The organism is Bradyrhizobium sp. LTSP857 (assembly GCF_000938285.1).
Lineage (GTDB): Bacteria > Pseudomonadota > Alphaproteobacteria > Rhizobiales > Xanthobacteraceae > Bradyrhizobium.
This window is the reverse complement of sequence record NZ_JYMS01000050.1, coordinates 115344-173014: the sequence shown is the minus strand read 5'-3', so window position 1 is coordinate 173014 and position 57671 is coordinate 115344. Positions and strand designations below refer to the sequence as shown.

At 64.1% G+C, this 57671-nt stretch carries 53 protein-coding genes and 1 pseudogene (2 of these 54 cut by a window edge); 19 read left to right on the top strand and 35 right to left on the bottom strand.

Annotated features, from left to right (window positions below; genetic code table 11):
• The 6 genes from UP06_RS38870 to ltnD form a co-directional block, all read right to left on the bottom strand.
• Window positions 1–1034: the 5' portion of an efflux RND transporter periplasmic adaptor subunit gene (locus tag UP06_RS38870; protein ID WP_045009007.1), read on the bottom strand. Its footprint begins 172 nt before the window's first position; the window shows 1034 of its 1206 coding nt (coding positions 1–1034); the start codon lies at window positions 1032–1034; its stop codon lies beyond the left edge, outside the window.
• Complete coding sequence (locus UP06_RS38865) at window positions 1021–4200, bottom strand: efflux RND transporter permease subunit (protein WP_045009006.1); 3180 nt, start codon at window positions 4198–4200, stop codon at window positions 1021–1023. Before UP06_RS38865 ends, UP06_RS38870 begins: the two co-directional genes overlap by 14 nt.
• A 245-nt stretch (window positions 4201–4445) precedes the next feature.
• The gene (locus tag UP06_RS38860) at window positions 4446–6137 is read right to left on the bottom strand and encodes a methyl-accepting chemotaxis protein (protein ID WP_045009005.1); all 1692 of its coding nucleotides are present in this window, start codon (window positions 6135–6137) and stop codon (window positions 4446–4448) included.
• 164 nt (window positions 6138–6301) lie between these two features.
• Entirely contained in the window at window positions 6302–7579 is a 1278-nt protein-coding gene (otnK, locus tag UP06_RS38855; protein WP_045009004.1) for a 3-oxo-tetronate kinase, read from the bottom strand.
• Window positions 7576–8358, bottom strand: coding sequence for a 2-oxo-tetronate isomerase (gene otnI, locus UP06_RS38850; RefSeq protein ID WP_045009003.1), 783 nt, complete (start codon window positions 8356–8358; stop codon window positions 7576–7578). The genes otnK and otnI overlap by 4 nt, the downstream gene beginning before the upstream one ends.
• 12 nt (window positions 8359–8370) lie before the next feature.
• A complete protein-coding gene (gene ltnD / locus UP06_RS38845; RefSeq protein WP_502691645.1) occupies window positions 8371–9375 on the bottom strand; it encodes an L-threonate dehydrogenase in 1005 nt (334 codons plus the stop codon).
• Between the two features lie 18 nt (window positions 9376–9393).
• Between ltnD and otnC the strand changes: the two genes are divergently transcribed.
• A complete protein-coding gene (gene otnC, locus UP06_RS38840) occupies window positions 9394–10068 on the top strand; it encodes a 3-oxo-tetronate 4-phosphate decarboxylase (protein ID WP_045009001.1) in 675 nt (224 codons plus the stop codon).
• A 181-nt stretch (window positions 10069–10249) separates the two neighbouring features.
• On the opposite strand, the gene UP06_RS38835 is transcribed toward otnC, so the two are convergent.
• The 6 genes from UP06_RS38835 to UP06_RS38810 all read right to left on the bottom strand — a co-directional run bounded on the left by UP06_RS38835 (window position 10250) and on the right by UP06_RS38810 (window position 15707).
• Entirely contained in the window at window positions 10250–10954 is a 705-nt protein-coding gene (locus UP06_RS38835) for an ABC transporter ATP-binding protein (protein ID WP_045009000.1), read from the bottom strand.
• Complete coding sequence (locus UP06_RS38830) at window positions 10938–11669, bottom strand: ABC transporter ATP-binding protein (RefSeq protein WP_045008999.1); 732 nt, start codon at window positions 11667–11669, stop codon at window positions 10938–10940. Before UP06_RS38830 ends, UP06_RS38835 begins: the two co-directional genes overlap by 17 nt.
• On the bottom strand, window positions 11666–12643 hold the full coding sequence (locus tag UP06_RS38825) for a branched-chain amino acid ABC transporter permease (protein WP_045008998.1): 978 nt from the start codon (window positions 12641–12643) through the stop codon (window positions 11666–11668). The genes UP06_RS38830 and UP06_RS38825 overlap by 4 nt, the downstream gene beginning before the upstream one ends.
• Window position 12644: 1 nt before the next feature.
• Window positions 12645–13523 carry a branched-chain amino acid ABC transporter permease gene (locus tag UP06_RS38820; RefSeq protein WP_045008997.1) on the bottom strand — a complete coding sequence of 293 codons (879 nt, stop codon included), beginning with the start codon at window positions 13521–13523 and terminating at the stop codon, window positions 12645–12647.
• A gap of 32 nt (window positions 13524–13555) precedes the next feature.
• The gene (locus tag UP06_RS38815; RefSeq protein ID WP_045008996.1) at window positions 13556–14800 is read right to left on the bottom strand and encodes an ABC transporter substrate-binding protein; all 1245 of its coding nucleotides are present in this window, start codon (window positions 14798–14800) and stop codon (window positions 13556–13558) included.
• A 91-nt stretch (window positions 14801–14891) separates the two neighbouring features.
• Window positions 14892–15707, bottom strand: a complete 816-nt coding sequence (locus UP06_RS38810) for a putative hydro-lyase (RefSeq protein WP_045008995.1) — start codon at window positions 15705–15707, stop codon at window positions 14892–14894.
• 120 nt (window positions 15708–15827) lie between these two features.
• Between UP06_RS38810 and UP06_RS38805 the strand changes: the two genes are divergently transcribed.
• From UP06_RS38805 to UP06_RS38790, 4 genes are read left to right on the top strand one after another with little or no spacing between them, the layout of a single operon-like run.
• Window positions 15828–16745, top strand: coding sequence for a LysR family transcriptional regulator (locus UP06_RS38805; protein ID WP_045008994.1), 918 nt, complete (start codon window positions 15828–15830; stop codon window positions 16743–16745).
• A gap of 32 nt (window positions 16746–16777) precedes the next feature.
• Window positions 16778–18028: a Zn-dependent hydrolase gene (locus UP06_RS38800; RefSeq protein ID WP_045008993.1), complete on the top strand. Its 1251-nt coding sequence runs from the start codon at window positions 16778–16780 to the stop codon at window positions 18026–18028.
• 12 nt (window positions 18029–18040) lie between these two features.
• Window positions 18041–18952 carry an NAD(P)-dependent oxidoreductase gene (locus UP06_RS38795; protein ID WP_045008992.1) on the top strand — a complete coding sequence of 304 codons (912 nt, stop codon included), beginning with the start codon at window positions 18041–18043 and terminating at the stop codon, window positions 18950–18952.
• An 11-nt stretch (window positions 18953–18963) separates the two neighbouring features.
• Window positions 18964–20037, top strand: a complete 1074-nt coding sequence (locus UP06_RS38790) for a malate/lactate/ureidoglycolate dehydrogenase (protein WP_045008991.1) — start codon at window positions 18964–18966, stop codon at window positions 20035–20037.
• Between the two features lie 194 nt (window positions 20038–20231).
• Here the strand turns inward: UP06_RS38790 and UP06_RS38785 are convergent, their stop codons facing one another.
• A complete protein-coding gene (locus tag UP06_RS38785; RefSeq protein WP_045008990.1) occupies window positions 20232–21305 on the bottom strand; it encodes a tartrate dehydrogenase in 1074 nt (357 codons plus the stop codon).
• 156 nt (window positions 21306–21461) lie between these two features.
• Here UP06_RS38785 and UP06_RS38780 point away from each other — a divergent pair, with 156 nt between their 5' ends.
• Together UP06_RS38780 and UP06_RS38775 are read left to right on the top strand one after the other, a co-directional pair.
• Window positions 21462–22238, top strand: coding sequence for an SDR family oxidoreductase (locus UP06_RS38780; RefSeq protein WP_045008989.1), 777 nt, complete (start codon window positions 21462–21464; stop codon window positions 22236–22238).
• Window positions 22239–22356: 118 nt separating this feature from the next.
• On the top strand, window positions 22357–23775 hold the full coding sequence (locus tag UP06_RS38775) for an amidase (protein ID WP_045008988.1): 1419 nt from the start codon (window positions 22357–22359) through the stop codon (window positions 23773–23775).
• Between the two features lie 66 nt (window positions 23776–23841).
• Here the strand turns inward: UP06_RS38775 and UP06_RS38770 are convergent, their stop codons facing one another.
• Both UP06_RS38770 and UP06_RS38765 read right to left on the bottom strand, forming a co-directional pair.
• Window positions 23842–24948, bottom strand: a complete 1107-nt coding sequence (locus tag UP06_RS38770) for an amino acid ABC transporter permease (RefSeq protein ID WP_045008987.1) — start codon at window positions 24946–24948, stop codon at window positions 23842–23844.
• Between the two features lie 2 nt (window positions 24949–24950).
• Window positions 24951–26138: an amino acid ABC transporter permease gene (locus tag UP06_RS38765; RefSeq protein WP_045008986.1), complete on the bottom strand. Its 1188-nt coding sequence runs from the start codon at window positions 26136–26138 to the stop codon at window positions 24951–24953.
• A gap of 87 nt (window positions 26139–26225) precedes the next feature.
• Here UP06_RS38765 and UP06_RS38760 point away from each other — a divergent pair, with 87 nt between their 5' ends.
• The 4 genes from UP06_RS38760 (at window position 26226) to UP06_RS38745 (ending at window position 30208) form a co-directional block, all read left to right on the top strand.
• Window positions 26226–27098 (top strand): MurR/RpiR family transcriptional regulator, encoded by an 873-nt coding sequence (locus UP06_RS38760; protein ID WP_045008985.1) that lies wholly within the window; start codon window positions 26226–26228, stop codon window positions 27096–27098.
• Window positions 27099–27101: 3 nt separating this feature from the next.
• A complete protein-coding gene (locus UP06_RS38755; protein WP_045008984.1) occupies window positions 27102–28451 on the top strand; it encodes an aspartate aminotransferase family protein in 1350 nt (449 codons plus the stop codon).
• A 12-nt stretch (window positions 28452–28463) separates the two neighbouring features.
• A complete protein-coding gene (locus UP06_RS38750) occupies window positions 28464–29477 on the top strand; it encodes an amino acid ABC transporter substrate-binding protein (protein WP_045008983.1) in 1014 nt (337 codons plus the stop codon).
• An 80-nt stretch (window positions 29478–29557) separates the two neighbouring features.
• Window positions 29558–30208 (top strand): aspartate/glutamate racemase family protein, encoded by a 651-nt coding sequence (locus UP06_RS38745; protein WP_045008982.1) that lies wholly within the window; start codon window positions 29558–29560, stop codon window positions 30206–30208.
• Here UP06_RS38745 and UP06_RS38740 read toward each other — a convergent pair.
• A complete protein-coding gene (locus tag UP06_RS38740; protein ID WP_045008981.1) occupies window positions 30205–30852 on the bottom strand; it encodes a TetR/AcrR family transcriptional regulator in 648 nt (215 codons plus the stop codon). The two genes, UP06_RS38745 and UP06_RS38740, sit on opposite strands and share 4 nt — an antisense overlap.
• 156 nt (window positions 30853–31008) lie before the next feature.
• Here UP06_RS38740 and UP06_RS38735 point away from each other — a divergent pair, with 156 nt between their 5' ends.
• The 5 genes from UP06_RS38735 to UP06_RS38715 are packed head-to-tail and all read left to right on the top strand — an operon-like array spanning window position 31009 to window position 35770.
• Window positions 31009–31218 carry a ferredoxin gene (locus tag UP06_RS38735; RefSeq protein ID WP_045008980.1) on the top strand — a complete coding sequence of 70 codons (210 nt, stop codon included), beginning with the start codon at window positions 31009–31011 and terminating at the stop codon, window positions 31216–31218.
• A gap of 57 nt (window positions 31219–31275) precedes the next feature.
• On the top strand, window positions 31276–32496 hold the full coding sequence (locus UP06_RS38730) for a cytochrome P450 (protein ID WP_045008979.1): 1221 nt from the start codon (window positions 31276–31278) through the stop codon (window positions 32494–32496).
• A 33-nt stretch (window positions 32497–32529) separates the two neighbouring features.
• On the top strand, window positions 32530–33852 hold the full coding sequence (locus UP06_RS38725) for an MFS transporter (protein WP_045008978.1): 1323 nt from the start codon (window positions 32530–32532) through the stop codon (window positions 33850–33852).
• Between the two features lie 3 nt (window positions 33853–33855).
• Window positions 33856–34521 carry a sulfite oxidase-like oxidoreductase gene (locus UP06_RS38720; RefSeq protein WP_045008977.1) on the top strand — a complete coding sequence of 222 codons (666 nt, stop codon included), beginning with the start codon at window positions 33856–33858 and terminating at the stop codon, window positions 34519–34521.
• A gap of 25 nt (window positions 34522–34546) precedes the next feature.
• Window positions 34547–35770 carry a bifunctional alpha/beta hydrolase/OsmC family protein gene (locus UP06_RS38715; protein WP_045008976.1) on the top strand — a complete coding sequence of 408 codons (1224 nt, stop codon included), beginning with the start codon at window positions 34547–34549 and terminating at the stop codon, window positions 35768–35770.
• 10 nt (window positions 35771–35780) lie between these two features.
• Here UP06_RS38715 and pdxR read toward each other — a convergent pair.
• Window positions 35781–37207 (bottom strand): annotated as a pseudogene (pdxR, locus tag UP06_RS38710) (MocR-like pyridoxine biosynthesis transcription factor PdxR).
• Between the two features lie 104 nt (window positions 37208–37311).
• Between pdxR and UP06_RS38705 the strand changes: the two are divergent.
• Window positions 37312–38226 carry a DMT family transporter gene (locus tag UP06_RS38705; RefSeq protein WP_045008975.1) on the top strand — a complete coding sequence of 305 codons (915 nt, stop codon included), beginning with the start codon at window positions 37312–37314 and terminating at the stop codon, window positions 38224–38226.
• Here UP06_RS38705 and UP06_RS38700 read toward each other — a convergent pair.
• The 16 genes from UP06_RS38700 to UP06_RS38625 form a co-directional block, all read right to left on the bottom strand.
• On the bottom strand, window positions 38205–39263 hold the full coding sequence (locus tag UP06_RS38700) for a YeeE/YedE family protein (protein ID WP_045008974.1): 1059 nt from the start codon (window positions 39261–39263) through the stop codon (window positions 38205–38207). The two genes, UP06_RS38705 and UP06_RS38700, sit on opposite strands and share 22 nt — an antisense overlap.
• A gap of 1 nt (window position 39264) precedes the next feature.
• Entirely contained in the window at window positions 39265–40269 is a 1005-nt protein-coding gene (locus tag UP06_RS38695; RefSeq protein WP_045008973.1) for a quinone oxidoreductase family protein, read from the bottom strand.
• Between the two features lie 51 nt (window positions 40270–40320).
• Entirely contained in the window at window positions 40321–41652 is a 1332-nt protein-coding gene (gene paaK, locus UP06_RS38690; RefSeq protein WP_045008972.1) for a phenylacetate--CoA ligase PaaK, read from the bottom strand.
• A 32-nt stretch (window positions 41653–41684) separates the two neighbouring features.
• On the bottom strand, window positions 41685–42134 hold the full coding sequence (gene paaI / locus UP06_RS38685) for a hydroxyphenylacetyl-CoA thioesterase PaaI (RefSeq protein WP_045008971.1): 450 nt from the start codon (window positions 42132–42134) through the stop codon (window positions 41685–41687).
• A gap of 55 nt (window positions 42135–42189) precedes the next feature.
• Complete coding sequence (gene paaE, locus UP06_RS38680; RefSeq protein ID WP_045008970.1) at window positions 42190–43272, bottom strand: 1,2-phenylacetyl-CoA epoxidase subunit PaaE; 1083 nt, start codon at window positions 43270–43272, stop codon at window positions 42190–42192.
• 2 nt (window positions 43273–43274) lie between these two features.
• On the bottom strand, window positions 43275–43778 hold the full coding sequence (paaD, locus tag UP06_RS38675) for a 1,2-phenylacetyl-CoA epoxidase subunit PaaD (protein WP_045008969.1): 504 nt from the start codon (window positions 43776–43778) through the stop codon (window positions 43275–43277).
• Complete coding sequence (gene paaC, locus UP06_RS38670) at window positions 43772–44548, bottom strand: 1,2-phenylacetyl-CoA epoxidase subunit PaaC (protein WP_045008968.1); 777 nt, start codon at window positions 44546–44548, stop codon at window positions 43772–43774. The genes paaD and paaC overlap by 7 nt, the downstream gene beginning before the upstream one ends.
• Window positions 44548–44835 carry a 1,2-phenylacetyl-CoA epoxidase subunit PaaB gene (paaB, locus tag UP06_RS38665; RefSeq protein ID WP_045008967.1) on the bottom strand — a complete coding sequence of 96 codons (288 nt, stop codon included), beginning with the start codon at window positions 44833–44835 and terminating at the stop codon, window positions 44548–44550. The genes paaC and paaB overlap by 1 nt, the downstream gene beginning before the upstream one ends.
• A gap of 10 nt (window positions 44836–44845) precedes the next feature.
• A complete protein-coding gene (gene paaA / locus UP06_RS38660) occupies window positions 44846–45838 on the bottom strand; it encodes a 1,2-phenylacetyl-CoA epoxidase subunit PaaA (protein WP_045008966.1) in 993 nt (330 codons plus the stop codon).
• Between the two features lie 76 nt (window positions 45839–45914).
• Window positions 45915–46781 (bottom strand): phenylacetic acid degradation operon negative regulatory protein PaaX, encoded by an 867-nt coding sequence (paaX, locus tag UP06_RS38655; protein ID WP_045009077.1) that lies wholly within the window; start codon window positions 46779–46781, stop codon window positions 45915–45917.
• Window positions 46782–46888: 107 nt separating this feature from the next.
• Window positions 46889–47659: an esterase/lipase family protein gene (locus tag UP06_RS38650; protein WP_045008965.1), complete on the bottom strand. Its 771-nt coding sequence runs from the start codon at window positions 47657–47659 to the stop codon at window positions 46889–46891.
• Window positions 47660–47847: 188 nt separating this feature from the next.
• On the bottom strand, window positions 47848–49134 hold the full coding sequence (locus UP06_RS38645) for a DUF445 domain-containing protein (protein ID WP_045008964.1): 1287 nt from the start codon (window positions 49132–49134) through the stop codon (window positions 47848–47850).
• Window positions 49135–49298: 164 nt separating this feature from the next.
• Window positions 49299–49754, bottom strand: a complete 456-nt coding sequence (locus tag UP06_RS38640; protein WP_045008963.1) for a phasin — start codon at window positions 49752–49754, stop codon at window positions 49299–49301.
• 192 nt (window positions 49755–49946) lie between these two features.
• Window positions 49947–50540, bottom strand: a complete 594-nt coding sequence (locus tag UP06_RS38635; RefSeq protein ID WP_045008962.1) for a GNAT family N-acetyltransferase — start codon at window positions 50538–50540, stop codon at window positions 49947–49949.
• Window positions 50537–51619: an alpha/beta fold hydrolase gene (locus tag UP06_RS38630; RefSeq protein WP_045008961.1), complete on the bottom strand. Its 1083-nt coding sequence runs from the start codon at window positions 51617–51619 to the stop codon at window positions 50537–50539. The genes UP06_RS38635 and UP06_RS38630 overlap by 4 nt, the downstream gene beginning before the upstream one ends.
• Window positions 51616–51996 carry a hypothetical protein gene (locus UP06_RS38625; protein WP_045008960.1) on the bottom strand — a complete coding sequence of 127 codons (381 nt, stop codon included), beginning with the start codon at window positions 51994–51996 and terminating at the stop codon, window positions 51616–51618. The genes UP06_RS38630 and UP06_RS38625 overlap by 4 nt, the downstream gene beginning before the upstream one ends.
• A gap of 151 nt (window positions 51997–52147) precedes the next feature.
• Here UP06_RS38625 and UP06_RS38620 point away from each other — a divergent pair, with 151 nt between their 5' ends.
• Complete coding sequence (locus UP06_RS38620) at window positions 52148–53068, top strand: alpha/beta fold hydrolase (RefSeq protein ID WP_045008959.1); 921 nt, start codon at window positions 52148–52150, stop codon at window positions 53066–53068.
• A gap of 124 nt (window positions 53069–53192) precedes the next feature.
• Complete coding sequence (locus tag UP06_RS38615; protein WP_045008958.1) at window positions 53193–53657, top strand: nuclear transport factor 2 family protein; 465 nt, start codon at window positions 53193–53195, stop codon at window positions 53655–53657.
• 151 nt (window positions 53658–53808) lie between these two features.
• On the opposite strand, the gene UP06_RS38610 is transcribed toward UP06_RS38615, so the two are convergent.
• A complete protein-coding gene (locus tag UP06_RS38610) occupies window positions 53809–54483 on the bottom strand; it encodes a spermidine synthase (protein ID WP_045008957.1) in 675 nt (224 codons plus the stop codon).
• Between the two features lie 30 nt (window positions 54484–54513).
• On the bottom strand, window positions 54514–57671 hold the 3' portion of the coding sequence (locus tag UP06_RS38605) for a bifunctional cytochrome P450/NADPH--P450 reductase (RefSeq protein WP_045008956.1). The gene runs 79 nt beyond the window's last position; only the last 3158 of its 3237 coding nucleotides appear in the window; the start codon falls outside the window, past its right edge; its stop codon occupies window positions 54514–54516.

Genomic DNA, 57671 nt, shown 5'->3' with positions numbered 1-57671 from the left:
CCGATGGTCACGGTCTTGAACTGCACCTTGTCATCCGGGCCGACCGTCGCGACGCGCAGGCCGCTGCTGTTAAAGATCAGGGCGCTGGCGGGGATGCTCAGCGGCGCGGTGTCGCGCTGTAGATTGAGTTTTACGCTGGCGTAGCCACCGGGCATCAACTCGCCGTTGGAATTGTCCAGCCCAAGCTGCATACGCGTGGTGCCCGAGGCAACGTCGACGGCCTGCGACGAGGCTTCCACCGTCGCCTGGAACGTCCGGTTCGGGTATTCCGGCATCACCATGGTGGCCTTGGCGCCGATCTTGATCGCCGGCACGTAGTTCTGGGGCACGTTGACGTAGACGCGCAGCTTGGTGATGTCGGAGACCACGAACATCGCCGGGCCCGAGCCGCCACCGGCGTTGATCAGCGCGCCGACGTCGGTGTCACGCGCCGTGACCACGCCGTCGAACGGCACGGTGATCTTCTTGTAGCCGGCCAGCGCCTCGAGACGCTCGACATTAGCCTGCCCCGAATGCACGGCGGCGTTCTTGTTGGAGAGGTCGGCGGTGCGCTCGTCGATCTCCTGGGCGGAGACGAAGTTGGAGGCCACCAGCGTCTTGCGCCGGTTCAGCGTTGCCTCCGACAGTCTTGCGCTGGCCTGCTGGCTGGCGAGGTCGGCGCGAGCCTGCAAGAGCTGCTGGTCGAGGTCGGGCGCCTCGATCTCGGCGATCACCTGACCTGCTTTGACGCGGGCGCCCATGTCGACGCTCCAGCTCTTCAGATAGCCCGAGACGCGGGCGAAGATCGGGGCGCGGTAATAGGCCTCGAGGCGACCTGGCAGGTCGATGGTGGCGTTGACGGATTTTGCGTTGGGCAGGGCCACCGCGACGCTGGGAACGGCCTGATCGTCCGTCCATTCCTTCAGCTTGGAGCCCTGCTCCTCGCGGGCCCGGATGCCGGTGCCGACCACAAGGCCTGCCGCAATCAGCGCCACCACGCCGAAAATGCCCAGTTTCCGGCGCGACACCGGTGAGCTTGGTTCAGTGGGCGACATGCGGAGTCTCCAATGGGGCGGCGGCTTTGGCGCCTTGTTTCTTGTGTACCATACTGAACACCACGGGAACAAACATCAGCGTGGCGAACGTTGCAAAGATCAGGCCGCCGATGACGGCGCGGCCGAGCGGCGCGTTCTGCTCGCCGCCCTCACCCAGCCCCAGGGCCATCGGCGCCATGCCGATGATCATGGCGAGCGCCGTCATCAGCACCGGACGGAACCGGACGAAGCCGGCCTCCAGCGCCGCCGCGATGGGGTCGCCGAGCTCCTCGTAGCGCTCACGGGCAAACGAGATCACGAGCACGCTGTTGGCGGTGGCGACGCCCATGCACATGATGGCGCCGGTGAGCGCCGGCACCGACAACGTGGTCTGGGTCGTGAACAGCATCCAGACGATGCCGGCAAGTGCGGCCGGCAGCGCCGTGATGATCACGAACGGATCGGACCAGGACTGGAAGTTTACGACGATCAGCAGATAGATCAGGACGACAGCGCCAAGCAGGCCGAACAACAGGCCGGTGAAGGCGCTGTTCATGGTCTGCACCTGGCCGAGCAGCACCACGGAAGAACCCTTCGGCACCTCCTTGGCGGTGTCGGCGATCACCTGGCGAATATCGGTGGCGACCGCGCCGAGATCGCGACCCGACGTCGTCGCAAAAATCTGCACCAGCGTCTGAATGTCGTATTGCGACACCACCGCGCTCGACGTCGATCGCTTGATATCGGCGATGCCGCCGAGGATCGGCGACTGCGAGTTGCCGGCCGCGGTGATCGGCAGCGTCTGGAGCGCGCTCAACGAATCGATCTGGTATTGCGGCGTCTGCATCACGATCGAATAGGACACGCCGTTATCCGGATTGAGATAATAGGTCGGCGCGACCTGCGAGGAGCCGGCGAGATTGACCACGAGGCTGTTGGTAACGTCGCGCTCGGTGAGTCCGACAAATTGCGCGCGGGTGCGGTCGACATCGATGTTGAAGGTCGGATTGCTCGGTGATTGCTGGATGCGCGCGTCGGCGACGCCCGGAATGCGGCGGACCTTGGCAAGCACCTTGTTCGCGTAAGCAAAATTGCCTTCTGCATTGGCGCCACGGATTTGCAGGTCGATCGGCGCCGGCGCGCCGAAATTCAGGATCTGGCTGACGATGTCGGCTGGCAGGAACGAGAAGCTGACGCCAGGGAACAGCCGCGGCAACTGCTCGCGCAGCACCCGCACATGCTCTTCGGTCGGCTTGTGGCCTTCCCTCAGCTTGACCTGGATGTCGCCGTCCTGCGGGCCGATCACGCCGGTATTGTTGTAGGTCATGTTGATGCCGGAAATCGGCATGCCGATGTTATCGGTCAGCGTCTCGATCTCGCCCGGGATCAGCTTGCGGATCGCCTTCTGCACGTCGGCGAGCTGGTTGGCGGTCTCCTCGACGCGGGTACCGACCTGAGTGCGGACATGCATCAGGATGTTGCCGGCGTCGACCGCGGGGAAGAAGTTGCGGCCCAGGAACGGCACCAGTGCGAACGATGCGCCGACCACGCAGAGGAAGCCGATAACGAACACCGGGCGATGTGCGAGCGCGAGCCCGAGGAAGTTATGGTAGCCTCCGCGAATGCGCTCGAACCGCGCCTCGAAGCCGCGCTGGAACCACACAAGCGGATTGCGCGACTTCGGCGGCGCGCCCTCGTGATGCACATGTGGCTGCAACAGATAATTGGCCATGGTCGGCACCAGTGTGCGCGACAGGATGAACGACCACATCATCGCGAACATCACGGCTTCGGCCATTGGCACGAACAGGAAGCGCGCGACGCCGGTGAGGAAGAACATCGGCACGAACACGATGCAGATACAGAGCAGCGAGACGAAGGCCGGCGTCACGATCTGATTGGCGCCGTCGAGAATCGACTGCTCGACCGGTTTACCCTGCTCGAGATGGTAGTTGATGTTCTCGATGGTCACGGTGGCGTCGTCGACGAGAATGCCGACGGCGAGCGCAAGGCCGCCGAGCGTCATGATGTTCAGCGTCTCGCCGATCGCCGACAGCATGATGATCGCGCCGAGCACCGACAGCGGGATCGAGACCGCGATGATCACGGTCGAGCGCCAACTGCCGAGGAACAGCAGGATCATGACGCTGGTGAGCAGCGCCGCAATCACGCCCTCGAAAGCGACGCCCTGAATCGCGCCGCGGACGAACACCGACTGGTCGCCGATGAAGCCGATCTTCAGCGCGTCCGGCAACTGGTCCTTGACGTCGATGACCTTCTGCTTGATGCCAGCGATGATATCGAGGGTCGAGGTCGCACCCGCCTTCAGCACCATCATCAGCACCGAGCGGTTGCCGTCGACATGGACGATGTTGGTCTGCGGCGGGTTGCCGTCGCGCACGGTCGCGACATCGCGCACATAGACCATCGCGCCGTTGACGGTCTTGATCGGCAAATTGCCGAGCTCGTCGATCTTGAGCGGCGAATTGTTGAGCTGGATGTTGTACTCGAAGGTGCCGATCTTCTGGGTACCGACCGGCGTGATCAGGTTCTGGGCTGCGAGCGCATTGGCGACGTCCTGGCCGGACAGGCCGCGGGCCTGGAGCGCAGTCGGATCGAGGTCGATCTGGACCTGGCGCTGCTTGCCGCCGAACGGGTATGGGATTGCAGCACCCGGCACGGTGACCAGCGGCGTACGGAGCTGGTTGATGCCGATGTCGGCGAGGTTCTGCTCGGAGAGTCCGTCGCCCGACAGCGCCACCTGGATGATCGGCACGGTCGAGGCGGAGTAATTCAGGATCAACGGCGGCGTTGAACCGGGTGGAAGCTGCTTCAGCAGCGTCTGCGAGATCGCGGTGACCTGGGCGTTGGCGGTGCGGATGTCGACAGTCGGCTGGAAGAAGATCTTGACGATGCCGAAGCCATTATAGGAGTTGGCGACGATGTGCTCGATGTCGTTGACCGTCGTCGTCAGCGAGCGCTGGAACGGCGTGGTGATGCGGCCCGACATCTGGTCCGGCGGCAGGCCGGTGTACTGCCAGACCACGCCGATCACGGGGATGCGGATCTCCGGAAAGATATCGGTCGGCGTCCGCAGCGCGGCCAGCGGTCCAATGATCAGGAGCAGGAGCGCGAGCACGACAAACGTGTAGGGCCGGCTCAGGGCAATACGGACCAGAGCAATCATTCGCCAAGCAATTCCAAATCAGGGGACAGGGAACACGCCCCCGCGGGTTCCTCGGCTGATTTACCCGAACCCCGCCCAAATGGCCAACGACGGCGTGTCACGCGTGGTCACTTCCCTGCTATCGCACAGCGAAATCGCATTCCAGATATGCAGCCTGCGTCGGGAAGATGACAGAAACAGCTTTCATCCACGTAAAAAAGCAGCGCCCGGAGGCGCCGCTTTCAGCACTGCCATGATTTCCCGGCTTAGGCCGCGCGGACGTTGGTCAGGAATTTGCTGACCTCGGTCTTGAGTCGCGAGCTGTCGTTGGACAGCATCTGCGCCGCCGAGAGCACCTGCGAGGAGGCGGTGCCGGTCTCGGTCGCGCCGCGCTGCACGTCGGTGATGTTGGAGGACACCTGCTGGGTGCCCTGGGCAGCCTGTTGCACGTTGCGGGCGATTTCCTGGGTCGCTGCGCCCTGTTCTTCCACCGCGGCCGCGATGGCCGAGGAGATTTCCGACAGACGCTCGATGGTCGAGGAGATCTCCTTGATCGCGCCGACCGAGTCGTTGGTCGCCGCCTGGATGCCGGAGATCTGCTGGCCGATCTCGCCGGTCGCCTTGGCGGTCTGCTCGGCGAGCGCCTTCACTTCGGAGGCGACCACCGCAAAACCGCGGCCGGCTTCACCGGCACGTGCCGCCTCGATGGTGGCATTGAGCGCCAGCAGATTGGTCTGGCCGGCGATGGTGTTGATCAGCTCGACGACGTCGCCGATGCGGGACGCCGCCTTGGAGAGCTCGCTGACCCGCTCGGTGGTGGCACGGGCCTGGCCGACGGCATCGCCCGCCATCCGCGCCGATTCCTGCACCTGACGGCTGATCTCGCCGACCGAGGAAGCCATCTCTTCGGTGGCTGAGGCCACCGACTGCACGTTGGTCGAGGCTTCTTCCGAGGCCGCGGCAACCGTGGTCGCCAACCGCTGCGAACGGTCGGCGGTCGAGGTCAGCGTCGAGGCCGAGGCTTCGAGCTGAGTCGAGGCCGACGACACGGTCTGGACGATCTCGCCGATCATGGTTTCGAATTCGCGGGTGACGTTATCGACGCGGCGGCCGCGCTCGATCTTGGCCTCGGCATCGGCCGCGGCGGCCTCGTCGGCGGCCTTCTTGGCAATCAGCGCTTCCTTGAAGATCTGGAGCACATCGGCCATCGAACCGATCTCGGTCTTCTCGCCGCGATGCGGGACTTCGGCGCTCAGGTCACCCTTGCCCAGCGCCTGCATCGGCTGGATGATGGAGTTGATGCCGCTGGAGACGTCGTGGACGAGGTAGAAGCTCACGCCGATGCCGACCACAACGGCCGCGCCAAGGATGATCGCGACCAGCATGAAGGCGTAGAAGTAGCTATCGGCGGCGTCCTGGGCAGCCTGGTCGCCGCCCTTGGTGTTGAAATCTATGTCCTTGGTCAGAACCTCATCCGACGCAAGGCCGATCTTGTTGACCGTCTTGCTGTTCAGCTCCTGAGCATCGTGCGGGACCTTGCCGGCCTCCTTGCGCGACAGCGCAAAGACCTCTTCCGTGCCCTGCTTATACTGGTCCCACAGCCTGGCCCATTCGTTGTACAGCGCCCGCTCCGCCGGAGAGGTGATCATCGGCTCGTAGCTCTTGCGGGCCTTGCCGAGCGCCTCCATCACGGTGCTGGCGGTCTTCTCGTTTGCGAGCTTGTCTTCCAGGGTCTCGGCCAACATGTGCTGGCGGACCACGTTGCGATACGTCATGACGCTCGCCCGGATCTCGCCGAGCACCCGCACGCTGGGCAGCCAGCTGGTGGTGATCTCGGTGGTGTTGGCATTCATCGACCGCATTTTCATGACGGCGAGAAGGCCCATGCCAGTCATCGCAACCAGGAGGAACGCCACGACACTGATGATCTTGGCGCGGATGGAGATGGTGGCGAGCATAATAGGTCTCTTTGCGTTAGCGCGGTGGCGCGTCCTGAAATCGGATCAACCAAAAGGCGCGGCGCCGATATCCAACAACAAAGCGACTGAGCAGTTGTTAACTACGACTCCGTACGAGTACGGAACCCTAAAGAAGTGAAGGAGGGGCTAAGAATGCCCCGCGCTCAGCGCATGAGCCCAATCGCGTCCGAGAAAAACTCAGGCCCACCGAAGTTACCGGACTTCAGCGCAAGCAACATGTCGCCTGCCTCAGCGCCCACCGCGCGCAGCACCGGGACACCTGCAGCGATCTCTACTCCTACGAGAAATCCGGGAATCCTCAACCGATCGACCACGGCGCCGGAGGTCTCGCCGCCGGCGACGACCAATCGCCGCACGCCTGATTTCACAAGGTTTTCGGCAATGTCGGCCATCGTCTGCTCGATCGCGTGCCCAGCCGCGTCGCGGCCGTGACGTGCCTGTAGCGCGGCGACCTGATCCGGTGTCGCGCTCGACGCGATCAGCACCGGACCTTCGGCCAACCGCGGCCTCGCCCAGTCCAGCGCGCGCTGCGCTTCATTTGCTCCCGTAAGAATACGGTCCGGGTCGAGATGAAACACCGGCATGACACGCTCAGCGTTGGCAATCTGCTTGAGCGTCGCCTGCGAGCAGCTTCCGGCGAGGCACGCCGCCGGCCCGCCGACCGCAGCTCCCGGCTCATTGCTTGCGGCGGCCGACTTGACCTTGCCAGTCGACACCAGCGCGCGCGCCAGCCCAAGGCCGATGCCGGAGGCACCGACCGACAGCCGATGCTCGGCGGCGACGAGGCCGATCGTCTCGAGGTCGCGGTCAAACACGGCGTCGATGATCGCTGCTCCAATGCCCTTGCCCGATAATTCAACAAGTCGGGCTCGCACGGCATCCGCGCCGCGCGCGACGGTCGCGAGGTCGACGAGGCCGATTTGTGTCTTGCTCTGGTGCGCCAGCACGCGCACCAGGTTGGAATCGTGCATCGGATTGAGCGGATGGTCCTTCAGCGGGCTCTCGTTCAGCGGCACAGCGCCGACGAACAGATTGCCCTGGTAGACGGTGCGGCCGGTCTCAGGAAAGGCCGGCGTCACCAGCACGACGCCTTCGCCGCAATCGGCGCGGAGCGCGTCCATCACCGGGCCGATATTGCCGGCATCGGTGGAATCAAAGGTCGAGCAGATCTTGAACATCACGTGGCTCGCACCGCGTGCACGCAGCCATTTCTCCGCCGCGCGCGAGCGCGATACGGCAAGGCCCGCCTCGATCGAGCGGCTCTTCAGCGACACCACGACAGCATCGACCTCGGGCAGCGCGAGATCGTCGGCGGGCACGCCGATGGTCTGCACCGTGCGCAGGCCCGCGCGCGTCAGTGTGTTGGCGAGATCGGAGGCGCCGGTATAGTCGTCGGCGATGCAGCCCAACGCAAGTGTCACGGCTTCACTCCCGCATAGGGCTTGAACCAGGCAAGACCATCGGCGGTCTTGCCGCGCGGGTTGTATTCGCAGCCGACGAAGCCGGGATAGCCGAGCCGGTCGAGCTCGGCGAACAGGAACGGATAGTTGAGTTCCTCGCCGTCGGGCTCGTTGCGCGAGGGAATGCTGGCGATCTGGATGTGGCCGACGATCGGCATCATCTCGCGCAGCCGCATGGTGACGTCGCCATGGATAATCTGGCAGTGATAGATGTCGAACTGAAGCTTCAGGTTCGGAAGCCTCAACTCCTGGATCAGGTCGCGCGCGAAGCCGAAATCGTTGAGGAAGTAGCCGGGCACGTTGCGCGCATTGATCGGCTCCAGCACGATGTCGATGCCGTGCGGCGCGAAGAATTCCGCGGCCCACGCCACCGACTTATAGAAGGCCTCGATCGCGACGCGCTCGCCGCGGTTCGCAATGCCCGCCATCAGGTGCAGACGCTTGACGCCGGTGGCTTTGGCGTAAGGCAGCGCCGTCTCCAGGCTCGCCTTGAGATCGGCGAAGCGCGCCGGCAGCGCCGCGAAACCCTTCTCGCCGGCATTCCAGTCGCCCGGCGGCAAATTGAACAGCGCCTGCGTCAGGCCGTTGCGCTTGAGCCGCTCGCCGACCGCTTCGGCCGGGTGCTCGTAAGGAAAGAGAAACTCGACCGCGGTAAAGCCCGCTTGCGCGGCAGCATCGAAGCGATCGAGGAACGGCACCTCGGTGAACATCATCGAGAGATTGGCGGCAAAACGGGGCATGGGAATCCTCTTCTACTTGTCGCCGGGAAGCTTGACACCTGTGACCTGCGCATACATCCGCGCCACCGACGCATCGTCGTCGCGTCCCATGCCGGCAGCTGATGTCATCAGGAACATCTGGAGCGCTGCGGCGGAAACGGGCACCGGAAATCTGGCACTGCGCGCCATATCCTGAATAATGCCGAGGTCCTTGACGAAAATCTCGACGGCGCTGCGCGGAGTGTAATCGCCGTCGAGCACATGCGGCATGCGATTCTCGAACATCCAGGAATTGCCGGCAGACGCCGTGATCACCTCATAGACCTTGCGGATGTCGAGGCCCTGCTTGGCGGCAAACGCAATTGCTTCCGATGCGGCGGCGATGTGCACGCCGGCCAGCAGCTGGTTGATCATCTTGAACGCGGCACCCTGCCCCGCAGCATCGCCGAGCTCGTAGAGTTTCGCGGCCATCGCATCGAGTGCGGGCCGCGCCTTTGCGAACGCGGCGCGACTGCCGGAGGCGAGGATCGTCAATTCGCCTTGCGCCGCGCGTTGCGCGCCGCCGGAGATCGGCGCGTCGAGGTAATGCCGGCCGGTCGCCTCCAATTGCTTGGCGAGACGTCGCGCCACATCGGGATCCATGGTGGCGGACGACACGAACACGCTGTCCTTCGGCATGGTCTCGGCCGCGCCGTCCTTGCCGAACAGGATGGTTTCGGTCTGCGCAGCATTGACGACGACGCTGACGACGATATCGGCGTCCTTGGCGCCTTCGGCAGGCGTCTTGGCGCCCGCGCCGCCATCGGTCACAAAGCGCGCCACTGCGTCAGTCGAGACGTCGCAGCCGGTGACGGCATGGCCTGCACGCTTCAGCGAAGTCGCCATGCCAAAGCCCATCGAGCCGAGCCCGATGACGGCGATGCGCTGATTTTGTGACGTGGAGGCGGACATGCGGCTTACCCTTGCAAACGTTTCCCGGACGGCCAGCCTTTGCGGCGGCTCGTCATCTCGAATAACACGGCTTGGCCGCGCTGCCAAAGCGTGAGACAAGCGGACATGACGGCCATGAGCAATGAAACAAGGCTGCGTGAGGATATCTGCCGCTTCGGGCGGTCCCTGTTCGAGCGCGGGCTGACGCCGGGCTCCTCCGGCAATATCAGCGTCAAGCTCGCCGACGGTGGCTGGCTGGTGACGCCGACCAACGCCTCGCTCGGCTTCCTTGATCCCGCGCGGCTGTCGCGGCTCGATCAGCAGGGCCGGTTGGTGTCTGGCGATGCCCCCACCAAGGAAGTTCCGCTGCACACCGCGCTCTATGACACGCGCGGCAGTGCGCGCGCGATCGTGCATCTGCACTCCACCCATTCAGTCGCGCTCTCGATGCTGCCCGAGATCGACCCGCACGCCGTGCTGCCGCCGATGACGGCCTATTATCTGATGAAATGCGGCGCTACCGCGCTCGTGCCGTATTACCGCCCCGGTGATCTGGCGGTCGCGGATGCCATCAAGGGGCTAGCGGGGAAATATTCATCGGTGCTGCTCGCCAATCACGGCCCGGTGGTTGCCGGTGACACGCTGGAGGCCGCCGTGTTCGCGACGGAGGAGCTGGAGGAGACGGCGAAGCTGTATCTGCTGCTGCGTGGGATGAACCCGCGGTACCTGTCGCCGGAGCAGGTGACGGATCTGGTGAAGGTGTTCGGGGTGGCGTTGCCAGAGCATGGACACGAGCATTAAGGCGCCGCCTCGTGAAGGATGCGACAGCGCTGCTTCACTCACCGCCGTCATTCCCCGCGAAAGCGGGGAATCCAGTACGCCGCGGCCTCTCCGTATCCCACTTCCGTCTCTGGAATACTGGATCGCCCGCCCCAGTGCGCAAGCGCGCACAAGGCGGGCGATGACACCGACTGCATGGCAGCTACAGCCCGAGATACGCCTTGCGCACGTCCGGATTGCCCCTGATCTCCGCAGCCGGGCCCTGCATCAGCACGCGGCCGGTTTGCAGGATGTAGGCGCGGTCGGCGATCTCCAGGCATTCGGCCATGCGCTGCTCGACGATCAACACGGTCATGCCGGCGTCGCGGATACGATTCACCGCCTGGAAGATCTCGTCGACCAGCTTTGGCATGATGCCCTGCGACGGCTCATCCAGCATCAACAGTCGCGGGCGCGTCATCAGCGCGCGGCCGATTGCGAGCATCTGCTGCTCGCCGCCGGAGAGCGTCTCGGCGCGCTGCTCCAGGCGCTCGGACAGGCGCGGGAACAACGTGAAGACGAGATCGAGCGGCTCTTCGCGGTTGGCTTCACTGCGATACAGATAGCTGCCGAGGCGTAGATTGTCGCGCACGGACAAGCGCGGAAACAGGCGGCGATTCTCCGGCACATAAGCGATACCGGTGGCCGTGATGTGATGCTGCGCCATGCCGTCGAGGCGCTTGCCGTCGAACGTCACGGTGCCCGAGCGCGGCCGCTCGGCGCCGGCGATGGATTTGAGCAGCGTCGACTTGCCCGCGCCGTTGGCGCCCGCAACGCAGACGATCTCGCCCTTGGCAACTTCGATGCTGACCGCGGAGATCGCGACCAGCCCCTGATAGGCGGTCGTGACTTCATGCACCGACAGCATGACGATCTCCCAGATATGCGCTGATCACCTTGGGATCGCGGACGACGTCGTTGGGCTTGCCCTCGACCAGCACCTTGCCGAGGTCGAGCACGATGGCGCGGTCGACCAGCGGCATCACGATCTCCATGACATGCTCGACCATCAGCACGGTGACGCCGGTATCACGCACCTTGCGCACCAACGCGACGCCGGTCTGCGCCTCGGTCGGCGTCAGGCCGGTGAGGACTTCGTCGAGCAGCAATAGTTTCGGTTCGGTCGCGAGCGCACGCGCAACTTCGAGGCGGCGCTTCTCGGCCGGCACGAGGTCGCTCGCGAGCACGTCGGCGCGGGCGGCCAGACCGGTGAACTCCAGCACCTCATGCGCTTTCCGGCGTGCCTCGCGCATCACCGTGTTGCGCACCAGCGCACCGACGATAACGTTGTCGATGACGCTCATGGTCTCAAAACTCTTGACCACCTGGAAGGTGCGCCCGACACCCCGCTGGCAGCGTTCCGCCGCCGGCATTGCCGTGACATCCACACCGTCGAACCAGATCGAGCCTTGCGTCGGCGGCAAGACGCCCGCGATGAGATTGAACAGCGTCGACTTGCCGGCCCCGTTCGGACCGATCAGGCCGACGATCTCGCCGCGGCCGACCGAGATCGAGACATCGCTATTGGCGACGAGGCCGCCAAAGCGTTGCCAGACGCCGCGGGTTTCCAGGAGAGCCGTCATCGCGCAGTCTCCTTGCGGCGCGAGAATAGCCCGATCAGACCTTCCGGTCGCGCCAGCGCAATCACGACGATCAGCGTGCCATAGACGATGAGATCGACGCCGCGGCCGGAGCCGCCGATATAGGACCGCGTCAGTTCGGTGAGCGGAATCAGGATTACCGCGCCGAGCAGCGGCCCCCACAGCGTGCCGATGCCACCCAGCACCGCCGGCAACGCCATCAGCAGCGAGAACTGGAAGCCCATCACGCTTCCGGGATCGATATAAGAAACATACATGGCATAGAAGCTACCGCCGACCGCGACCAGGAAGGCAGAGACAGCCGCAGCACCCATCTTGGAATCGAACACGACCACGCCGAGGCTCTGGGCTGCATCGGGATTGTCCTTCACCGCGCGCCACCAGTAGCCCCATTTCGAATCTTCCAGCCACCAGGTGACGATCCAGGCGATGCAGGCGAGCGCCAGCGCGAAATAGAAGTACGGCAGCTTGCTGCGGGCGAACTGGAATTTCAGCCAGCTGTCGCCGCGCACGGGCATCTCGATGCCGAGGGCTGCACCCGCCCAGTCCCAGTTCTGGATCAGCAGCAAGCCGATCTCGGCGATCACGATGGTGGCGATCGCAAAGTAGTGGCCACCAAGGCGGAAGCAGGGATAGCCGAGCGCCATCGCGATCACGGCGGAGATGACGCCGCCGGCGAGCATACCGAACCAGGGCGGCACGCCGAACTTCGTGAACAAGAGCGTGGTGGTATAGGCGCCCAGGCCGAAATAGAGGGCATGCCCGAGCGATATCTGCCCGCAATAGCCCGAAAGGATGTTCCAGCTCTGCGACAGCGCCCCGAACATCAGCGTCAAAATCATGATGTTCTGGACGTTCGGATTCTTGACGAACAACGGCACGATCGCCGCGGCGACCGCGAGGCAAGCTGCAACGAGGAGTTCGCGGCGGCGCCGCTCTGTGAAGCTCTTGTCCATCTCACATCGATCCGAACAGGCCGCGTGGCCGGATGAAAACCACGAGGAGATAGACGGCATAGATGCCGACCGACTTCAATGATGGCGGCAGTACGAGCGCGGTGGTGGCCTCGACGAGACCGACGATGATACCGCCGGCGAAGGCGCCGAACACGCTGCCGAAGCCGCCAAGCGCCACCGTGACATAGGCGATCAGTGCAAAGGATGCGCCGACGTCGGGATAGATGTAGAAGAAGCTCGCCATGATAGCGCCGGCAAGCCCGACCAGCGCGCCGCCAAGGCCCCAGCCGAGCGCGAACACGCGGTTCTTGTCGATGCCGACGAGGGCCACCGCACCGGGATCCTCACGGGTCGCCTCCAGGGCGCGGCCGAAATCGGTGCGATTGATGAAGAGGTAGAGCCCGCCGAACGCGGCGATCGCGACCAGCGCGCCGAAGAGCTGCGGCTGGGGCAGGAAGATCCCGGCGATCGATACCGTCTTGCCGCCGAGCCATGACTGGGGGACGCTGCGATAATCGGCCGTGAAGAACAGCTGCGCCAGGCCGCGCATCACGATCGCGAGGCCAAAGGTCGCGAAGATCTGCACCATGCCGACATTGGCCTTGGCACGCATCGCAAACCTTACGACCACGAGATAGACCACTGCCCCCAGCACGAACAAAGCCGCGGCGGCCAAGGGCGCGGCGAGCAGCGGATCGATCGCGAAGAACGTGAACAGGAAGAACGTCACATACATCGCGAGCATCAGGAATTCGCCATGGGCGAAATTGACGACGTCCATCAGGCCGAAGATCAACGCCAGGCCGACGGCGATCAGTCCGTAGAGCAGCCCCATCAGGAGGCCGCTCGCCAGGCTTTGGATAATGGTCTCGGCTGTCACGTTGCTTCGTCCCCCGCCCGCAACCTGATCGCTTACTTCATCGGCCAGATCGCATCGGCAACCGCCGCCTGCGTCGGGAAGATGGTGACGAACTTGCCGCCGACATATTGCAGCAGCACCGGATCGGCGTCGTTGTTCTGGCCCATGTCGTCGAACTTGACGCGCTTCCACGGCATGATGGTCTGCTCGCCCGGGATATCGGTTGCCGCCATCGCGTCGCGGATCTTCTCGCCGTCGGTCGACTTGGCGCGGTTGATGGCGTCTGCAATCACGATCATCGCCATGAATTGCCGCGAGGTGTTGTCGTTGAGGTCCTTGCCGGACTTCGCCTTGAACAGGTCGTTGATCTTGCCGACCATCGGCCGCTTGGCGGCGAGATCGAGCGAGAAGCTGCCGCGGGTGATCGCGCCCTCGAGCTTGTCGCCGACCGCGTCGTAAAGCGCCTTCTCGGAGAAGCCTGCGGCCTGTGCCACGATCGCGTTCGGCTTGTAGCCGAGCTCGGCCATGGTCTTGATCAGCAGGATGCCGTCGGTGGTGTAGCTCGAGGGCATCAGCACGTCGGCATTGGCTGCCTTGAGCTGCTGCACCTCGGCCGAAAGCGACGGCGAATTGGCCCGGTACTTGATGTCGGAAACGATCTTGTAGCCGCGCTCGGCCGCGAGCTTGGTCTGCGCGTTGGCGGAGTCGGTGCCGAAGATCGTATCTTCGTGGAACAGCGCCAGCGTGTCGGCCTTGGCGCCCTTCTTCTTCATCGCATCGAGGAAATCGAACATCCCGGCCGAGAACATCTCGTCATGCGGCGAGGCGCGGAAATAATACTTCAGACCGCGGCGATGCAGGCTCGGCGAGGAGTTGTCCGCCGACAGGAACGGAGTCTGGTAACGTTCGCAGATCTGGCTGATCGTGACTGCGACCGCGCTTTGATAGGAACCGAGGATGGCGCAGACCTTTTCCTGCGTGATCAGGCGCTCGGCTTCGGCACGCCCCTTTTGCGGGTCACCCTGGGTGTCGGCATAGACGATACGGATCTTGGCACCGCCGAGGCCGGGCAAGCCTAAGCCCTTTGCAAGCGGAAGGTCGAAGTCTTGATCGTTATTGATGATATCGATCGCGGTCTCGAACGCCCGTTGCGCATCGACACCCACCTGGGCGCCGGAGCCCGACAATGGATAGGTGGCACCGATCACCACTTCGCTAGTCTGCGCGCGCGCGGCTAGCGGCATCAGCGCGGCGGTGGCGGTGGCTCCGAGCAGAACGTCGCGGCGAGTGATCGTCATGGGCAAAGTCCCCTGTTACTGAATTTTGTGCGTATCGAATGAAGCGATTGGTGGATAGCGTAAAGCCTGAAGAAGCAGCAAATGCTGCCCACTAAATCACGGCCATGGTCCTGTTCTTCAGATCCGTCACGAGCATCAGGCCGGGCGAATGCGTGATCGCGAACGGTAGCTTGGCGGCGTTGATGACCGATTGCGGCGTGACGCCGCAGGCCCAGAACACCGGAATCTCGTCCTCGGCGACCGGTACGGGATCACCATAGTCGGGCTTGGCGATGTCCTTGATGCCGATCAGGTGCGGGTGACCGAGATGCACGGGTGCGCCGTGCACGGCGGGATAGCGCGAGGTGATCTGCACCGCGCGGATCGCATCGGCCGGCTTGAACGGACGCATCGACACCACCATAGGGCCGGCGAACGGGCCGGCCTCGCCGCAAGCAATGTTGGTGCGGTACATCGGCACCCGCACGTTCTGCTCGATGTGACGGATCGGCATGCCCTCGTCGAGCAGCGCCTCTTCGAACGAGAACGAGCAGCCGAGCACGAAGGTCACGAGATCATCGCGCCAATGCTTGGTCACGTCGGTCGGCTCGTCCACGACTTCGCCGTCGCGCCAGACGCGATAGCGCGGCACGTCGGTGCGGATGTCGAGATCGGCGCCGAGCGCGGGGATGTGCGGGCTGCCGACGTCGGACATGCCGATGATCGGGCACGGTTTCGGATTGAGCTGGCAGAAGCGGTGAAAGGCGCTGGCGTATTCCGCAGGCAGGATCGCCAGATTGCCCTGGACGAAGCCGGGGGCGACACCCGCGGTGGAACCAACCTGGCCGCCACGGAAGGCGAGCCGCGCCTGGCGGCTCGGGAGGGCGTCGGGTGCTTCAGTTTGCTGCGCTGCCACCAAAACAGTCATGTGATCGACCTGCCTATAAACTCGACAAAGACAAGCCAACACCAAGCGTGCTATAAAGTCTAATCTTCCTTTCTAATCAAGATTGATAAATTTAATTTATCGATCGGGAAAATCCTTCCAATGTTAGACTTTAGATCGATCGAGACGTTCCTCTGGGTTGTGAAGCTCGGCAGCTTTCGCGGCGCCGCAGCACGGCTCAATACGACCCAGCCGGCGATCTCCCAGCGCATCGCCCAGCTTGAACGCGAGATGGGCGTGAAGCTCCTGAATCGGGATCATCGCGTCGCCTCGCCGACCCCGAGCGGCCGGCAGATGATGGTCTACGCGGAGAAGCTGATCGGCCTGCGCGCTCAGATGATGGCCGAGGTCGGCGATCGCTCAGCCATGCGCGGGGTGATGCGGCTCGGCGTCGCCGAGACCATCGTGCACACCTGGCTGCCGCGTCTCGTGAAGAGCATGAACGAGGTCTATCCGAACCTGTCGCTGGAGATCGAAGTCGACATCACGCCGAACCTCACCGCGCGCCTGCTCGCGCAGGAGATCGAGTTGGCCTTCGTCGTTGGACCGCTGTCGGCCTCCGGCGTACACAACCGCGTGCTCGCCGATTATCCGATCGGCTTTCTCGCAAGCCCCTCGCTCGGGCTCGGCCACGGCCCGGTAACGCGGGCGGAGCTGGCCCGGTTTCCGATCATTACCTTCCCGCGCAAGACCAGGCCCTACGAGGTCGTGCGCGAGGTGTTCGACCGGCCGGAGCTCCCGCCGATCCGGCTGCACGCGTCCGCGTCGCTCGCGACCGTCATCCACATGGCGGTCGAGGGGCTCGGCATCGCCGTGATCCCCGATGCGATCGTCGAGAACGAGCTCGCCGATGGGCGGCTACAACTGCTCGACACCGATCTGGAAATCGCGCCGCTGACATTCACCGCGAGCTGGCTCGCCTCGCCCGACGTCGTTGCAGTGGAGCGCGTCGCCGAGCTTGCATGTCAGATTGCGCAGAGCAGCCTCGCGGTTGACGCGCCGGCGCTGGCGCGTCATTGAAACAGGCGCCGGACAATCGAGAGAACGACCGCATGAGCCGAGCCGCGACCAACCTGCAGATCGATTCCGCCCGCCTCTGGGGCTCCATCCACGAGACCGCGCAATTCGGCGCGACGGCCAAAGGCGGCGTACGGCGGCTGACGCTGAGCAGCGAAGACAAGCAGGTGCGCGACTGGTTCCGCAAGGCCTGCGAGGACGCCGGGCTCGCGTATCATGTCGATGCGCTCGGATCACAGTTCGGCCTGCGCAAGGGCCGCGACATGTCGAAGCCGCCCGTCGGCATCGGCTCGCATCTCGACACCCAGCCGACCGGCGGCAAATATGACGGCATCCTGGGAACGCTCGGCGCGCTCGAAGTGATCCGCACACTGAACGACGCCGGCATCGAGACCGAGGCGCCGATCTGCGTTGTCAACTGGACCAATGAAGAAGGCTCTCGCTTTGCGCCCGCGATGATGGCCTCCGCGGCTTATGTCGGCGATTTCACCACCGACGACATCCTGTCGCGCAAGGACGTCGAGGGCACGACCGTAGGTCAGGCGCTCGACGGCATCGGCTATCGCGGCGACAAGCCGGTCGGCTTTCAGAAGCTCGGCTGCTTCGTCGAGCTGCACATCGAGCAGGGCCCGATCCTGGAAGCCGAAGGCAAGACCATCGGTGTGGTCGATTCCGGCCAGGGCGTGCTGTGGTACGACGGCAAGATTTCCGGCTTTGAGAGCCATGCGGGCTCAACCCCGATGCCGCTGCGGCGCGATGCGCTGGCGACGTTGTCGGAGATCGTGCTGGCGATGGAAGCCACCGCAAAGAAGCACGGACCGAAGGCGGTCGGCACCATCGGCGAGGCCGTGATCGCAAATCCCTCGCGCAATGTCATTCCCGGCGAGATCGCTTTCACCATGGATTGCCGCAGCGCGGATGGCGCGATCATGGACGCTCTCGATCGCGATCTTCGTGCAGCAATCGCTGAGGTCGCAGCGCGCCGCAAGGTCGAGGTGAAGATTGATCTGGTCTGGCGCAAGCCGCCGACGCATTTCGATCCGAAGCTCATTGCAGCGGTCGAGAACGCGGCGACGACGCTTGGCTATTCCTCTCGCCGCATCACCTCCGGCGCGGGCCACGACGCCTGCAACCTCAACACCATCATGCCGGCGGCGATGGTGTTCGTGCCTTGCAAGGACGGCATCAGCCACAACGAGCTGGAGGACGCGACGCAACCCGACTGCGCCGCGGGCACCAACGTGCTGATGCACACCGTGCTGGCGATCGCCGGCGTCGCATCCTGATCGGAGAGCGTCATGCGCGGAGTTTTCGTCGACGCCAACGAAGCCCTCGCCGTGATCATGGAGGGGCTGGAGAAGCCTGGCGATCCCAAGGTGCGGATCCACAGGGATCCCGACATCAAGCCTGAGCAGTATCCCGAAATCCTCGACGGCGCAGAGATCGCGATCGTCGACCACACCGCGCTGCCGACCGAGGTCGCGAAGCAATGCGCAGGCCTCAAGCACGTCGTGTTCCTCGGCACCGGCGCGCGCAGCTATATGAATCCGGAAGAACTCGCCGAGCTCGGCATCTCCGTGCATCTGATCAAGGGCTATGGCGACACCGCTGTGGCGGAATCGGCCATCGCACTGATGTGGGCCTCGGCCCGCGTCATCGCGATGATGGATCGCGAGATGCGCGGCGGCAACTGGCTGCGCGAGGACGGCATGCAGCTCACTGGCAAGACGCTGGGCCTGATCGGATTCGGTGGTATCGCCGCCGAGGTCGCCCGCATTGCATCTGGCAGCGGCATGAAGGTGATTGCCTGGAATCGCTCGCCGAAGAGCCATCCGGGCGTGACGTTCACCGATCTCGACACAGTGCTGGCGAAGAGTGACGTGGTGTCGCTGCATCTGCTGCTCAACGACGAGACCCGCGGCATGATCACCCGCGAGAAGATTTTTGCGATGAAGCCCGGAATCATCCTCATCAACACTGCGCGCGCCGCCGTCGTCGACGAGGCTGCGATGATCGACGCGCTGAAGTCGGGCCACATCCGCCATGCCGGCCTCGACGTCTTCAACACCGAGCCCCTGCCCGGCGATCACCCGCTGACCAAGCTGCCCAACGTGACGCTGTCGGCGCATTCGGCGTTCCGGACGCCGGAGGCGAGCGAGAACCTGATTGAGGCGGCCTGGGTCCACTGCCGCCGGATCGTGAAAGGATAAGAAAAACAACAATGGCTGATTATCGCACCATCAAGGCAGAGCCGCTCACCAACGTCGTCCGCGCCATCGTCAAGGCTGGCGGCTCCACGGACCGCGAGGCCGAGCTCGTATCCACCAACCTCGTCGAGGCCAATCTCAAGGGGCACGATTCGCACGGCGTCGGTATGATCCCGCGCTATGTCCAAAGCGTCACCACGGGCGGCCTAGCCGTGAACCAGCACGTCAAGATCGTGCTCGACACCGGCCCGCTTCTCACCCTCGACGGCCTCACCGGCTACGGCCAGGTGATCGGCCATGAAGCGATGGAGCTGGCGGCAGAGCGCGCCAAGCGCAACGGCGTGTGCCTCGTCGGTCTCTCCAACTCGCACCACATCGGCCGGATCGGGCATTGGGCCGAGCAGTGCATTGACCACGGGTTGGTCTCGATCCACTTCGTCAACGTGATCTCGCGCCCGATCGTGGCGCCCTGGGGCGGCAGCGATGCGCGCCATGGCACCAACCCGTTCTGCGTCGGCATTCCCCGCAGAGGCAAGGACCCGATCGTGCTCGATCTCGCGACCAGCAAGATCGCGCAAGGCAAGACGCGCGTCGCTCACAACAAGGGCGTCGAGCTCGAGCCCGGCACCATCATCGACAATGAAGGCAAGCCCACCACCAACCCACGCTACACCGTGATCCCGCCGCACGGCGCCATCCTGCCGTTCGGCGAGCACAAGGGTTCGGGGCTGGCGCTGGTGTGCGAAATCCTCGGCGGCGCGCTCTCCGGCGGACAGGTGGTCAAGGGCCCGTCCGACGGCAAGTACAACGTCCTCAACGGCATGCTCTCGATCGTCATCGATCCGAACAAGCTTGGCACCGGCGAGAATCTCGCGCGCGAAGCCGAGAGCTTCGTCGCCTGGCACACCGGCTCGCCGCCCGCCCCCGGCGTTGACAAGGTCAGGATCGCCGGCGAGCCCGAGCGCGAGACGAAGAAGAAGCGCCTCGCTGAGGGCATTCAGGTCGATCCAACCACCTGGCAGGAGATTATCGAGGCCGGGAAGAAGTTCGGGCTGGATCAGGCGGCGATCGAGAAGATCGCGGGCTAAGCGGCACCGGGACATAGCAACATTGGTCGTCCCGGCGAAGGCCGGGACCCATAACCACAAAAAGCCGTTTGGCGAAGGCTCGCGGTTACCGGCTCACGCTACAACATCCCCCTCGGGGTATGGGTCCCGGCCTTCGCCGGGACGACAATTGAGCGTGCCGCAATGGCGGAGCTAACTCTCGCTAGCAGCTCGGCTTAATCCACCATATCCGCGACCGCTTTACCACACGCCGTCGTATCGGCGTTACCACCGAGGTCCTTCGTGCGCAGCGTACGCTCAGCCAGCGTGCGCTCGATCGCATCGACGATCGACTTGCCGGCTTCCTTCTCGCCGAGATGCTCGAACATCATCGCACCCGACCAGATTGCGCCGATCGGGTTGGCGATGCCCTGCCCCGCGATATCGGGCGCCGAGCCGTGCACGGGTTCAAACACCGACGGGAAATTGCCCTCGGGGTTGATGTTGCCGGACGGCGCGATGCCGATGGTGCCGGTGCAGGCGGGGCCGAGGTCCGAGAGGATGTCGCCGAACAGATTCGAGCCGACCACGACGTCGAACCAGTCCGGATGCAGCACGAAGTTCGCCGTCAGAATGTCGATGTGGTACTTGTCCCACTTCACGCCCGGAAACTTCTTGGCCATCGCCTCCACACGCTCGTCCCAATAGGGCATGGTGATGGAGATGCCGTTCGACTTCGTCGCCGAGGTCAGGTGCTTCTTCGGCCGCGACTGCGCGAGCTCGAATGCGAATTTCAGGATGCGGTCGACGCCCACGCGGGTCATCACGGTCTGCTGGGTGACGAACTCGCGGTCAGTGTCCGGGAACATGCGGCCGCCGACGGAGGAATACTCACCTTCGGTGTTCTCGCGCACCACCCAGAAATCGATATCGCCGGGCTTGCGGTTCGCCAGGGGCGACGGCACGCCGGGCATCAGCCGCACGGGGCGCAGGTTCACATACTGGTCGAACTCGCGGCGGAATTTGATCAGCGAGCCCCACAGCGAGACGTGATCGGGAATCTTGGCCGGCCAGCCGACCGCGCCGAAATAGATCGCATCATGCTTTCCGATCTTTTCCTTCCAATCGTCCGGCATCATCTGGCCGTGCTTCTCGTAATAGTCCCAGGACGAGAAGTCGAAATGGTCGAAATGCAGGGACACGCCGTGCTTCTTCGCCGCTGCCTCCAAAACGCGCAGGCCCTCGGGCATCACTTCCTTGCCGATGCCGTCGCCGGGAATGACCGCGATCCGGTATTGCTTCTTGCTCATCGAGAACGTCCTTGCTTGGTCCGGCAGCCGCCGCCTTTTTGACCGCACTGCAATGGACCAAAGTCGGCAGCAGTGCAACGCTGCACTGCAATGTTGACCGTGGCGCGGCCTACCGCCTACTGATTTCATTTAGTTCCCACCGAGCGAGTACACCCCATGGATCTGCATCTGCGTGGCAAGCGCGTCCTGATCACGGGCGCGTCCAAGGGTATCGGCGCAGCCGCCGCCGAAGCATTCGCCGAGGAAGGCGCGCATCTCCTGCTCGCCGCCCGCAACGGCGAGCAGCTCAAGGCGCTGGCCGACCGCTTGCGCTCCGCGCACCAGATCGATGCCGCGACGAGCATCGTCGACCTGCGCAAGACCGAGGATTTGGCGCGGCTCGCCAAAGAAGCCGCTGACATCGACGTCCTCGTCAACAATGCCGGCGACATCCCTGGCGGCTCGATCGACAAGATCGACGAGGCCACGTGGCGCCACGCTTGGGAATTGAAAGTGTTCGGCTACATCAACCTCACGCGGCAGATCTACGCGCAGATGAAGGCCAAGGGCGGCGGCGTGATCGTCAACGACATCGGCGCGGCCGGCGAAAAATTCGACGCCAATTACATCTGCGGCAGCGCCGGCAATGCCGCGCTGATGGCGTTCACCCGCGCGCTCGGGGGCAAGAGCCTCGCCGACAACATCCGCGTGGTCGGCATCAATCCCGGCCCGGTCGGCACCGACCGCCATGTCACCCTGCTCAAGACGCGGGCCAAGCATCAGTTCGGCGACGAGACCCGCTACAAGGAATTCCAGAAGAGCCTGCCACTTGGCCGGCCCGCGCATGCGCGCGAGATCGGCGACCTTATGGCGTTCCTGGCGTCGGATCGCGCCGGCTACACGTCGGGCGTGATCTATACGGTTGATGGCGGCATCAGCGCCGGGTGGGGTTAGAGTCTATCCTCGTCATTGCGAGCGCAGCGAAGCAATCCAGAGATGCCCCCCGCGGCCACAGACTGGATTGCTTCTCTGCGCTCGCTATGACGATAGAACAAGCACAGGAGTAAAATAGTTGTCTCAAGAGCTGATCCGCGAAACCGCATGCGACCTCGTCGGCAAGCTGCGTTCCGGCGTCGTCTCTCCGCTCGAGCTTCTGGACGTTCTGGAGAAGCGCATCAGCGAGGTCGACGGCAAGGTCAATGCGCTGCCGACGCTATGCTTCGATCGCGCACGGGATAGCGCCAAGGCGCTGATGCAGAAGCCGGCCGGTGCGCGCGGCCTGCTCGCGGGCCTGCCGATGCCGATCAAGGACCTGACCGACGTCGCCGGTGTGCTGACCACGCAGGGTTCGCCGATCTTCAAGGACAACGTTCCCGCGAAGTCCGACATCGTTGTCGAAAACCTCGAAGCCAATGGCGCCGTGATCTACGCAAAGTCCAACACGCCGGAATTCGGCGCCGGCGCCAACACTTTCAACGAGGTGTTCGGCGCGACGCTCAATCCCTGGGATACGACGAAATCCGCGGCGGGCTCCTCCGGGGGCGCCGCAGTGGCGCTCGCCACCGGCATGGCCTGGCTCGCGCAGGGCTCGGACATGGGCGGCAGCTTGCGCAGCCCCGCGAGCTTCTGCGGTATCGCCGGTATGCGCCCGAGCATCGGCCGCGTCGCGCACACGCCGAAAGCCGGCATCGACCGCAATCTCGGCGTCTTGGGCCCGATGGCGCGCAATGTCGAAGACCTTGCGCTGCTGCTCGACGCCATGAGCGGCGACTACGCGGACGATCCGCTGTCGCTGCCGGCGCCTGCGACCTCGTTCCTGTCGGCCGCGCGCTCGGGCAAGAAGCCGAAGCGCATCGCCTATTCTCCCGACCTCGGCATCACGCCGGTCGATCCCGAAGTGAAGGCGATCACGCGCAAGGCGGCGGAGCGCTTCGCCGAAGCCGGCGCCATCGTCGAGGAAGCGCATCCCGATTGGCGCGAGGCGCATGAATGCTTCCACGTGCTGCGCGCGTTCGATTTTGCGATCAGCAAGGCCAATCTGCTGCGAACCAAGCGCAACCTGCTCAAGCCCGAGGTGATCTGGAACATCGAGGAAGGCCTCAAGCTGACGGTCGAGAAGCTCGAACGCGCCGAGGCGCAGCGCGTCGGCATGACCGCGCGCGCGATCGAGTTCTTTAGGACTTACGATCTCTTGCTGGTGCCGACCACGATCGTGCCGCCCTTCCCGATCGAAAACCGTTATGTCGCGGAATGCGCCGGCAAGAGGTTCGACAACTACGTCGAATGGCTCGGCATCGTCTACGCCATTACGCTAGCCTGCTGTCCGGCGCTGTCACTGCCATGCGGCTTCACGGCGTCGGGCCTTCCGGTCGGCGTACAGGTGGTCGGCGCGCCGCGCGCAGATGCACAGGTGATTGCGGGCGCGAAGGCGCTGGAGGACATTCTGGACCTGCGCGGGACCACGCCGATTGATCCGCGGGTGAAGAAGTAACGCAATCATTACGCCACGCACTCGGTGCGCTCCCTCGCCCCGCTCTTTCGGGGGGAGGCTAAGACCTCACCTTCCGCTCGTCGCTTCCAGACTGCGGCTGTAGCGCGACATCGCAAAGCAGAAGACAAAATAGATCGCGGCGACGAAGATGTAGACCTCGACCGAAAACTGCTGCCAGCCGGGATCGATGATCGCGGTCTTGGCCGTCGTGAGCAGGTCGAAGATGCCGATGATCAGAACAAGGCTGGTGTCCTTGAAGAAGGCGATGAAGGTGTTGACCAGCGGCGGGATGACATGGCGGATCGCCTGCGGCAGAATGATCAGCCGGTGCTTGCGCCAGTAGGACAGACCCAATGCGTCCGCCGCCTCATATTGCCCGCGCGGCACGGCCTGGAGGCCGCCGCGGATGACTTCGGCGAGATAAGCGCCCGCGAACAGGATGATCGCGATCTGCGCGCGTAGCAGTTTGTCGACGTTGAATCCAGCAGGCATGAACAGCGGAAACATCACGCTCGCCATGAACAACAGGCTGACCAGCGGTACGCCGCGGATCAGCTCGACATAGAGCACCGAGAGAGAGCGGATCGCCGGCAGCTTTGAACGGCGGCCGAGCGCTACGAGGATGCCGAGCGGGAAGCCAAACGCCAATCCGAACGTCGCCAAAATCAGAGTCACCGGCAAGCCACCCCAACGGTCCTGCGAGACGAACGACAAGCCGAACACGCCGCCCCACATCAACACGCTGATCAGCGCGAGCAGCCCGATCCAGAGAAGAGCGAGTTCGCGCCGCCAAAAGGCGCGGCGTGAGGACAGATAGAAAAGCGCGATGAACAGCACGACCGACAGCGCCGGTCGCCACTGTTCGTCGAACGGATAGGTGCCGAACAGGATGAAGCGGTATTTTTCGGGAATGATCGCCCAGCAGGCCCCAAGGCCGCGCACGGCACGGCAGGCGCTGGAGTCGTTCGCCGGCGTCAGCCAGACCGCGTTCGCAATGCCCCATTGTCCGAAGCCGACGACGCCCTTCACAAGGATCGCCAGCAGCACGATCGAGATGATGCCGTTTGGGATCGACGAGAACAGATTAGTGCGGAGCCAATGTAGCACCGGATTGCCGATTTGCGGGCGGCGAGCGGCGCGCGGCACTTCGGGCATATCGGTGATCGCCGTCATGCTCAGCGCTCCACCAGCGCGATGCGCGCATTGTACCAGTTCATGAAGAAGCTGATGCCGAGGCTGATTGTGAGGAAGACGGCCATGATCAGCGCGATCGCCTCGATCGCCTGCCCGGTCTGGTTCAGCGTGGTGTTGGCGACCGAGACCACGTCCTGGTAACCGATCGCGACCGCGAGCGACGAGTTCTTGGTCAGATTGAGATATTGGCTGGTCATGGGCGGCACGATGACGCGAAGGGCTTGCGGCAGGATGATCTGCCGCAGCATGAAGCTGCGGCGCAGGCCGAGAGCGTTGGCGGCGTCCCACTGGCCGCGCGGCACCGATTGGATGCCGCTGCGCACGATCTCGGCGATGAAGGCCGAGGTGTAGGTCACGAGCGCGATCAGCAATGCAAAATACTCAGGCGAGAGCGTCAGCCCGCCGATGAAGTTGAAGCCGCGCAACTCGGGCCATTCGATCGTCCAGGACACGCCGAGAAGCCACGACACCAGCACCGGCAGCATGACGATGAGGCCGAGCGCAAAGGGCCACGCCGGCCGCGGCTTGCCGTCACGCATCTGCTGCGCGATCAGCCACCGCTGAATGAGATAGAACACGGCTACGCCCAGCACGGCTATGGCGAGCACCCAAAGCTGTGGCGACTCGATCGGAACCGCCGGCAGGATCAGGCCGCGATTGGACAAGAACACGCCCTCGATCGGCCGCCACGCGGCGCGCGCGGCCGGCAGCGCCTGCATCAGCACATACCAGAACAGCAGTTGGAGCAGCAGCGGAATGTCGCGCAGCACCTCGACATAGACGGCGGCGAATCGGGAGAGCAGCCAGTTGGCCGACAGCCGCGAGATGCCGATCAGTGTGCCAAGAATGGTCGCAAGCACGATGCCTATGACGGCGACGCGCAAGGTGTTGGCGACGCCGACGACGAAGGCCCAGAGGTAAGAATCCCTTGGATTGTAGGCGAGCAGGCTGTCGGCGATCGGCATCCCGGCCTCGCGGCCGAGAAAGGCAAAGCCGGTGGTGATGCGACGGGCCGAGAGATTCGTGACGGTGTTGGACCAGAGGAAGACGAGGACCGCGACCGCGATCCCGACCACCAGCACCTGCCAGAACAGGCCTTTCAGCTCGCCGTGCCCCAGCGCGGCGAGGAAGCGGCGGCGGGGCGGCGGCCTGGGATCATCTGATGTCACAGCACAAAAATCCTTCTCGAAAACAGCGATTTCCGGCAGCGCACGTCAACTGTTGCATCAATCGCCAATTCGTGCAACAAATGTTTCATGGCCGAGCCCGCGAAATCTTCGCCGCTGAGCGAACTGCGCATTGCATTGCCATCGCTTCCGATGCGGCTGCAGGAGGTCGGACGTTTCGTCGCGGCCAATGATTACGACGCCACCACCCGTTCGATGCGCGATCTCGCGGCGGAAGCCGGCGCCGATCCCGCCGCGTTCACGCGGCTTGCAAAGGCGATCGGCTATTCCGGCTGGGATGATTTGCGCGCGGCGCTGACCGAGGCACGGCGGCCGTCGCAGACCTCGCCGTTCTCCGGCCGCGCCAAGAGCCGCCGCCACGGTCCGCACGCCGATGTCGCGCTCGTCACCGACAAGCTCGAGGCCGAAGCCGCCGGGCTTCCGCGCATCTCCGCGCACGCGATCGTGGAAGCAGCCCGTGCGTTGCATGATGCCAAGCGGATCTGGATCACCGGTTATCGAAGCTGCCGCAGCGTGGCGGAATTGCTGAACTACGAACTGCGGCTGTTCCGCCCCGAACAGGTGCAGATCGTCGGCACGTCCGGCCCGGACGATCTCGACCTTGGCGCATTCCGGCCCGGCGAGGCCATCATCGTCATCGGCTTCCTGCCCTATACCCATGCGAGCGTCCGCGTCGCGCAGGCCGCCTATCGCGCGGGCGCAACGCTGATTGCGATCGCTGATAGCCTCTCGGCGCCGATGGCCGAGGGCGCCGACCACGTGTTGTTGTTCGAAGCCGCCTCCTCGCCCGGCTTCTTCCCAAGTCTTACCGGCGCGCTCGCAATTGCGCAGTCGCTGGCGGCGGTGACGTTCTCGCTCGGCGGCACGGCCGCGAAGAAACGCCTTCAGGATACCGAGGCGCGGCTCGCTGCGGCCGCCACCTACGTCTCAGAGAAAGGTTGACCCATGAGCACCCGCACCAGCCGCGTGCTGCATCGTTCGTTGCGCGAAACGCCGCCCAAGGCGATCGGCGGCGAAGGCGTTTATCTCTTTGCCGAGGACGGGCGCCGCGTGATCGATGCCTCCGGCGGCGCGGCGGTCTCCTGCCTCGGCCACCAGCATCCGCGCGTGATCGCGGCGATGGCGAAGCAAGCCTCGACGCTGGCCTATGCGCACACGGCCTTCTTCTCCTCCGAGCCGGCGGAGCGGCTTGCCGAGACGCTGGTCGGTCACGAGCCCGGCGGTCTGGACTATGCTTATTTCGTCAGCGGCGGATCGGAGGCGATCGAAGCCAGCATCAAGCTCGCGCGGCAATATTTCATCGAGCGCGGCGAGCCGCAACGGCAGCACTTTATCGCACGACGGCAGAGCTATCACGGCAACACGCTCGGCGCGCTCGCGGCCGGCGGCAATGCCTGGCGGCGCGCGCCCTATGCGCCGCTGCTGTCGGCCGCCTTCAGCCATGTCACGCCAGCCTTTGCCTATCACGAGAAGCGCGAGGGTGAGTCGGATGCGCAGTTCGTGGCGCGGCTTGCGGCCGAGCTCGAAGCCGAGTTCCAGCGGCTTGGCCCGGACACGGTTGCGGCATTCCTCGCCGAGCCCGTTGTCGGCGCGACCGCCGGCGCCGTGACGGCGCCGGACGGCTACTTCAGAGCGGTGCGCGAGATCTGCGACCGGCATGGTGCGCTGCTCATCCTCGACGAGGTCATGTGCGGCATGGGCCGCACCGGCACCACGCACGCCTGGCAGCAGGAAGGCGTCGCCCCCGACCTCCAGGCGATCGCAAAGGGTCTCGGCGGCGGCTATCAGCCGATCGGCGCGATGCTTGCGAGTGGCAAGATCATCGACACCATCCGCTCAGGCTCAGGCGCGTTCCAGCACGGCCATACTTATCTGGCGCATCCCCTCGCCTGCGCAGCCGCGCTCGAGGTGCAAAACGTGATCCGCGAGGACGGCCTGCTTGATCGGGTCAAGGAGCGCGGCAAGCAGCTCGAGCAGCGGCTCACCGAGCGCTTCGGCAATCACCGCCATGTCGGGGATATCCGGGGCCGCGGGCTGTTCTGGGCGATCGAGCTCGTCTCCGATCGCGCGACGCGAACCTCGTTCGATCCGGCGCTGAAGCTGAACCAGAAAATCAAGGCGGAGGCCTTTGCCAACGGGCTCGGCTGCTATCCCGGCGGCGGCACCGTGGATGGCGCTCGCGGCGACCACGTGCTGCTGGCGCCGCCCTATATCACGTCGGCTGACGAGATCGATCTGATCGTCGACAAGCTCGGCACAGCCGTCGACAACGTGTTGCGTAGTGTCAATCACTGAGGGGAGAGTAGCATGATAAGGAAAGTGGCTATCGCGGCAGGTGTGCTCGCGGCATCGACGGTTATCGCGTCCGCCGCGACGCTCGACACGGTGAAGAGCCGTGGCACGCTGATTTGCGGCGTCAGCGCCGGTTTTGCCGGCTTTTCCGCGCCGGACTCGCAGGGCAATTACAAAGGCCTCGACGTCGACTATTGCCGCGCACTGGCGGCCGGCGTGCTCGGCGATGCCAACAAGGTGCGCTACGTCTCGCTGACCGCGCAGAACCGCTTCACAGCGCTGCAATCGGGCGAGATCGACGTGCTCTACCGCAACTCGACACAGACCTATTTGCGCGGCGTGACTCTGGGCCTGCGCCAGGGTCCGATCAACTTCTACGACGGTCAGGGTTTTGTGGTGAAGAAGGACCTCGGCGTGAAGGAGCTGAAGGACCTCAAGGGCGCCACCGTCTGCGTCGCGCAGGGCACCACGCATGAAGTCACGCTTGGCGATTACGGTCGCGCCAACGGCATCGACTGGAAGCCGCTGGTGTTCGACCGCGTCGATACCATGTATCAGACCTTTTTCGGCGGCCGCTGCGATGCCATGACCCAGGACGCCTCCGCGCTCGCGGGTGCCGTGACGACGGCTGCGCCGAACGCGGCGGACTACGTCGTGCTGCCGCAGACCATCAGCAAGGAGCCGCTCGGGCCCTTCACCCGCAACGGCGACGAAGTCTGGAGCGACATCATCACCTGGCTGCATTACGGCCTGATCGAGGCCGAGGAGCTCGGCGTCACGCAAACCAATGTCGATGAGATGGCGAAGTCGCAGACGCCCGCAGTGCAGCGCCTGCTCGGTGCCTCCGGCGATCTCGGCTCGCGGCTTGGGCTCGACAACAAATGGATAGTCACGGCGATCAAGGCCACCGGCAATTACGGCGAGATTTTCGAGCGCAACGTCGGCAAGGCAAGCCCGCTCAAGCTCGAACGCGGCCTCAACGGCCTCTGGAGCAAGGGCGGCTTGATGTACGCGGTGCCTTTCAAGTAAACATCGCTCGTGTCCCGGACGCGCTGCAGCGTGCAACGCTGCCGCGCAGAGCCGGGGCACGAGACAGGTAGACACGCTCAATGACAACGCCTCGTCGCATCGCTCTGATCCACGCCCTCAAGCATTCCATCGTTCCGATCGAGGCCGCCTTCGCAAAGGACTGGCCGCAAGCGCGGCTGATGAACCTGCTCGACGACAGCCTGTCGGCGGATCTGGCGCGTGATGGCGCGCTCACCGACACCATGACCGAGCGCTTCCTCGCGCTCGGCGATTACGCGGCAGCGACAGGAGCTGACGCGATCCTGTTCACTTGCTCAGCCTTCGGTCCCTGCATCGAGGCGGTCGCGGCCGCGCATGCACCGATGCCGGTGCTCAAGCCGAACGAAGCCATGATCGACCAGGCCGTGACGATGGGCAAGCGGATCGGCCTGCTCTCGACCTTCCCGCCGACGCTGGCCTCGATGCCGCCGGAATTCCCCGCCTCCGTCCAGGTCGTACCGAAGCTCGCTGAGGGCGCGCTGGCCGCGCTCGATCGCGGCGACCGCGCTACTCACGACCGGCTCATCGCAGAAGCGTCAAAGGGCTTGCGCGACTGCGACGTCATCGCGCTGGCGCAGTTCAGCATCGCGGCCACGGCGCCGCTGGTTGCGGAGGCGACTCGGCGTCCCGTCGTCACCACGCCTGACAGCGCGGTGCAGAAGCTGATGAAGCTGCTCAAGGCGAGGACTTAGGCCCGGACCTTTTCCTTGCGACGTGCGTCCTTGATCGCAGCTGCCAGCGCCGCCTTCGTCTCGTTGACGAAATCCTCGACCAGATCCTCGCGCGTGGCATGCGCGGCCTCGCCGGTGAACAGGCCCTGCTCGGCGAGCATCACGACGCCGTGCAGCGCCGCCCAGATCTTGAGCGCTTGCCGCTCGCGCAAGAAACCGACTGCGGGCGCTTCCAACGCTTCGATCACAAGCCCAAAAGTTTCGCGCGTGGCGTCGTGCAGCTCGCTGCCCTTGGCCGCACATGACACGGTGCGGGAAGCAAACATCAGGCGATAGATGCCGTTGCGGCGCAGGCCGAAATCGAGCGTCGCCTGTGCCAGCCGCGACAGCTTTGATTGCTTCGACGGCTTCGCCATTGCCTCGCGTAGAAGTGCACTAAGCTGCCGGAACGCCTCCGCCGTCACCGCCGTTAGCAGCGCATCGCGATCGGCGAAATGCCGGTACGGCGCCGGCTGCGAGACGCCGAGCTGTTTTGCCAGCGCCTTGATGCTGATCGCCTCCACCCCGCCCTGCTCGGCTTCGCGCAGCGCGGCCTTGATCAAGGCGTCGCGGAGATCGCCGTGGTGGTAGGTATTCTGCGGCTTGCGGGCAAGTTGTGAGCGCATGTTGCGCGGAGTCTATAAGTTTGCGCTTGACAGGGGAAGCCTGCCGCGAATGTAATAGGATATAACTTAAAGCCGGCGACTAACGCCGCCGATAAAATTGACCAGAGGAACGCGCGACGTCCTTACGACCGCGCCCATACGACCGAGGAAGCCGCAATGACAGAGCGACTGAGGGTTCGCGTCGATCCCGACAAATGCCAGGGCCACGCGCGCTGCAAGGCGCTCGCGCCGGAACTGTTCGAGCTTGACGAATACGGCAACGCCCATGAGGCCGGGGACGGCACCGTTCCCCCGGGTCTCGAAGACAAGGCCTGGCTCGCCAAGTCCAATTGCCCGGAAATCGCAATCGATGTGATCGAGGAGTAGCGCGGCTTCCGCTCGTTTGCGTGCCTTCAGCGAACACAAAATCCAAGGGATTCCGAGATGTCCGACGTCAGCCAACCCGCCGCCCATCCGCCCGTGACCGACTGGGTCAACGATTTTGACCACACCGATCCGCAATGGACGGAAGATCCCTTCCCGATCTGGGACGAGTTGCGCGCAGCGAGCCCGGTCGTGCACACCGATCGCTTCCTCGGCTGCTACATGCCGACGACCTATGACGCCGTGCGCGAGGTCGCCAACGATTCCGAGCATTTCTCCTCACGCCGCATCATCGTCCGCGACGTGCGGCCCGAGATTTCCAGGAACGCCGCACCGCCGATCACCTCCGATCCGCCCGTGCACAAGCCGGCCAAGCAATTGCTGCTGCCGCCCTTCACGCCGGATGCGATGAAGAAGCTCGAGCCACGGATGCGCGCGATCTGCAATGAGCTGATCGACGGGTTCATCGCTGACGGCGGGGTTGATGCCGCGTCGCGCTACAGCAAATACATCCCCGTTCGGGCCATCGCCCACATGCTCGGCATTCCCGAGAGCGACAGCGACCTCTTCATCAACTGGATCCACATGATCCTGGAGCTCGGCATCAAGGACGAGACCATGCTGCTCCAGGCTGTGCATGAGATGAGCGACTATTTCAGGACGCATATCGAGGAGCGTCGATCGAAGCCGACGAACGACCTCATCTCCTATTTGATGAATGCCAAAGACAAAGAAGGCCAGCCGCTGGAAGAGTCGCATGTGCTGGGCTCACTGCGGCTACTGCTGATCGCCGGCATCGACACCACCTGGAGTGCGATCGGCTCCTCGCTCTGGCACCTCGCCCGGACGCCAGCCGACCGCGAGCGCCTGATCGCCGAGCCCGGGCTGATCCCGACCGCCGTGGAGGAGCTTTTGCGCGCCTATTCGCCGGTGACGATGGCGCGCGAGGTGGTCAAGGAAACGACGATTTCGGGCTGCCCGGTCAAGGCGGGCAATATGGTGCTGCTGTCCTTCCCGGCCGCCAACCGCGACCCAAAGATGTTTCCCGACGCCGACAAGGTCGTGATCGACCGGCGGGAGAACCGTCATGCCGCCTTCGGCCTCGGCATCCACCGCTGCGTCGGTTCCAATTTGGCGCGGATGGAGATGCAGGTCGCGCTGGAGGAATGGCTGAAGCGGATTCCGGACTTCCGGCTCGACCCGGCGGGCACCGTGACCTGGTCGCAGGGTACGGTGAGAGGCCCCCGCCAGTTGCCATTTCTGCTTGGAAAGGCGATGTAGGCTCCCAGACATTGGATTTCTGGGAGACCGGACGTGACAGAGCAGGCAATCAAACCGGCTTCCGAGCATTTTGACGTCGCCGACGCCGAGCGGCGGATCAAGGCGATCTTGATCGGCTCGATCGGCAACCTCGTCGAATGGTATGATTTCTACGCCTATACGGCGTTCGCGCTCTACTTCGCCCCAGCCTTCTTCCCCGGCAGCGACCCTGTCGTGCAGCAATTGAACATCGCCGTGGTGTTCGCGGCGACGTTCCTGATGCGTCCGCTGGGCGGCTGGTTGTTCGGCTATATCGCCGACCATTACGGCCGGCGCATCTCGCTGACACTATCGGTCGTCTTCATGTGCTTCGGCTCGCTGATCATCGCGCTGACGCCGACCTATGCGACGATCGGCTTTGCCGCACCGGTGATCCTGGCGCTGGCACGCGTCATCGAAGGCCTGAGCCTCGGTGGCGAGTATGGCGCCAGCGCGACTTATCTGAGCGAGGTCGCCGATCCCAAGCACCGCGGCTTCTATTCGAGTTTCCAGTACGTCACGCTGATCGGCGGCCAGCTCACCGCGATCATCGTGCTGCTGCTCCTGCAAAAGGTCTTCCTGACGCCGGAGGAGCTGCGGGCCTGGGGCTGGCGCATTCCGTTTGCGATCGGCGCGGCGCTCGCGATCTTTGCCGCAGTCATGCGGCGCAATCTGCAAGAGACCGAGGCGTTCGAGGAAGCCAAGAAGGTGGTGAAGCCGACCGGCTCGATCACCAACCTGCTGAAATATCCGCGGGAGCTGTTGCTCGTGGTCGGCCTCACCGCGGGCGGCACCGCGGCGTTCTACACCTTCACCACCTACATGCAGACCTTCGTCAAGCTTTCGGTCGGGTTGACCGAGGACCAGACCACCTTCGTGATCTTCGGCACGCTGATCTTCGCCACCATCCTGCAACCGATCTATGGCGCGATCTCCGACAAGATCGGGCGCAAGCCGCTGCTGATCTTCTTCGGCGTCGCCGGCACGCTCGCGACCGTGCCGCTTTTGATGACGCTGAAGGAGACCAAGTCGCCCTTCATGGCGTTCATTCTGATCTGCTGCGCCTGGCTGTTCGTCGCCGGCTACACCTCGATCAACGCGGTGGTAAAGGCCGAGCTGTTCCCGACCAACGTCCGCGCGCTCGGCGTTGGCCTGCCCTATGCGATCACGGTCTCGATCTTCGGTGGCACGGCGCCGGCGATCGCGCTCTATTTCAAGAGCATCGGGCATGAGGAGTGGTTCTACTTCTACCTCAGCGGCATCATCTGCCTGTCGCTGATCATCTACTCTACTATGCGCGACACCAAGCATGCCTCGGCGATGCATCGCCACGAGTAGGCCATGGCCGACGACAACGAGCCGCCATCCGACAGCAAGCTGACGCGCACCAAGGAAACATGGGCGCGCGAGGGACGCTTCGTCACGGGCCGAATCACGCGCCCGGAAGACCAGCGGCTGCCGCCGGGCCAGCATCTCACCAAGGACTGGCCCGTGCTCGATCTCGGCGTCGTGCCGCCGGTTTCGCGCGACCGCTGGCGGCTCGACGTCTATGGCGCGCTCGAGAATCCCCTGTTCTGGACCTATGCCGAGTTCGCCGCTCAGAAGCAGTCGCAGTTCACCTCCGACATCCACTGCGTGACAACCTGGTCGCGCTACGACAACCAGTGGGAGGGGCTCGCAACCCGCGAGCTGCTCGCGGCCTGCCAGCCACGCGAGGATGCGCGCTTCGTGGTGCTGCATTCTTTTGACGGTTACACCACCAACCTCGCGCTGGACGACTTTGCCGCCGAGGATGCCCTGCTCGCCCATAGCTGGTCAGGCGAGCCGCTGTCGGATGAGCATGGCGGCCCGGTGCGGCTTGTCGTGCCGCATCTCTATTTCTGGAAGAGCGCCAAATGGCTCCAGGCCATCGAGTTCGTGACGGAGGACGCGCCGGGCTTCTGGGAAGTCCGCGGCTACCATAACCGCGGCGATCCCTGGGCCGAGCAGCGCTATTCCGGCGACTAGGATTCAAACAAGAACGGAGGGAGCCATGCCGACGGAACGCTTTCAATTCACCGGCGAAGGCGGCCATCAGCTCGCGGCCGCGCTGGAGCTGCCGGACGGCGAGCCCGCGGCTTTCGCGCTGTTCGCGCATTGCTTCACCTGCGGCAAGGATACGCTGGCCGCCAAGCGCATCTCGGTCGCGCTTGCGGCCAGAGGCATTGCAGTGCTGCGTTTCGACTTCACGGGGCTCGGCTCCAGTGAAGGCGAGTTTGCCAATTCGACGTTCTCCTCCAACGTCGCCGATCTCGTGCACGCGGCCGATCATTTGCGCGCAACGCGCAAGGCACCGTCGATCCTGATCGGTCACAGCCTCGGCGGCGCGGCGATCCTCGCCGCGGCCGGGAAGATCCCGGAAGCGAAGGCGGTCGCGACCATCGCGGCACCATCCGATCCCGCCCACGTCACTGGACTGTTCAAGGAACATGTCGACGCGATCCGCGCGCAAGGCGAGGTCGAGGTTTCACTTGCCGGCCGTCCGTTCCGGATCAAGCGCGAATTCCTCGACGACATTGTCGAGCATGAGCTGATGAAGGACGTCACCGGCCTGCACAAGGCGTTGCTGGTGATGCATTCACCGATCGACGACACCGTCGGCATCGACAATGCGACGAAGATTTTCGTGTCGGCGAAGCATCCCAAGAGCTTCGTCTCGCTTGACCACGCCGATCATCTCCTGACCAAGCCGGCAGACGCGCTCTACGCCGCCGACGTGATCGCGACTTGGGCGAGCCGCTACGTCGAAGTCGCAAAACCCGCGGGAGTAGCGGGCACGTCCGAAGCGCCGCGCAAGGTCGTCGTGCAGGAAACCCGCAAGAGCAAGTTCAACCAGATCATCACCGTCGGTTCCCATCATCTGGTGGCAGACGAGCCGATCGCGGCGGGCGGCGAGGATGCCGGCCCCGGCCCCTATGACTTCCTGCTCGCAGGTCTCGGTGCCTGCACCTCCATGACCATGCGCCTCTATGCCGACCGCAAGTCGTTGCCGCTCGACCGTATCACGGTCACGCTGAAGCATTCCAAGATCTACGCAAAAGACTGCGAGGAGTGCGAGACGCGCGAGGGCATGCTCGATCAGATCGAGCGTGACATCGCGATGGACGGTGCGCTTGACGCCGAGCAGCGCAAGAAGCTGATGGAGATCGCCGACAAGTGCCCGGTGCACCGCACGCTGACCTCGGAGATCCGCATCGTGACCAAAGCCGTGGGCTAGCACAAGCGCGCTAGAAACAGGACGCCATCGTTCGCACTGCCGCACTGATCTCGGTCTCGCGCCAGGCCGCAAACCCGAGCAACAGACCATGATCGCGCGGCTTTTCGAGCGACAAGCTCGACAAGGCGCGTGTCTCGACTCCCGCCGCGACCAGCCGTCTCACCGCGGCCTGATCAGCCGTACCGCGCGTCAAGCGCGCGACCAGCTGGATGCCGCCTGAGGGCACTTCGGCCGAAAGCACATCGCCGAGATGGCGTTGCAGGCAGTCGACGAGGTGATCGCGACGAGCGTGATAGAGCCGCCGCATCCGCCGTGCATGCGCGAGGAAATGACCATCGACGATGAACTCGGCCAGCGCTTCCTGGATATGGCTGGCCGCAATCAGGCCAATGTGCCGCTGCGCGATCTCCAAGGTGCTGACCAGCGCCGGCGGCACGACGAGATAGCCGAGCCGGATGTCCGACGTCATCGCCTTCGAGAAGGTGCCGACATAGAACACGCGGCCATGGGCATCGAGCCCCTGCAAAGCCGGCACCGGCCGGCTGTCATAGTGGAATTCGCCGTCGTAATCGTCCTCGATGATCCAGGTCTTGCCGGGCCGGCTGAGCCCAAGAAATTCAGTGCGGCGTGCAAGCGACATCAACCGTCCGGTCGGGTGCTGATGCGTCGGCGTCATGAAGATCAGCGTGGGCGCCGCTATTTTCGGCATCCGCTGCATACCCTGCTCGTCCAGCCTCACGCCGGTCACGCGCGCGCCGGATGCACGAAAGGCGGCCGCCGCGCCGGGATAGCCGGGATCCTCGACCCAGACGTCGTCGCCGGGCGTGATGACGGCAGCCGCAATCAAGGTCAGCGCGGCCTGCGCACTCGGCAGGATCATGATCTGATCCGCGGTGGCACGGACACCCCTGCTGCTCGCAAGATAATGCGCCAGCGCCTCGCGCAGGCGCGGCCGGTTGACCGAGCCGAGCTCGCGCTTGGCCGCACGCACGGCACTGCGGCGCAGGCAGCGGGCCAAACCTCGCCCGGAAACTCCCTGAAATCGCCATGCCCCGGACGCAAGGGTTTTAGCGGCGCTTGATAGGACATCGGCCAATCGGTCTGCTTGAGCTTCGACGCCCACGGAGAGAGCCGCGGCCTCGTCGAGCGCACACGCGATGTGGCGGCGCCTGCTGCTTCGATACGCTCGGCGCCGTCGACCGTCACGACCGGGCGCCGCCCGTGCGACGCCGCCAGATACCCCTCGGCGGCAAGTTGCTCGAAGGCATAGGTGACGGTGTTGCGGGAGACGCCGAGATCGCTCGCAAGCTGGCGGCTCGACGGCAGCGCGCGGCCCCGGCCAATGCGGCCGCTTCCGATCAGCTCCCTGAGCTGGCTCGTCAGCTGAGCTACCAGCCCTTCCGCACTGGCCCGCTTCAGCTCGATCAGCCCGGTCATCGTCTCTTCTGAAACTGGCACCTTATTCCTTCTCAATCTGGCACTTTCGTAGGTACCAGACCGGATGCTATCCGCCAGGCTGGACTGCTTCAAGGACCTCTAAGATGAACTCCCTGTCACCCCGCGCGGCCATCGGCCTGTTTCTCATCGTCGTGCTCGCCTGGGGCGTAAACTGGTCGGTGACGAAGCAGCTCGTCCAATTCCTCTCGCCACTGTGGACTTCGGCGATCCGGAGCTGGATCGCGCTGGCCGCGTTGTTCGTGATCCTCGGACTGAGCAACAATCTGGTGATCCCGGAGCGGCGCGACATTCCTGTGGTCCTGAGCGTGGCGCTGCTGCACATGACGGTGTTCTCGGTTCTGGTTGCGGCCGGTGTGCGCTTCCTGCCCGCGAGCAAGGCCATCGTGCTCGGCTACACCACGCCGCTCTGGGTCGCGATCGCCGCGCCCCTGCTCGGGAAAGATACGCTGACTGCGCCAAAACTCGCCGGCGCCCTGCTCGGGCTGATCGGTCTTGCCGTGATCCTGAACCCGGCATCGATCGACTGGACCAATACCCACGTCGTGCTCGGCGCCGGCATGGTCATCCTAGCCGCGATCTCCTGGGCTGCGAACATCGTCTATATCCGCGCGCACCGCTGGATCGCGTCCCCGCTCCAGCTCCTGATCTGGCAGGTGCTCGTGGCAACGATCGTACTGACTGGATCGGCAGCGGTCACAGATGGCCTGCCGCACGCAGAATGGTCGTGGCGACTCGTGCTGCTATTCCTGTATTCGGGGCTGATCGGGACGGCGCTGGCCTATTGGGCGATGTCGATGGTCAACAAGAGCATCTCGGCCCTGACCACGGCGCTCGGCACCACCGCGACGCCGCTCGTCGGCATTGCCAGTGCTGCGATCCTGCTGGGAGAGCCCATCGACAAGAGTCTTGCTGTCGCTGCGGCCCTGATCGTCATCGGCATCGGCCTCGCGACGCTGGGAGATCGCTTACTGCGCAGTCAGGCCACCGCAAGGGGCTGAACGCGCAGCACGCCGCGCAGGCCTGCGGCTGTGCCGATCAAAATGCCAGCGACAGCAATGAACGAGCCCAGCGCAAGCGTCGACACGCCCGTAAGCCCCTGCCCGATCGAGCAGCCAAACGCCATCGCGCCGCCGATCCCCATCAGCGCGGCACCACCGGCTGAGCGCAGCATGTGGCGCGGCGAGGAATAGCCCTCGAGATGAAAGCGGCCCGTCGCGAGCGCGGTGACCAGACTGCCAGCGAAGACGCCGGCAACCGTTGCGACGCCGAAGTTGAGGGTCAGGCCGGTCGAGAGCATGGCGTATTGCAGGGCGTCGGCAATCGGCGCGATGAAGGTGAGCGACGTTACCGGGACCGGATTGAAGTCATCGGCGCCGAGATAGCCGGTGACGAACCAGCCGCTGGCGACGAGGAGACCGACGATAACGCCCGCCGCGATCTGACCCGGCGAACGCCGGAACGCCGGGTGCGCGAATGCAAAGAGGATCAGGGCAATGACGATCGCGGCGGAAGCCAGCGCGCGCGAGACCGCTTCGCCGGAACCGAGCGTCGCCAGCAAGGTCGGCAGCGAATTCGCGCTAACCGTGGTTTGCGAGGCCTGGACCAACGCGATACGTGCCGGTGCGATCAAACCCTTGAGCGTCATCTGTGCAGCAATGGCGAGCACGATCACGACGACGAAGGAGCGCAGATTACCGCACCCGAGCAGGACCAGCGCACGCGAGCCACAGCCGTTCGACAGCACCATGCCGTAGCCGAACAGCACACCGCCGAGAAACAGCACCGGCGTCGAAAACGTTTGTTGCAGATAAATCGACTTGCCGAGGTCGACCATGGCATTCCCGGCGAGGAATTGACTGGCGAAAATCGCAACGGCGATTGCCAGCGCATAGGTCCGCACCAGCCGACTGTCACCCTTCGCGAGAAAGCCACGCATGCTGCTCATCAGGCAGAAGCCGCTGAGCAGACCGACAGCGCCGTAGACGAGGCCGATAATGAGGCCGGCGAAGATGACAAGTTGGGCGGACGCTTCCATACTAGGGCTTCAGAATCACACGTTCCCGTGACGAGCCGGCGACCGCGGCATACGCCTCCTTGGCGCGCTCCAGCGGATAGACGGCGTTCGCCTTGATCGGAAACGGCTTCAGGTGACCACTCGCAAAGCCGGACCCTAGTTCGCGCAGCACCGCGCCGGTCGCGGCCGACGACAGGCCGAGCGTGTCGATACCGACATAAGTGTGCTGGCCCCGGTAGAATTCGAGAATGTTGAACTGCACGATGCGATCGATCGCGGCAATCAGGATCTGACGACCGCGCAATGCAAGCGACTTGTGCGCGGCCTGGAAATAGGGATCGCCCACCGTGTTGAAGACGATGTCAGCACCCTTACCGGCGGTCAGTTCGCGCACGCGCGTGGCGACGTCGGTAACGGACGCATCGATCACCTCAATGGGCGCGTTGGCGTGACCTTCATAAGCCTCCGCCTTGCGCACCACGCCGATGACGCGCGCGCCCTGCCAGGTCGCGATCTGCACCGCGGCCTGACCGACCTTGCCATTGACGCCGAACACCAGAACGGTCTCTCCGCTCTTCGGTACGCCGGCGCGGCGAAAGCCTTCCATCGCCGTGACGAAGGGAACGCCGATGCCGGCAGCCTCCTCCCAGGATAAAGTCTTCGGCTTCTCGACGACAGCATCTACCTCGATGACGAGATGGGTTGCGTGCGTGCCGTCGCGGCGGATGCCGAGATCGCCGGAGGAGCCGAACACCTCGCGGCCGACCGTGCCGGCCGGCCCGTCGATCACCACACCGGCGTAATCGCGGCCGGGCGTGCGCGGGAAGACGGCGTAGGGCATCAGCCCGGTCGCAGCCTTGACGTCGGACGGATTGACGGCGGCCGCCTTCACCTCGATCAGGAGATCATCGGGACCGCACGTGAGCTTATGACGCTCGACCACCGGCGCAATCGCGGCGGCGTTCTCGGCCTTGGCATTGAGGCGGACGCAGCGCGCCTCGACGGCTTTTGGATCGGCTGATGACATCGAAAGACCCACGATTTCTCGCGGGCCTTGTCGCCCCTACGGGTGGTCAAGTCAATCCTTCGGCCGCTTGTCGTAGAGCCGCTTGGCCTTGCCGAGCGAGCGCTCCAGCGTGGCGGGTGCAACCACCCGCACATTGGAGCTGATCCCGATGGTGTTCTTGATATGGGTCGAGATACGGTCGGCATGGTCGACGAGCCCGCGACCATCCCAGCTCTCCGGTCGTGCCTCCGCGATGATGGTCAGCTCGTCCATGCGGCCTTCGCGGGTGAGCTCCATGACGAAGTGCCCGCCGCACCAGTCGGTCGCGAGCAGGACTTCCTCGATCTGGGTCGGAAACAAATTGACGCCGCGCAGAATAATCATGTCGTCGGAGCGCCCCGTCACCTTCTCCATGCGCCGCATGCCCGGTCGCGCCGTGCCCGGCAGCAGCCGCGTCAGGTCGCGGGTGCGATAGCGGATCACCGGAAAGGCTTCCTTGGTCAGCGAGGTGAAGACCAGCTCGCCCTTCGCGCCATCGGGCAGCACGGCGCCGGTCTCGGGGTCGATCACTTCGGGATAGAAATGATCCTCCCAGATGTGCAGGCCGTCCTTGGTCTCGATGCATTCCTGCGCGACGCCGGGACCGATCACTTCAGAGAGGCCGTAGATGTCGGTCGCGTCCATGTCGAACGCATCCTCGATCTCGCCGCGCATCGCATTGGTCCAGGGCTCGGCACCAAAGATGCCGACCTTGAGCGAGCATTGACGCGGGTCGAGTTTCTGGCGCTTGAACTCGTCGAGGATCGCCAGCATGTAGCTCGGCGTCACCGTGATGATGTCGGGTCGGAAATCATTGATGAGCTGGACCTGCCGCTCGGTCATGCCGCCGGAGATAGGCACCACGGTGCAGCCGAGTTTCTCGGCGCCATAATGCACGCCGAGGCCGCCGGTGAAGAGGCCATAGCCATAGGCGTTGTGGATGATCATGCCGGTGCGGCCACCGGCGGCGCGGATCGAGCGCGCCACCACCTCTGACCAGGTGTCGATGTCGCGTTGGGTGTAGCCGACCACGATCGGCTTTCCCGTCGTGCCCGAAGAGGCATGCACGCGCACCAATTTTTCGCGCGGCACGGCGAACATGTTGAAGGGATAATTGTCGCGCAAATCCGTCTTCACCGTGAACGGAAATTTCGCGAGATCCGACAGCTCGCGAAAGTCGGACGGATGCACGCCGGCCTTGTCGAAGGCCTTGCGGTAATGCGCGACGTTGTCGTAGGCGTGCTTCAGCGACCAAGCGAGGCGCTGGGTCTGGAGCACCATGATCTCGTCGCGTGACGCGCGCTCATGCGCGTCCAGCTCGGCCTTATAGGTGTGGCCGCCTTCCTTGAGCCTGGTCAAAGCCATCCTCGTTTCCCCACATTGATTTGTTCTTCTGTTTATTGGTCTTGCGTTGGCAGCCACGTCCCGGGAATGACGCGTGAATGCCCACGGAATTCGGCGATGACAGTGTCACCGGCGGTAACGCGCACGTCATAGATGCCGGAGCGCCCACTGCGCGTAACCTCACGCGCTTTTGCAACGAGACGATCCCCGAGCTTGCCCGGCTTGATGAAGGTGATCTGACCTTGCGCTGCCACCACACGATCATTGTGTGAATTGCAGGCGAAGGCGAAAGCGGAATCGGCGAGCGTGAAGATGAAGCCGCCATGAGCGATGCGCTGGCCGTTGACCATGTCCGGCCGCACATTCATCGCCAGCGTCGCAAAGCCCGGGCCGATCTCGACGATCTCCATGCCGAGGCCCTTGGAGGCATCGTCCTCCGCCCACATCGCGTCGGCGCAGGCGCGGGCAACATCCTCAGGCGACAGGGCGGCTTTGATGTTCACGCGCTTCTCCCGGCCAAATGCTTACGCATGATGTTCTGCTGGATGGCCAAAACTGTCAAACATGGTCGTAGTCGACCACGACCCGCGCGGAGGACGGCTTGGCCTGGCAGGTCAGCACAAAGCCCGCCTTCAGCTCCCATGGCTCCAGCGAGTAGTTAATGTCCATCGGCGCATCACCTTCCACCAGTTTTGCGCGGCAGGTCGAGCACATGCCGCCCTTGCAGGCGAAGGGCAGATCGACGCCGGCGCGTAGTGCGGCATCGAGGATCGCTTCGTCCTCGGCGACCGGCACGTCGCGGCGCTTGCCGTCGATGATCAGGGACGCAATCGCCTTTGGCGGCGCGTCGGGAGCAACGACCTTCTTCGGCCGCGGCTTGCCACCGAACTCCGAGACGAAACGTTCGACGTGAATCCGGTCCTCGGCAATGCCGATGTCGCGGCAGGTCGCCTCGATCTCCTCGCTCATGCCCGTTGGACCGCAGACGAAGACATGATCGACGCTCGCCGCCGGCACCAGCGAGCGCAGCAGCACCCTCACCTTTTCGCCATCGAGACGGCCATGCAGGATCGGGATGTCCTGCTCCTCGCCCGAGATAACGTGGAAGATCGAGAGGCGGTCGATGAAACGGTCCTTCAACTCCTCGAGCGCCTCGAGGAACATGATGTTGTCGGTCGCACGGTTGCCGTAGAACAGGAAGAAGCGGCTGTTGGGCTCGCGCGCCAGCACGCCCTTCACGATCGACAGGATCGGTGTGATGCCGGAACCTGCGGCAAAGCCGACGTGGATGCGCGCAGCGTCGGCCGGCGGGACCGCGCCGAAGCGTCCGGTCGGCGTCATCACGTCGAGCTCGTCGCCGGATTTCAGGTCATCCGCCGCCCAGCTCGAGAACGCGCCGCCGTCGACCTTCTTCACGGCAATGCGGATTTCGCCATCGTCAGGACCGGAGCAGATGGAATAGGAGCGGCGCACTTCCTCCCCGTCGAGCGTGGTTCGGAGCGTGAGATACTGCCCGGGGTTGAAAGCATAATCGTCAGCGAGTTCGCGCGGAATGGCGAAGGTCATCGAGATCGCGTCGGATGCCTCGCGGCGGAGGTCGCTGACGGCCAGGCGATGGAAGCGCGGTGCGGCTGCGGACATGGTCAATGACACTTGAAATAATCGAAGGGTTCGCGGCAGGCCTTGCAGCGCCAGAGCGCTTTGCAGGAGGTCGAGCCGAATTCGGACAGTAGCTCGGTATTGCTCGAACCGCATTGCGGGCAGGCAACCGCCTGCTCACCGAACAACGCACGACGCGAGCTTGAGGCCTGGGGCGGCGCGACGCCATAGGCATGCAGCTTGCGGCGGCCTTCCTCGCTCATCCAGTCGGTGGTCCAGGCCGGCGAGAGCACGGTGCGGACCTTGGGAAGTCGGAAACCAGCTCGCTCCAGCGCGAGCTCGATTTCGAGCGCGATCATGTTCATGGCTGGGCAACCCGAATAGGTCGGTGTGATCGCGACCTCGACCCGATCACCATCGAGAACAACGTCACGCAGCACGCCGAGATCGGCAATGGTCAGCACCGGAATCTCCGGATCGACCACGCTGGCCGCAGCGTCCCACGCGCGTTGGCGCAACTCGCTATCGCGTTCGAGCACGGTCACCATGTCTGTCCTGGAAAAGTCCGCTGCATCGATTGCAGCTCAGACAGGAGATGGCCGAGATGCTCGCTGTGTCGGCCGGTCCGGCCGCCCTGCTGCATCCAGTCGCTCTGTGGCAATACCAGCGTTGCTTCGCCGACGACATCGGAGAGCGTCGTCATCCAGCGACCACGTAAGGTCCCCGGATCGATAGCGATACCGGCATGAATCAGGGCGCGCTCGCCTTCATCAACGGCAAACATCTCGCCGGTGAAGGCCCAGAGGTGATCGATCGCGGCTTGCGCGCGGGCGTGGCTCTCTTCGGTGCCGTCACCTAGGCGGATGATCCATTCGGAAACATGACGAAGGTGATACGCGGTCTCCTTCTCGGACTTCGCGGCAATGGCCGCAAGCGTCGTGTCGCGCGAATTCATCATCGCGCGCCAATAGAGATCGGCGAAGGCGGAATAGAAGAACTGGCGCACCAGCGTCTGGGCGAAATCGCCGTTCGGCTGCTCGACCAGCAGCAGGTTGCGGTACTGCCGGACATCGCGCAGGTAAGCGAGCTTGTCCTCGTCGTTATCCTTACCCTCGACCTTGGCGGCATAGGTGTAGAGCTCGCGCGCCTGGCCGATCAGGTCGAGCGCGACGTTGGAGAGCGCCATGTCCTCTTCCATCATCGGCGCGTGCCCGCACCATTCCGACAGCCGGTGGCCGAGGATCAGCGCATCGTCGGCACGGCGCAGCGCGTAGAGCACCAGCGGCGTTTCGGAAACATTGATGTTGGCGACGGTCATCACATGTGCCCCACTTCTTCGGGGACCTCATAGAACGTCGGATGCCGGTAGATCTTCGACTCTGCCGGCTCGAACATCATGCCCTTCTCGGAGGGATCGCTTGCGGTGATCGCGGTCGACGGCACGACCCAGATCGAGAGGCCCTCGCCGCGACGGGTATAGATGTCGCGGGCGGCTTGCAGCGCCATTGTCGCGTCACTCGCATGCAGCGATCCGACATGCTTGTGCGCAAGCCCGTTGCGGCTGCGAATGAAGACTTCCCACAGCGGCGTGTTCGGCGTGGCCATCGTGATCTCCTTATTCCGCGGCTTGTGCGGTCTGGCGATGTGCGCGCTTCGCGGCATAGGCGGCGGCCGCCTCGCGCACCCAAGCGCCGTCGTCATGCGCCTTGCGGCGCGCCGCGATACGATCGCGATTGCAGGGGCCGTTGCCGGCGAGCACCTGCTTGAACTCGGTCCAGTCGATCTCGCTGTAGCGCCAGTGTCCGTCAGCGTCCTGCGTCATGCCGGGATCGGGAATGGTGAGGCCGAGGTACTGCGCCTGCGGCACGGTGGCATCGACGAATTTCTGGCGCAGCTCGTCATTGGAGAAGCGCTTGATCTTCCACTTGGTCGAGACGTCGCTGTGCTGGCTGGCGGCATCGGGCGGACCGAACATCATCAGTACCGGCCACCACCAGCGGTCCAGCGCTTCCTGCGCCATCGCCTTTTGCTCGTCGGAGCCACGGCATAGCGTCAGCATGATCTCGTAGCCCTGCCGTTGATGGAAGGACTCCTCCTTGCAGACGCGGATCATCGCGCGCGCATAGGGGCCGTAAGAGCAGCGGCACAGCGGGATCTGGTTCATGATCGCGGCGCCGTCGACCAGCCAGCCGATGGTGCCGATGTCGGCCCAGGTCAGCGTCGGATAGTTGAAGATCGATGAGTATTTGGCCTTGCCGGCGAGCATGGCGTCGACCAGCTCTTCGCGCGAGGTGCCGAGCGTCTCGGCGGCGGCGTAGAGATAGAGCCCGTGGCCGCATTCGTCCTGAACCTTGGCGAGCAGCGCTGCCTTGCGTCGCAAGCTCGGCGCACGCGTGATCCAGTTGCCTTCGGGCAGCATGCCGACGATTTCGGAATGGGCGTGCTGGGAGATCTGGCGGGTGAGCGTCTTGCGATAGGCCGCCGGCATCCAGTCGTTCGGCTCGATGCGCTCCTCGGCATCGATACGCGCCTGGAATTGCGCCGCCCTCGCCGCATCCTCGACGTTGCGGTCGTCCGCCTCAGCCGTGTTGAGCGCCTGGGTATACATGCGCGTCCTCCCGTTTCATTGGGAGACAATATATATCAGAATTTTATTCTTGCAAGATATTTCTGTAACATAAAATTCAGGCACCGAACCTCCGCTCCAGGAGCTTTAGCGCCGGCGGCAATGGCCCCTTTTCATTGGTTCCATGGCTATCAAGCCAATGTTCGGACCGGGCCAGCAGCGCGCGATAGATCTCGCCGCAGAGCGCGCGGGCGGCCCTGCCCGGCCAATCCGCCGGCAGCAGGCTCTCGGGCAGCAGCGGATCGCGCAGCACGACGCGGCGGTAGTAATGGATCAGGAGGATACGTGCGGTGAAGGCGTCGGCTTCGGACAAATCCGTGCCCCTCCCGATCGCGGCGCGGAGCGGCTCGAACATCTTCATGAATTTCAGATAGGCGTCCGCTGTGCGGTCGAGCGGCCAGCTCGCGCTGAGCAAACGGCGCCCGCTGTCGTCCTCGGCCGAGACTTCGAGCCGAATGGCGCCGGCAGCTTCCTCCGGCACCGGCACGCCTGATGGCGCGACCCACACGCCTGGCAACGGACTGCCGAAGCCGGCGTTGCGCAGCGCTTCGCGCGAAGCGTCGCGACCCTCGCCATTGCTGATCAAGAGCAACTCGAAGCGGCCGGTCCAGTCGGACTGTGGAGGGTCGTAAATGTGGCGCGTTGCGGCCTCGAACGTCTGGCGGCCCTTTTCGGCAAGGCGATAAAAGCTGTTGCGGCCGACCTTTTCGCGCGTCAGCCAGCCGTCGGCCGCAAGCCGCGACATCACCGTGCGCACCACGCCGCTGTCGATGGCGAGGCCTTCAAAGAATTCCAGCAGCGTGCCGAGCCACACCGAACCGCCGCGCGGCACGATAGCGTCGCCGAACACGGTGATGACGATGGAGCCGGTGCGCGAAGGCTCGCGCTTGAGCTGGTCGATGATGCGAGAGAGCGGATGCGCCATGCGCGAGGCATAGCGCGATTTGATCGGGCGGGACAATGGACGGGAGCGACGCCTGCCGCGACGCTGTATCTCCCTCGCCCCGTCCTTACGGAGAGAGGGAGAAGAAATCACCTGTGCGGATCGGGATAGACCAGGCTGCGCCAGCCGCTGCGATCGAAAGGCTGCCACACGCCTTCCTTCTGGGCGAGGCGGTCGGCCACCGCATAGACCGCGGCGGGGTGATGCCCCATGCCGCAATGACTGCTCTCGACCTCGATGCTCTCGGTCTCGGCGCCGGTCTTCTCCATGCAGCCCTGCCAGGCGCAGACGCCGTCGGTGCGGCTGAAGATCGCCGTGGTCGGGACCGGCGGTGGAACGGCGAGTTCGCCGCCGAACTGCGGATCGACCTCGTCGGACTTCCGCCCGCTCGCCCATTCATAGACACGCCAGGCATTGGTCGAATGGGGATCGCCCGCAAAGGGGCTGCCAAGCGTAATCACCTGACGGACGCGCTCCGGCATCATCTTGGCGAGCTGGCGGGCATAGAGGCCACCGAGGCTCCAGCCGACGAGGCTGATCTTGCGGCCATGGGTGTCGTTGAGCTCTCGGACCAGATCGACCATCGCATGCTGCACGCCTTGACGCAGGCCGTAGTTGCGGCCCTGGCGCCAGCCGCTCACCGCATAGCCCTTGGACGTGAGAAACGCGCGCAGCGGCCGCGTGGACGCGTCGGATGCCACCAGGCCCGGCAGCACCAGCACCGGGTGTCCATCGCCGCGCGGCGCGAGGCTCAAGAGCGGCAGGGCGCCGAGGAATGCACCGAGCTCATGGATCGCGCGCCCCTCCAGAAACATCAGGGTACGGGACGGCGGACGCAGCGTCTGAGCAGTAGCGGTCATCAATGTTTCCCCTGAGAAGGTGCCGGGCGCGATGCCGGCAAATGGGCATGAATTCCAATACGCCGGCTTCTTGAACGTTCCGCAGCGCAACATGAATCAGTTAGGCGGCCGGTTCCCGATATTCAAGCCGGTGGAGCACCGGGCCACAATAGGCCCAGGCATTAATGCTAACGGCCGTGACGCAAAAGTCACAACAAACGAAGCAGGAATTCTACGGAGTAAAGCGCGAGACCGGCGAGACCGCCGATCAGCGAGCCGTTGAAGCGGATGTATTGCAGGTCGCGGCCGATGTTGATTTCGATCAGCGAAATCAGCTGCGTCATATTCCACGATTTCACCTGGTCGGAGATGAAGGTGGAAACGCCGCTCTTCTGGTCGGCGACGAAGCTGCGCAGCACCGTCACGAGACCCTTGTTGATCTCGCCGCGCAGTTCGGCATCGCCGGCGAGGGCCTCGCCTGCGGCCACGCACATGCCGGCAAGATGATGCTGCAACACCTGCGTCTCGCCGCTTGCGCTGCGCTCGATAAAGGACCGCGCGTTGGCCCAGACAGTGCGGGCGAGATCGGCAAGCTCGGGCCGCGCCAGGAGATCGCGTTTCAGCCCGTCGATGCGATCGATGTAAGCCTGGTCGGAGCCGAGCCGGTCGACGAAGGTCAGCAGCATGCGGTCGAACTCACCGCGGAACGGATGTTTTGGATCGCCGCGCACTTCATCGAAGAAGGCAGTGGCAGACGCCACGATCTTGTTCACCAGGAACTTGTCGGCGCGGTAGAGCCTGAGAAGGGTCGGCAATTCCGCGCGCACCTTCTCGCGGATCATCGCCATGGTTTCCTTCTGATTCAGCGTCTCGTGCATCACGCGGAGGAGATCATCGAACAGGATCTGGTGCCGCCCCTCGGCCACGAAACCGCGCAGCGTGCCGGCGGCGAGCGGCGCAAGATCGATCGCCTGGAGCTGCGAGGACATGCGGCGGATGATGAAAGTCATCAGGCCGGAGTTTTCCGTCGCCGAGAACGCCTCAGGCAATAAGCGCAGCGCAAAGCGCGCGAGATCATCGCTGCGCTTGCGGTCGCGCAGCCAGTCGGCGACGAAGGAGCCGAAATCGATCTCATTCAGCTTGGCCTCGACAGGACCTGCCTCGAGGAAATGCACCTGGATGAATTCACCAAGCTTGTCGGCGATGCGGGCCTGGTTGCTCTGGATGATCGCGGTATGCGGGATCGGCAGGCCGAGCGGCCGCTTGAACAGCGCGACCACGGCATACCAATCCGCGAGCCCGCCGATGGTCGCGGCTTCCGCGAAGGCGGCGATGAAGCCGAACACGGGGTGCATGTTCAGCAGCAACTTCGCGACGACAAACAGTGCGAGCGTCGAAGCCAGCACCAGCGTCGCCAGCGCTTTCACGCGGCGCAACTCAGCCGCGCGTTCGGCGTCACCTGGAGTGTCGAAGGAGAAGCTGGCGGGTGGAGTCATGACTGCATCACAATACTCCGTCATTGCGAGCGAAGCGAAGCAATCCAGACTGCCTCCGCGGAAAGACCCTGGATTGCTTCGCTTCGCTCGCAATGACGGCAGCGCAAAAAACAAGGCCCGCCGAAGCGGGCCTTAAAATTCAGTTTTTCAACTCAAGCGCCGGATCAGGCGGTCTTGGTGTAGACCTTGGCAAAGTTGTCCTGAGCGGACTTCGCACCATTGGCGGCGAGCTTGCCGAGATAGTCGGTGGTCGCCTTGGCGCGCGAGACGAAGGCTTCGCCGCGGGCGCGGAGCAGGCCGGACTGGATCTCGACGGCTTCGCTGAACGACTTGGCGGACGCGAGCTTGTCGATGCTCGAGAAGAATGCCTCGGCGTCCTCATAGATCGCCTGCTGGATGTTGCGGCTGATCTTGCCGGCCTCGGCGACGGATTCGGTCACCGCGCTCTCGACGGCGGCGGTCACCCGCTCGGAGCCGGCGAAAGCCTCGGCAGCGCGGTCCTTGGCGGTGCTGGCGGACTTCTTGACGAACTCGCGAGCAGCCTCGGGAACTTCCAGGTTCTGGATGTTCTTGAACGCGTCCTTGAAGCCTTCGAAAGCGGTGTTGGTTTCGGTGGTCATTGGGGTCTCTCCATCCTCATTGGGTTGAGCTATGGGCTCACCCCGTCCTGTTTGGCCCGGGGCACGACTTATATGGCATAGTTAATTGTGCGATGCAATATTCATATTGCACTGCGATATCACGAAACCGTGAATAGCTCTAATGGAAGGCAATATGGCGCCTCCCTAGCCATTAAAGTTCCCGGAGGGCCTTCAATGCTGGACGGCGCCTGGCAGCCCGTAGGCCTCCATCTGGGCCTGGACCTGCGCGATGTTGTGGCCGAGCACGACGATGTCGTGGGTCTTGCCGCCGACGTCCCGGACATGATCCCGCAGCAGCGCCTCAGCCTTGAAGCCAAGGCTCTCGAACAGGGCGATCGCCGCCTGCTGATCGACTGTCATCTGCACGGAGAGCTTCTCGAGGCCCGCCCCCAGTGCGAGCGCAAAGGTCTCCTGCGACAGTGCCTTCCCTACCCCCTTCCCCCGGACGTCGGGCGAGACCACCATCCGGATCTCGCCGACATGGGGCGACCAGGAATGCGGATCGCGCACCAGCGTGCCGCAGCCGACCACCTTGCTATCCCTCACCGCGAGCAGGCTCGTGATCGCGCCGCGCTCGATCTCCTTGACCCAGGCGGAGAGCACCTTTGGCTCGCTGATGTTGCGCGGCAGGAACAACAGGTCATGGGTCGGCAGGCCCTTGCCGAAGACCAGCACCGCGGCTTCGTCGGCAGGCGACATCAGGCGGATATCAATGTCGCCGGCTTCGGTCTTGACGTGACGCGGATAGGCACGCTGTTCACTCATGTCGATCTTGTCCCCAGCCAGGAATCCAGTTTCGGCCACAGCCGCTTCACCGCGTTGGCACCGGCGACCAGCGAGACGTGACCGCCCTTGAGCATCACCTCTTCCTTGTCGACAGACCCGATCTTCGTGATCAGATGCTTTGCGGCCTCATAGGGCACGATGTGATCGTGCTCGGCGACCGCGTGCAGGAATGGCACCTTGATGTTCTCGAGCTTCGCCGCACGGCCGCCGACCGACATGGTGTCGTTGTAGAGCTTGTTGTCCCACATCAGATCCTTGGTGATGGTGCGGAAATACTCGCCGGCCAGCGGCAGCGTGTCGGTCGCCCAGCGGTCGAACATCCGGTACGACTTCACGAACTCGTCGTTCCAGATGTTCTCCCAGAGCTGGATCTGGCTCACCGTGCGCGAGGCCGGGCGCAGCATCTCGAAGGACGACAGGATCATTTCCGGCGGCACGTTGCCGACGCTGTCGACCAGACGGTCGACGTCGAAATAGCGCCGGTCCGAGAAGTTGGAGAACAGCTTCATCTCGCGGAAATCGACCGGCGTGGTGAAGCAGATCAAATTCTTCATCGGACCATCCGGGAAGATCGAGCCATAGAGCAGCGACAGCACGCCGCCGAAGCAATAGCCGATGACGGAGACGTCCTGCTCGCCGGAATCCTGCTGCACGCGACGGACGCAATCGGGGATGAAGTCGAGGACATAGTCCTCCATCCGCAGGCTCTTCTCCTCCGGCCGCGGCGCGCTCCAGTCGAGCATATAGACGTCGTAGCCGCGCTTGAGCAGGAACTCGATGAAGCTCTGGCCGGGCACGAGATCGAGGATATAGCCGCGGTTGGTGGTCGCCATCACGACCAGGACCGGCACGCGATAGATCTCGTCGGACATCGGCCGGTAGTGATAGAGGCTCATCGTGCCGCGCGAGTGCAGCACGTCCTTCGGCGTCGAGCCGAGCGTCGGACCGGAGGTCGAGAAATATTCGACGCCCTTGATGCTGCGCTGGATGGCGCGCTGCACCTCCGACTGGATGCGCTCCGGGATGGCCGCGAAATCAAGTCCCGTCGGCGCGTTCATTTTTGCTCTCCGCCTTCGGAGGGCGGACGTTTTGTGCGCGGCGGCCGCGGCGCGGCACCGATCTGCGCACCGCCCGAGTTGGCCGACATCTGGCTCAGCATCGACTTGATCTCGCCGATCTGGCCTTCCATCGCTTGCAGCCGCTCGGCGATGCCGGTCATCTGCTCGCGGCTCGGCAGGTTCATGGAGAGCAGGTATTTCTCCATGAGATCGCCGAACTGCTTCTGAGCACCCGCAGCAACGCCACCGGCGCGGTTCACGGCCTGCGAGAATTCGGGCGTCTCCATGGCTTTGGTGGCAAAGGAGTTGAAGCCCTTCTCCATTTCGCCAACCATCTTCTGCCACAAGGCGACCGGATCGGTGATCTTGTCGGTCATCAGCGTCCTCCCAATGTGGAGGGCTTGTGCCCTTCTTTTCCGCCATACCACACCGTTGCGAGGTGCCGGTCAACCGGTGTCGCGCAGGCGGCTTCTTCGCGGAACAAAACCGTGCGATACAGCAGATCAAAGAATTCGAGGGAACGCGCCCGTGAACACCTCCGCCCATCAGCCGCCTCAGACTGTCCGCGCCAACGGCATCGACATCTGCTACGAAATCTTCGGCAACGACAATGCCGAGCCACTGCTGCTGATCATGGGGCTCGCGGCGCAGATGATCCACTGGGACGATGGGTTCTGCGAGCAACTCGCGGCGCGCGGCTTTCGCGTGATCCGTTTCGACAATCGCGACATCGGCAAGTCCAGCCATCTGACCGGCGGCAAGCGCCTGACGCCGCTCGAGCTGTTGAAGCTGCGGTTTCTGAAGATCCCGGTCGCTGCGACCTACAAGCTGATCGACATGGCGAAAGACACGGTCAGCCTGATGGACGCGCTCGGCATCAAGTCCGCACACCTCGTCGGCGCGTCCATGGGCGGCATGATCGCGCAGGAAGTAACCCTGTCGTTTCCACAGCGCGTGCGTTCGCTGACCTCGATCATGTCGACAACGGGCAATCCCCGCCTGCCGCCGCCGAGCCGAGAAGCGGTCGCGGTGCTCATGGCGCCGCCGCCGCGCAGCAAGGAAGAGTACATCGCACGCTTCTGCCGAAACTGGACGGTGCTGCGCGCCGGCTCTTTCCCCGAAGAGGAAGCACTCGATCCCGGCCGGGCCGAACGCACATTTGCGCGCGGCCTCAATCCGGCCGGCGTCGGCCGCCAGATGCGCGCTGTGCTCGCGTCCGGCAGCCGCAAGGAACGGCTGCACGCCGTCAAGACACCGTCACTCGTGATCCACGGCACCGTCGATCCACTGGTACCGCCCGAAGGCGGTAAGGACACGGCCGCCTCGATCCCGGGCGCAAAGCTCTTGATGATCGACGGCATGGGCCACGCACTGCCGGCGCGGTTCTGGCCGCAGATCATCGGCGCCATCGACAAGCATGCGCATGGCGCGGCGGCAAAGGCGGCATAGCGCGAGGCGACTGGTTTCCTCGCGTTGACCATGTGAGCTGCCCGATACCATCTTACGGCCGTCGGGCGCAGAGGCTATATCAGCGCTCCGCAATCACAAAAGGCCACGGCCTCTCGGAGTTTCCATGCATCTCATCTTCCGGTCGGGCGCGATGATCGCCGCCTCGGTTCTTTTTGTGCTCTCCGCTCACGTCAGTGCCAGTGCCGGCGACGCGCAGGAGGAGGCCAATCGCAAGACCGTGCTTGCCTTCTACGAAAAGGGCCTCAATCAGAAGGATGCCGACGCAGCGCTCGCCTATGTCGGCGACCGCTATGTCCAGCACAACCCGAACGCGCCCGATGGTCCCGACGGCTTTCGCAAATTCATCGGCTTTCTCCGTGAAAAATTTCCGAACGCGCACAGCGAGATCACGCGCTCTTTCGTGGACGGCGACTATGTCATTCTCCACGTTCACGCGGTTCGCGAAGCCGGTACAAAAGGCAGTGCGATCGTCGACATCTTCAAGCTGGAGAACGGCAAGATCGTCGAGCACTGGGACGTGGTCCAGCCGATCACCGACAATCCGGCGAACAACAACACGATGTTCTAGCTCGGAGGCGCAGGCGCGTAGGGTGGGCAAAGGCGCGCTCTTCGCGCGCCGTGCCCACCATCCATCCGCAACGATGATGAAAAGGGTGGGCACGCTTCGCTTTGCCCACCCTACAAGTCCGGTCCCGTGGAGCGCAGCGCAGAAACGAAGCCTAACTCTTCCTCGCCATCCAGATCACATGGCGCGCGCCACCGCCTCTTCCGGTGGCGCGGATATTGACTTCGTTGACCTCGAAGCCCGCGGTACGAAGATGTCGTGAGAATTTCGGATGCGGCCCGGACGACCAGACCGCGAGCACGCCGCCTCGCCGCAGCGCAGTGTGAGCTATCCTTAAGCCCGCAGCATCGTACAAGGCGTCGTTGGCCTTGCGGGTAAGTCCTTCCGGACCATTATCGACATCAAGCAGGATGGCATCAAACCTGAGCGGATGTCTCTCGATCAACTGCGCGACATCCATCTCGCGGATCTCGACTCGGGGGTCATTGAGACTGTCGCCGAAAATTTCAGCCATCGGACCTCGTGCCCACGCCACCACGGCCGGGACCAGTTCCGCCACAACGATCTCCGCCTTGTCTCCGAGCACGGCCAGCGCCGCACGCAGCGTGAAGCCCATGCCCAACCCGCCGATGAGGACGACCGGCTTCTTGACCTTCTCGATCTGCTTCGCCGCGAGCGTTGCGAGCGCGGCTTCCGAACCCGACAGGCGGTTGTTCATCAGCTCGTTGGTGCCGAGCTTGATGGAGAACTCCTTGCCGCGCCGCATCAGACGGAGCTCCTCGTCGGAGCCGGGGATTTTGGCGGTGTCGATCTTTTCCCAGGGAATCATCCGAGAGCTTTAGCACGATTGGGCCGGCGGTCACCCGCCCGCCCAGACGTCGAGAACATAGCGGTTCTTCACGCCCATCTCCTCGATCCACCGCGCGCCGGCGGCGGCATCGCTGCCGCTCTTCTCGCGATAGATCGCGACCAGCGCGGCCTTCACGTCGGGCTCCATCTTGCCGCCGTCACCGCAGACATAAATGATGGCACCCAGCTCGATCAGCGGCCAGACCTTGTCCTTCTGCGCGGCCAGGAGGTGCTGCACATAGGTCTTCGGTCCATCCGCGCGCGAGAACGCGGTGAAGAGTTCGGTGATGCCGCTGGCGGCCAACGCCTTCAACTCTTCCGCATAGAGATAGTCCTGGTCGGGATGGCGGCAGCCGAAGAACAGCGTCGCCGGGCCAAGCGTCGCACCCTTCGCCTTGCGCGCGGCGCGCTCCTGAAGGAAGCCGCGGAATGGCGCGAGCCCGGTGCCGGGTCCGATCATGACGATCGGCACGGATGAATCGTCCGGCAGGCGGAAGCCGGCCTTGGTCTCACGCACGGTGGCGTAGACCGTATCGCCCGCACGGCGATCGCTGAGATAGTTGGAACAGATGCCTTTGTAGAGGCCACGACCGGATGCGGCCGGCCCGCCAACCACGCCGACGGTGACGCTGCAACGCCCGAGGTCCACCGACGGCGAAGACGAAATCGAGTAATAGCGCGGCGCGAGCAGCGAGAGCATTTCCAGATAGACGTGGAACGGCAGCTCGCACGCCGGATATTCGGACAGCAGATCGAATACCGACTTGCGCTTGGTCAGGATCTCGGCGCGGTAGCGCTCCCCTGCCTCGGCATCGTCACCGACGAAGGCCAGCAGCTTCGGCTTGGTCACCGGGCAGCGCGTATGCTCCGCCATGATCTGGATCTGCTTTCGCGTCGTGACCTGCTGAAGCTCGACGAAATCGGTCAGCAACTGGCCGACCGAGACGCTGTCGCCGACCGGCAGTTGCGCGCGACGCCCCTCGGCGACCTGCAATCTGATCTGGTCGGCCGGCAGGAAGCCGAAGCGGCGCGCGACGGCGTCGACCAGCGCCGGATCGTTGCGCGGCACCACGCTGAGATGGTCGCCGACGCGGTAGCTCGCGCCTTGCGGCAACTGCACCTCGATGTGCCGTGTGGAGCGCTCGGATGGATTTGGCCCGCTCTTGGTCTGAAGCTCGTCGTTGACGAGCACCTTCATCGCGACGGCGCCACCGAGCGCCGCGATCGCATTGACCGCGCCCGGCGCCACCGGCTCGACCTTGTAGAGCGGCTGGTCGTCGGTGCTGCGGCTGAAGTCCGAGGTGAGGCCCCACTCCTTCATGGCCGCAGGGGCGGCGGCCGCGAACCATTTCTCGAACTGGCCGTCGAGATCGCTCCGCGCATCGCCCTCGCCGCGCGCATAGAGGCTGCGCGCGCCGCGGGCCGCAAGCTGCTCGTCGACGAAGCGCGGCACGGACTGATAGGTCGCGGCCCAGTCGCTATTGCCGCATCCGAACACGGCATAGCGCACTTTCGACAGCGCATCCTTCGACACGTCGCCGTGGAGCCATTTGACGAATTCTGTGGCGTTGTCCGGCGGCGCACCATTGTAGGAGGCGCAGAAGATCAGCACGCCGCCCTCTTCCGGCAGCTTGCCGGCATAGTCATCGAGCGGCGCGAGCTTGGTGGCAAAGCCATTCACTTCCGCAAGATCTGCAACGCGGGTTGCCAGCTCTTCCGCCGTGCCGAGATTGGAACCGTAGAGCACGAGCAGCGGGGTGTTGTGTCCGGGCCGCGTGGTGGCGCGCGGCGCGGTGGTGACGGCAGTCGTTGCCGCCACCGCAGGCCCGCCATAGGCACCCCGTTCGCGATCGGCGCGCGGACGAACCTTGATCCTGAAGCCTTCCGGCTTCATCGTCAGCGTCTCCTTCAGATGCATCTGGTAGCGCTGATGGTCGATCAGCCTGAAGCGCTGAAGGATCATGCCGAGCGCGAGCGCCGCCTCGTGCATGGCGAAGCCGCGGCCGATACAGGCGCGCTGGCCATTGCCAAACGGCTTCCAGGCGTTGACCGGCCGCTTGGCCTCGGCTTCCTTGCTGAAGTTCTCGGGATCGAAGGCGTCCGGGTTCGGTCCCCAGACGCTGGGGTCGCGATGCAGCGCCGTCACCAGGATCGTGATGAAGGTGCCCTTCCTGAGCTTGTACTTGCCGCCGCCGAGGGTCTCGTCCTTGAGCGGCGAGATACCGTAGGCCGGCGCCGGCGGCCACAGCCGCAGCGCCTCTTTCAGGATCTGCGTGATGTAGGCGAGCTGCGTCACCTGCTGATAAGTCGGCCTGACATCGACGTCGGGGCCGAACACACGGTCGACCTCGTCATAGGCCTTTTTCAAGATATCCGGGTGCTTGAGCAGCGCATAGAGCGTGGTGGACAACAGGCCGCTGGTGGTCTCGTGGCCCGCAATCAGGAAGGTGTTGATCTGGTAGCGGATGTTGACGTCGTCGAGCTGCTCGCCGGTCGAGCGATCGACGCCGGTCATCATCGCGGCCAGCATGTCCTTCTTGTCGTCGACGGCCTCCACGCCCTTGCGGCGCTCGGCGATGATCTCATCGACCATCCTGTTCATGAAGTCGACGTCTTCGCCCATCGTCTTGCGCCGCTTCTGCATCCAGAGCTGCTCGAACGGCAGGCCGCGGGTCATCATGATGGTTTCGAGCGAGCGCACCAGCGACTCGACAAAAGGATGGTAGTCGCGGCGGTAGAACGAGTTGAAGCGATAGTCGAAGCCGCACAGGCCGATCGTGTCGAGCGTCAGCGCCGTCATATCGTGGACGACGTCGATCTCGTCGTCGGCGTTGAGGCGATCCCATTTCTTGACGAGCTGCTCGGCGATGTCGACCATGCTCGGGTGGTAGGATTGCATGGCGCGGTTGCCGAAGGGCTGGAGCAGGATGTTGTGCGCCTTGCTCCAGTTCGGCTCGCGGGTGTCGGCCGTGAACAGGCCATCGCCGCCAACCGCGCGCACGCGCCGCAACGCGCCGCGCACGGCCTTGTCGAAACGCTTCTCATCGGAGAGCTCGTCAACGAGATCGTGGCCGGAGACGACAACGATCGGCGAGCCCATCATGTCGAGCCAGAAGATCGGGCCGAGCTCCTTGGCCAGCCGGGTCAGGTGCTGAACAGGAGCCGCCG

Coding starts and splice junctions, on each gene's coding strand:
- UP06_RS38865 (WP_045009006.1), bottom strand. CDS start 4,200: ATGATTGCTCTGGTCCGTATTGCCCTGAGCCGGCCCTACACGTTTGTC.
- UP06_RS38860 (WP_045009005.1), bottom strand. CDS start 6,137: ATGCTCGCCACCATCTCCATCCGCGCCAAGATCATCAGTGTCGTGGCG.
- otnI (WP_045009003.1), bottom strand. CDS start 8,358: ATGCCCCGTTTTGCCGCCAATCTCTCGATGATGTTCACCGAGGTGCCG.
- otnC (WP_045009001.1), top strand. CDS start 9,394: ATGACGGCCATGAGCAATGAAACAAGGCTGCGTGAGGATATCTGCCGC.
- UP06_RS38835 (WP_045009000.1), bottom strand. CDS start 10,954: ATGCTGTCGGTGCATGAAGTCACGACCGCCTATCAGGGGCTGGTCGCG.
- UP06_RS38830 (WP_045008999.1), bottom strand. CDS start 11,669: ATGACGGCTCTCCTGGAAACCCGCGGCGTCTGGCAACGCTTTGGCGGC.
- UP06_RS38825 (WP_045008998.1), bottom strand. CDS start 12,643: ATGGACAAGAGCTTCACAGAGCGGCGCCGCCGCGAACTCCTCGTTGCA.
- UP06_RS38815 (WP_045008996.1), bottom strand. CDS start 14,800: ATGACGATCACTCGCCGCGACGTTCTGCTCGGAGCCACCGCCACCGCC.
- UP06_RS38810 (WP_045008995.1), bottom strand. CDS start 15,707: ATGACTGTTTTGGTGGCAGCGCAGCAAACTGAAGCACCCGACGCCCTC.
- UP06_RS38805 (WP_045008994.1), top strand. CDS start 15,828: ATGTTAGACTTTAGATCGATCGAGACGTTCCTCTGGGTTGTGAAGCTC.
- UP06_RS38800 (WP_045008993.1), top strand. CDS start 16,778: ATGAGCCGAGCCGCGACCAACCTGCAGATCGATTCCGCCCGCCTCTGG.
- UP06_RS38795 (WP_045008992.1), top strand. CDS start 18,041: ATGCGCGGAGTTTTCGTCGACGCCAACGAAGCCCTCGCCGTGATCATG.
- UP06_RS38790 (WP_045008991.1), top strand. CDS start 18,964: ATGGCTGATTATCGCACCATCAAGGCAGAGCCGCTCACCAACGTCGTC.
- UP06_RS38785 (WP_045008990.1), bottom strand. CDS start 21,305: ATGAGCAAGAAGCAATACCGGATCGCGGTCATTCCCGGCGACGGCATC.
- UP06_RS38780 (WP_045008989.1), top strand. CDS start 21,462: ATGGATCTGCATCTGCGTGGCAAGCGCGTCCTGATCACGGGCGCGTCC.
- UP06_RS38770 (WP_045008987.1), bottom strand. CDS start 24,948: ATGACGGCGATCACCGATATGCCCGAAGTGCCGCGCGCCGCTCGCCGC.
- UP06_RS38760 (WP_045008985.1), top strand. CDS start 26,226: ATGGCCGAGCCCGCGAAATCTTCGCCGCTGAGCGAACTGCGCATTGCA.
- UP06_RS38755 (WP_045008984.1), top strand. CDS start 27,102: ATGAGCACCCGCACCAGCCGCGTGCTGCATCGTTCGTTGCGCGAAACG.
- UP06_RS38750 (WP_045008983.1), top strand. CDS start 28,464: ATGATAAGGAAAGTGGCTATCGCGGCAGGTGTGCTCGCGGCATCGACG.
- UP06_RS38745 (WP_045008982.1), top strand. CDS start 29,558: ATGACAACGCCTCGTCGCATCGCTCTGATCCACGCCCTCAAGCATTCC.
- UP06_RS38740 (WP_045008981.1), bottom strand. CDS start 30,852: ATGCGCTCACAACTTGCCCGCAAGCCGCAGAATACCTACCACCACGGC.
- UP06_RS38735 (WP_045008980.1), top strand. CDS start 31,009: ATGACAGAGCGACTGAGGGTTCGCGTCGATCCCGACAAATGCCAGGGC.
- UP06_RS38730 (WP_045008979.1), top strand. CDS start 31,276: ATGTCCGACGTCAGCCAACCCGCCGCCCATCCGCCCGTGACCGACTGG.
- UP06_RS38720 (WP_045008977.1), top strand. CDS start 33,856: ATGGCCGACGACAACGAGCCGCCATCCGACAGCAAGCTGACGCGCACC.
- UP06_RS38715 (WP_045008976.1), top strand. CDS start 34,547: ATGCCGACGGAACGCTTTCAATTCACCGGCGAAGGCGGCCATCAGCTC.
- UP06_RS38705 (WP_045008975.1), top strand. CDS start 37,312: ATGAACTCCCTGTCACCCCGCGCGGCCATCGGCCTGTTTCTCATCGTC.
- UP06_RS38700 (WP_045008974.1), bottom strand. CDS start 39,263: ATGGAAGCGTCCGCCCAACTTGTCATCTTCGCCGGCCTCATTATCGGC.
- UP06_RS38695 (WP_045008973.1), bottom strand. CDS start 40,269: ATGTCATCAGCCGATCCAAAAGCCGTCGAGGCGCGCTGCGTCCGCCTC.
- paaK (WP_045008972.1), bottom strand. CDS start 41,652: ATGGCTTTGACCAGGCTCAAGGAAGGCGGCCACACCTATAAGGCCGAG.
- paaE (WP_045008970.1), bottom strand. CDS start 43,272: ATGTCCGCAGCCGCACCGCGCTTCCATCGCCTGGCCGTCAGCGACCTC.
- paaD (WP_045008969.1), bottom strand. CDS start 43,778: ATGGTGACCGTGCTCGAACGCGATAGCGAGTTGCGCCAACGCGCGTGG.
- paaC (WP_045008968.1), bottom strand. CDS start 44,548: ATGACCGTCGCCAACATCAATGTTTCCGAAACGCCGCTGGTGCTCTAC.
- paaB (WP_045008967.1), bottom strand. CDS start 44,835: ATGGCCACGCCGAACACGCCGCTGTGGGAAGTCTTCATTCGCAGCCGC.
- paaA (WP_045008966.1), bottom strand. CDS start 45,838: ATGTATACCCAGGCGCTCAACACGGCTGAGGCGGACGACCGCAACGTC.
- paaX (WP_045009077.1), bottom strand. CDS start 46,781: ATGGCGCATCCGCTCTCTCGCATCATCGACCAGCTCAAGCGCGAGCCT.
- UP06_RS38650 (WP_045008965.1), bottom strand. CDS start 47,659: ATGACCGCTACTGCTCAGACGCTGCGTCCGCCGTCCCGTACCCTGATG.
- UP06_RS38645 (WP_045008964.1), bottom strand. CDS start 49,134: ATGACTCCACCCGCCAGCTTCTCCTTCGACACTCCAGGTGACGCCGAA.
- UP06_RS38640 (WP_045008963.1), bottom strand. CDS start 49,754: ATGACCACCGAAACCAACACCGCTTTCGAAGGCTTCAAGGACGCGTTC.
- UP06_RS38635 (WP_045008962.1), bottom strand. CDS start 50,540: ATGAGTGAACAGCGTGCCTATCCGCGTCACGTCAAGACCGAAGCCGGC.
- UP06_RS38630 (WP_045008961.1), bottom strand. CDS start 51,619: ATGAACGCGCCGACGGGACTTGATTTCGCGGCCATCCCGGAGCGCATC.
- UP06_RS38625 (WP_045008960.1), bottom strand. CDS start 51,996: ATGACCGACAAGATCACCGATCCGGTCGCCTTGTGGCAGAAGATGGTT.
- UP06_RS38615 (WP_045008958.1), top strand. CDS start 53,193: ATGCATCTCATCTTCCGGTCGGGCGCGATGATCGCCGCCTCGGTTCTT.
- UP06_RS38610 (WP_045008957.1), bottom strand. CDS start 54,483: ATGATTCCCTGGGAAAAGATCGACACCGCCAAAATCCCCGGCTCCGAC.